This is a genomic window from Bradyrhizobium sp. Arg816, from assembly GCF_029989365.1.
In the GTDB taxonomy this organism is placed as follows: Bacteria; Pseudomonadota; Alphaproteobacteria; order Rhizobiales; family Xanthobacteraceae; genus Bradyrhizobium.
Genome location: NZ_JAPRAQ010000018.1, coordinates 55927 through 113260, shown reverse-complemented (window position 1 = coordinate 113260; position 57334 = coordinate 55927). Strand labels below are relative to the sequence as shown.

Here is a 57334-nt window from a genome sequence, read left to right as displayed (position 1 = left end):
GAATGAAAGCGGCAAAGGCGATGGTGTAGGTGCTGACCACCCATTGCAGCTCGGCGACGCCGCCGCCAAGCGATTTGCCCATCGCATCCAGCGCGGTGTTGACGATGGTGACGTCAAGCTGGACCACGCCATAGCCGAGGCTCATCGCGGCAAGCGTGAGGGAGGTTGCAAGGCGCGAACCGGCACGCTGCGCGCCGGCTCCGTCGTCGAAGGGTTCATATTTGATGGTGCTGGCTCGCATGCTGCCACCTCGGTTGCAGCCCCATGCGAAACATACGCTTGCGGCGAACCATCATGCTTCGGTTATGATCGAAGCATCGTCGCACGATAGATCGTATGTTTCGCAAGAGGCATCGAAGTATCGCGTCCTGCTCGCCGTGCAAGCCCTGTTGGCGTGAAGACATGGGAACATTGCGAGATCGCTTCCGTTGCCCCCTTCATGTTCCCTTCAAGGCAGTGAACCTCATGGCAAGAGCTGGCAACACCTCGATTCCATCTGCCGCAAGATCGGAGTTCGGCAAGACTGCAACCATCGTTGCCGTCGGCTGCATGATCGGCGCACTGTTCGCCGGCAGCACCATCGCAACTCCGCTTTATGTCATCTACAAGCAGCAGTTCGGCTTCTCCCAGATCACGTTGACCTTGATCTATGCTGTCTACGTCGTTGGCAATCTGACTGCACTCCTGGTATTCGGCGGGATGTCGGATGAGGTCGGACGGCGACGCACGGCGGTCATTGCCATCGGCATTGCCATCACAAGCGCGCTGGTCTTCCTGTTCGCACACGGGATCGCTTCACTTTACGTGGCACGGGTACTGAGCGGTCTCGCCATCGGGATCGGCGCCGGAACAGGCACTGCCTGGCTTGCCGAGCTGATCGCCGAACAGGACCGTTCCCGCGCCACTGTGGTCGCGACGGTCGCGAACTTCACCGGCCTCGGGCTCGGCGCGTTGATCGCCGGCCTGCTTGCCGAATATGTCACGCTTCCGCTGCGAACCCCGTTCATCGCCTATCTCGCGGTGCTGGTGGTCGTCGCCGCACTTCTCGCCTTGCGCGAAACCGTGAATCGGCCGCTGGCCGCGTTCGCGCAATTGTCGATCCGGCCGCGCGCCGACGTTCCGTCGTCGATCCGGCGGCGCTTCGTGGCGCCCGCGGTAACCGGCTTTGGCGCCATGGCCCTGGTTGCCTTTTTCGCCGCGCTTGCACCGAGCGTGCTCGCCAACGAGTTGCATGTCACCAGCCACGCCGTCGCAGGCGCGATCTTCCTCGAGCTTGCGGCCGCCGTTGCGCTGGTCATTGCCCTGACGCGATCCCTGTCCAGCCGCACCGCGATGCTGTGGTCGCTCGGCCTCATGTTGCCGAGCCTTGCCCTGCTCGTGACGGCGCAGTTCGTGGGATCGCTCGGCGTCATGATCGCATCGACCGCGACCTGCGGCCTGGCAGCGGGCCTCGGCTATCGCGGCAGCTTGCAGGTGGTGAACCAGATCGCACCGGATGATCGCCGTGCCGAAGTGGTCTCGGCCTATTTCATCTGCTGCTTTCTCGGAAACGCGCTTCCGGTGATCGGGATCGGCGTGCTCTCGACCCTGACCAGCCTGACCGCGGCGAGCCTGGTCTTTGCCGCGACCATCGCCGCCTTCGCAGTGATCGCCCTGGTATTCGGACTGAAATACCAGGCCGAGCAGGCTGCGCCGCAAAGCAAATAGGCGAAGCCCGAAAAGAGACGCCGCACGGCTCCGCGGCGTCTCCTGACGGAAGGTCGTTCGCCCTAGCTCGCCGCGCGCAGGTTGACCTTGCTCTCGGCGAGCGTGGTCAGCTTCTTGTCGGTCGCCTTCTCTTCTTCCAGCGTCTTGGCGAGCACGGTGGCGCAGTCGTTGCGGCCGAGCTGCTTGGCCCAGGCGATCAGGCTGCCGTAGCGGACGATCTCGTAATGCTCCGCGGCCTGGGCCGCATTGATCAGGGCGGCGTCCAGCACCGCCTTGTCGGCGACTTCACCGGCGGTCTCGTCGGCTTCCTCGATGATGCCGTCGATCGCCGGGCAGTCGACCGCCTTCACCTGCGCGCCGTGCATCTTGAAGACTTCCTCGAGCCGCTTCACGTGCTGCTTGGTTTCTTCGAGGTGCGTCAAAAAGCCCTGCTTCAGCTGCGGATCGGTGGCCTTATCTGCCATTTTCGGCAGCGCCCTGGTGAGCTGTTGCTCGGCATAATAGATGTCCTGAAGCTGGTGCACGAACAGGTCGTTCATGGTCTTGATGTCTTTTGTGAACAGTCCCATCGTTCCGATCCTCTCGGTTTCGGGAACATTGAGGCGTCGGCTCGCACGAAAAAGCCGATGAATCCGCCATGTTCGATTGCTGATGGAGCGCTAACCGGCGCATAGTACCGACGTTCCAAAAAAGTACCGACGTTCCAAAAAAGCTCGCATCGCTTGCGCTGGAACAATGCCGACTGCGGGCGGACACGAAATCATGTCAAGATGCGGACGCGCGTTCCAGGCAGGTGCCCCGACTCATATGCTTAACGCGCGCCCGATATGAACCACATATGACAAAAGCGGCGATCCACCGCAGAACCTATCGGTCGAACGCAGAACCTATCGTTGTCAAGGGCTGCACAAGTCGCTGTTTTTGCCTTAAATGAGCTACATCATGCCTAGCGGTCGAAGCCCATTTCGGGCAGTGATCGCACCCGACCGGCCAATGTCTGGCCGATCGGTCTTGCCCCCCGCCGGGAGGATGAATGCACGGACTGCTGCCCGCGCTGAAGCGCGGCTTCAAGAGATGGATCGGCTGGCGAAGGCTCGGCGTTGCCGCGAGCGTCTTCATCATCGCCTTCGCGATCACCACGCTTGCGCGCACTCTCAAGGACATCGATACCGGCGTCATCCTGACCGCGTTGACCGAGATTCCCCGTGGGAATATCGGGCTGGCGGCGATCTGCGTCGTCTTCGCGTTCTGTACGCTGACCTTCTACGACTATTTTGCACTGCGAACGATCGGCAAGAAGCACGTGCCCTATCGCATCGCAGCACTCTCCAGCTTCACGTCCTATTCGATCGGCCACAACATCGGCGCCACCGTTTTTACCGGCGGCGCGATCCGTTTCCGGATCTATTCGGACTACGGGCTGAACGCGATCGACGTCGCGAAGATCTGTTTCCTCTCGGGCCTGACCTTCTGGCTCGGTAACATCTTCGTGCTCTCGATCGGCATGGTCATCCATCCGGATGCCGCCTCATCGATGGATCAACTGCCGTCGTCGATCAACCGGCTGATCGGGCTCGGCGGCCTCGCCTCGATTGGCGCCTATCTGGTCTGGCTCTGCATGGGCGAGAAGCGCCGCGAGCTCGGCCAGAAGGGCTGGAAGGTGGTATTGCCCTCGGCGCCGCTGACGCTGGTCCAGATCCTGATCGGCGTGGTCGATCTCGGCTTCTGCGCCACGGCGATGTACCTGCTGATGCCGGCCAATCCGCCGATCGACTTCATGTCGCTGGCGGTGGTGTTCATCCTGGCGACGCTGATCGGCTTTGCCAGCCACGCGCCCGGCTCGATCGGCGTGTTCGATGTCGCCATGCTGGTCGCGCTGCCCGAATTCGGCCGCGAGCAGCTTCTGGCGACCCTGCTGGTCTTCCGCATCCTCTATTTCGTGATCCCGTTCGGCCTCGCCATCTCCATCATGGGCGCGCGCGAGCTCTGGATGAACGTGGTCGAGCCCTGGCAGGAGCGGCGGCGGCTGGCCGAGGCCTGCGCGCAGGCCAACCTGCCCAAGCAGGTGGCAGCGATGGAACGCGAGCGGTCGTTGCGACAGGCCAGCAAGCGGTAAAGGCGGGCGGCGACCGTCAGACAGAGGTTGCGGGCGGGCAGCAATGCTCTCTTATTTCCGCCTCAACTTTGCCGTTGAACACGCGGGCCATGATCCCTTTTTCCTTTCGTATCCTCCCCGCAGGCCTCCTGCTGCTTGCCGGGATTCTGACGTCCTTGCCGCTCGAGCGCGCCGCCGCGCAGGACGCCGGTGCGATGCAAATATCCTGGGAGGTGCGCAACCGCTTCCGCCTGTTCCGCGAGGAGCGCGACTTCCAGCTCCATGTCGAGAACGCGCGTAACCGCAGCATCCTCGCCGCCGAGCAGTCGCTGGAGCTCCAGAGCGAGGGCCGCGGCTGGGCCCGCAACATGGTCAACCGGCTCTGCATCGACCTCCAGGGCCGGGTCAACCAGCCCTGCACCCGCGACAACGTCAAAGAGAATTACATCACGCCGACCGACCATCCGGTGACCGTGCGCCTGACCGGCGCGGTGCCGGTCGGCGCCACCTGCGCCTGGTCGTTCGACGACGGCGACGGGCCGCAGACCTCGACTTTCGATTGCGCCGAGCCGATCAACCTGCGCGTCCGCTACGGCAAGCAGACGGTCGCCAGCGTCGACGTCTCCTCCGGCTCCGATCCGACCCAGCGTGTCCAGACCGAGATCCAGGTCCGCGACATCTTCGTCGCCGGGCTCGGCGACAGCATCGCTTCCGGCGAAGGCAACCCGGACCGGCCGCTTGCGCTGTCGGACGAGGGCTTCTGCTTCCGCTCCTATCTCGGTACTGCAGCCGGCGGCCAATACTACCGGCCGAGCCGGGCCGGATATAAGGGCGGCCGTGCCTGCGAAGCGCCGGATACGCTCGCCAACTGGCAGCACTACAGCGCGCTCTGGTTCAACTCGCCCTGCCATCGCTCGCTCTACAGTTACCAGGCCCGCACCGCGCTGGCGCTCGCGGTGCGGTACACCCACATCGCGGTGACCTTTCTCCCGCTCGCCTGCACCGGCGCCAGCATCGGCGACGGCCTGCTCGGCTCGCAGCGCGCCCGCGAATGCCCGCCCGGCAAGACCGGCGTCTGCAACACCAGCGTGAACGCCCAGGTCGCCGAGCTGCGCGAGGCGCTCACCGCGGCGAAAAAGCGCCAGCCGGACCGCACGCTCGACCTCGTGCTGCTCTCGGTCGGCGCCAACGACGTCTACTTCTCCGGCCTCGTCGCCGACGTCATCGTCGACACCGCGACCGAACGCGCGCTGTTCCGCCGCTCCGGCGTGATGGCGAGCGTCGATGATTCCCGCGATGCGCTGGCGCGCGAGCTGCCGCAGAATTTCGTCAAGCTGCGCGAGGCGCTGAAGCCGCTCGTCGGCGGCGACCTCTCGCACGTGGTCTATGTCTCCTACGCCAATCCAGCGCTCGCCGACGGCGGCGTGCCCTGCCGCGGCGGCCGCGCCGGCTTCGACATCCATCCGTCCTTCAACGCCGATCCGCAGCGCCTGGCCCGCGTCTCGACCTTCGTCGACACCGAATTCCTGCCGCAACTGAAGGGGCTCGCCACCTGCACGCGCGGCGCGCTGTGCCGAGATCCCGAAGCCGACCGCATGACCTTCGTGGATTCGCACCAGGCAGTGTTCGCCGATCACGGCTTCTGCGCCCATTCGGGCAATGATCCCGAATTCGACCGCACGTGTTTCGCCGAGAACGGCCAGAGCTTCAATCCCGATATCGTGAGCGCGGCGAGCCAGCCGATGCTGTGCGGCCGCGGCGCCTCGGAGTATCGCGCTTACCTGCCGCGCGCGCGCTGGATCCGCGATGCCAATGACAGCTATTTTGCCGCGATGACCTATCCGCAAGGCCTGCCGGCGGCGAGCCAGCCGACCGACATCCACGACGCCACCTGGGGCGTGCTCTCCGCCGTCTACGGCGGCGCCGTGCATCCAAGCGCGGAAGGCCACGCCGCGATGGCGGACGCCGCACTGCCGGCCGCGAGCAGCGTGCTCGGCCTCGATGCCGTGCCGCCCGGCGTGACGCGCGGCCTGCTCGCGCCGCTGCTGGGCACGCAGCAGTAGAAGCAAAGGCGAGCTCTCTCCACACCGTCATTGCGAGCGCAGCGAAGCAATCCAGAATCTTTCCGCGGAGGGACTTCTGGATAGCTTCGCTGCGCTCGCGATGACGATTGGGGCTAACACTCTCCGCATATTCGCTGCCGTCGCCTGCGAAAGCGGGCGATCCAGTACTCCGTGACAGACGTGATTAAATCGAGATGCCGCGGCGTACTGGATTCCCCGCCTTCGCGGGGAATGACAGCGGTGTATGCGGCGATGTCTGGCCCACACATTCTCGCAATTTCACGATCGTTCCCCGCACCTGCCGTTCCATCAATCCAAAAACGGCATCGATCGATACTCCCTTGAACTTGGACACTTTGCCGCGCGCGCCTCTAGGAGTCGCAGTGAGGAAACATTTCGAGTTCTAAGGAGGCGCGTGATGAGCGCAGTGGTGTCCGCAGCGGACGTGAGGAGATCTCGCGTCAGGCTGTTCATCGTGACCATGTTGTTCCTGGTCACGACCGTGAACTATGCCGACCGCGCCACGCTGTCGATCGCGGGCCCCGCGCTCTCCATGGAGCTGCATCTCGATCCCGTCGCCATGGGCTGGATCTTCTCGGCCTTCGGCTGGTCCTATGTCCTGGCGCAGGTGCCCGGCGGCTGGCTGCTCGACCGCTACGGCTCACGCCTCGTCTATGCCTTCAGCATCATCGTCTGGTCGCTGTTCACGATGATGCAGGGCTGGGTGGGCTTCCTCAGCGCCGGCGCCGCCATCATCGTGCTGTTCGCACTTCGCCTCCTCGTCGGCGTCGCGGAAGCGCCGTCCTTCCCCGCCAACGCCCGCATCGTCGCCGCCTGGTTTCCCGGCAATGAGCGCGGCACCGCATCGGCCTTCTTCAATTCGGGACAGTATTTCGCCACCGTGATCTTCGCGCCGCTGATGGGCTGGATCGCGCATGATTACGGCTGGCGCTACGTGTTCTTCGTGATGGGCGGGCTCGGCGTCATCATGGGCCTGGTCTGGATCAAGACCGTCTACGGCCCGAAGGAGCATCCCGGCATCAACGAGGCCGAGTTCGACTACATCAAGGAAGGCGGCGCGCTGGTCGATCTCGATGCGCCCAAAAACGATCTGATGCGGGAGCGTGCGCCCGAGTCCGGCTCCGGCTGGGACCACATCCGCCAGTTGCTCTCCAACCGCATGATGCTCGGCGTCTATCTCGGCCAGTATTGCATCAACACGTTGACCTATTTCTTCCTGACCTGGTTCCCGGTCTACCTCGTCAAGGAGCGCGGCCTGTCGATCCTGCAAGCCGGCTTCGTCGCGACGCTGCCCGCGTTGTGCGGCTTCATCGGCGGCGTGCTCGGCGGCGTCATCTCCGACGCCATTCTGCGCAAGACCGGCTCGCTCACCATGGCGCGCAAGATCCCGATCGTCGGCGGCATGCTGCTGTCGATGTCGATCATCGCCTGCAACTATGTCGACGGACAGGCGCTGGTGGTCGGCTTCATGGCGCTCGCCTTCTTCGGCAAGGGCATCGGCGCGCTCGGCTGGGCGGTCGTCTCCGACACCTCGCCCAAGGAAGCCGGCGGCGTCTCGGGCGGCCTGTTCAACACCTTCGGCAACCTCTCCTCGATCAGCACCCCGATCGTGATCGGCTACATCCTGGCCGCGACCGGGTCATTCAACGGCGCACTGCTGTTCGTTGGCGCCAATGCGCTGGTGGCGGCGTTCGCCTATCTCGTGGTGGTCGGCAAGATCGAGCGGGTGGTGCTCAAACGTTCCTCCTGAGGGCTCCCCCGGGAGCTTGACCAGGCAACTCAACGGCGGCTCCTCAGCCGCCGTCTTTGTTTTGGGGATGATCGATGCTAGAAGTGCCGGGGAAACGCCTTATCCATCTAAGGCATGTATCGATGTTCGACCTGAACCAGCTCCGCTGTTTCGTCACGGTGGCCGAAGAACTGCATTTCGGCCGCGCCGCCGCGCGGCTGAACATGACCCAGCCACCGCTGTCGCGGCAGATCCAGGTGCTCGAGCACATCATCGACGCGCCGCTGCTGGAGCGCACCAGCCGCTCGGTGCGCCTGACGCCGGCGGGGCGCAGCTTCCTGCCCGAGGCACGACGCATCTTGAAGCTTGCGGAAAGCGCCTCGCAAGTCGCCCGCCGCATCGCGCTCGGCAAGACCGGCTCGGTCAAGATCGGCTTCACCGCGGCCGCCGCCTATGGCTTCCTCCCCGAGCTCGTCGCGGCCTGCCGCGCCAAGCTGCCCGAGGTGGACTTCTCGCTGAAGGAGATGGTCTCGGGCGACCAGTTCGAGGCGCTGGCGTCGGGTCAGATCGATGCCGGCCTGCTCAGGCCGCCGATCGCGCGCCCCGAGCTGACCAGCCGCCGCGTCGTCGCCGAGCCCCTGCTCGCCGCGATCCCGAAGAAGCATCCGCTGGCGAATGCCGAGACCATCACCATCAAGGACTTCGACGACCAGCCCTTCGTGATGTACTCGCCCTATGAGAGCCGATATTTCCACGATCTCCTGGTGGCGCTGTTCACCCGCGCCGACGTGCTGCCGCGCTATGTGCAGCATCTGAGCCAGATCCATTCGATCCTCGCCATGGTCCGCGCCGGCCTCGGCCTTGCCATCGTGCCGGCGGCGGCTGCGAGCCTGAAGATCTCCGACGTGCGGCTGCGGCCGCTGAAGCTGCGCACGCGCGTCCCCGTCGAGCTGTTCATGGTCTGGCGCCGCGACGACGAGAATCCGCTGCTCTCCGCGCTGGTCAAAATCGCAGGCGAATTGTCCTCCGCGGAGGTGGCGGACGATTGATGCTCAATCCGCATCGGTCGATATAGGCTTTGGCTTGGACGCGCATCGAACGGTCTCCTAAACAACGGCGCATGGACGCGCAGGCTTCGGCCCGCGTCCTCCACAACACGCAATTAAGGGAGCAGCGCCCATGAGCAAGATGACCCCGCAGGAAATGGCCCAGAAGATCGGATCGGGCCTCCTGTCCTTCCCCGTCACGCCCTTCAAGGCGGACTACTCGTTCGATGAGGCGACCTACCGCGCCAACATGGACTGGCTGTGCGGCTATGACGTTGCCGGCCTGTTCGCCGCCGGCGGCACCGGCGAGTTCTTCTCGCTGACGCCGTCCGAGGTTCCGCAGGTGGTCAAGATCGCCGTCGACGAGACCAAAGGCCGCGTGCCCGTGCTCGCCGGCACCGGCTACGGCACCGCCACCGCGCGCGAGATCGCAATCGGTGCGGAAAAGGCCGGCGCCGACGGCCTGCTGCTGCTGCCGCCCTATCTGACCCATTCCGAGCAGGACGGCCTTGCGGCCCACGTGGAAGCGGTGTGCGCCGCCGTGAAGATCGGCGTCATCGTCTACAACCGCGACAACGCCATCCTGCAGCCCGATACGCTGGCGCGTCTCGCCGAGCGCTGCCCGAACCTCGTCGGCTACAAGGACGGCATCGGCGACATCGAGCTGATGACCCGCGTCTACACCAAGCTCGGCGACCGCCTCACCTATGTCGGCGGCCTGCCGACCGCGGAAACCTTCGCGCTGCCCTATCTCGACATGGGCGTGACGACCTATTCCTCGGCCGTGTTCAACTTCGTTCCGGAATTCGCCACCAACTTCTATGCCGCCGTGCGCAAGCGCGACCATGCGACCATTCACGCCGGCCTGAAGGATTTCATCCTGCCGCTGATCGCGATCCGCAACCGCAAGAAGGGCTATGCGGTCTCGATCATCAAGGCCGGAATGAAGGTGATCGGCCGTGATTCCGGCCCGGTTCGCCCGCCGCTGACCGATCTCACCGAGCAGGAGGTTGCGGAGCTGACCGCGCTGGTGAAGAATCTCCCCGCCATCCGATCGTCACAACAAGCTGCAGAATAACAGACAGCAACAGGGAGGGGCGTGCAATGGCCCAGACTGAGGTCTCCGGCGCGCCAGTCTCCGGCGCACCGGTCGTCACATCGATGCAGGTGATCCCGGTCGCGGGCCGCGACAGCATGCTCCTCAATCTGAGCGGCGCGCACGCGCCGTTCTTCACCCGCAACATCGTCATCCTCACCGACAATTCCGGACACACCGGCGTCGGCGAGGTGCCGGGCGGCCAAAAGATCTGCCAGACGCTCCAGGATGCCCGCGATCTCGTGATCGGCAAGACCGTCGGCGCGATGAACAACATCCTTGCCGATGTCCGCACGGCATTCGCCGACAGAGATGCCGGCGGCCGCGGCAAGCAGACGTTCGACCTGCGCGTGATGATCCATGCGGTCACGGCGATCGAGTCCGCACTGCTCGATCTGCTCGGCCAGCACCTCAACCTGCCCGTCGCGGCGCTGCTCGGCGAAGGCCAGCAGCGCAACAGCGTCGAGACGCTCGGCTATCTCTTCTTCGTCGGCGATATCAGCAGGTCGAAGCTCGATTACACCAAGGGCGAGACCGGCAAGCCCGAATGGTTCAACCTGCGCCACCAGGAGGCGATGACGCCGGAGACCGTGGTGCGGCTCGCGGAAGCCACCCACGACCACTATGGCTTCGCGGACTTCAAGCTCAAGGGCGGCGTGCTCCGCGGCGAGCAGGAGATCGAGGCCGTCATCGCCATCGCAAAACGCTTCCCCAACGCACGCGTCACGCTCGATCCCAACGGCGCATGGTCGCTGGATGAGGCGATCAGCCTCTGCAAGAACATGCACGGCATTCTTGCCTATGCCGAGGATCCCTGCGGCGCCGAAGCCGGCTTCTCGGGTCGCGAGATCATGGCCGAGTTCCGCCGTGCCACGGGCCTGCCGACCGCGACCAACATGATCGCGACCGACTGGCGCCAGCTCTCCCACGCGTTGCGCCTGGGCGCGGTCGACATTCCGCTGGCCGATCCCCACTTCTGGACCATGCAGGGCTCGGTGCGCGTCGCCCAGACCTGCCGTGACAACGGCCTGACCTGGGGTTCGCACTCCAACAACCACTTTGACATTTCGCTCGCGATGTTCACCCATGTCGGCGCCGCCGCGCCCGGCAAGGTCACCGCGATCGACACTCACTGGATCTGGCAGGACGGCCAGGCGCTGACCAAGGAGCCGCTCCAGATCGAGGGCGGCAAGATCGCCGTGCCCGAGCGGCCGGGCCTCGGCATCGAAATCGACCGTCCGGCCATCGAAACCGCGCATGAGCTTTACAAGAAGCATGGACTCGGCGCCCGCGATGACGCTACTGCCATGCAGGACCTGATCCCCGGCTGGACCTTTGACGACAAGCGTCCCTGCCTCGTGCGTTAAGAAAATCTCGGAGGACTACATGACTGCGATCCTGAAGAACTTCATCGGCGGCGAGTGGGTCGACGGCTCCGGCGTCACCAAGAACATCAACCCCTCCAACACCAACGATCTCGTCGGCGAGTACGCCAAGGCCGACAAGGCGCAGACCGAGAAGGCGATCGCCGCGGCCAAGGCCGCCTTCCCCGCCTGGGCGCAGTCGACGCCGCAGGTGCGCTATGACGCGCTGAACAAGATTTCCCTCGAAATCCTCGCCCGCAAGGAAGAGCTCGGCCGCCTGCTCGCCCGCGAGGAAGGCAAGACGCTCCCCGAGGGCATCGGCGAGGTCGCCCGTGCCGGCCAGATCTTTGCATTCTTCGCCGGCGAGGCGCTGCGCCTGATCGGCGAAAAGGGCGCCTCCGTCCGTCCCGGTCTCGACGTCGAGCTGACCCGCGAGCCGGTCGGCGTCATCGGCATGATCACGCCCTGGAATTTCCCGATCGCGATCCCCGCCTGGAAGATCGCGCCCGCGCTCTGCTACGGCAACACGGTGGTGTTCAAGCCGGCCGAGTTGGTGCCGGGCTCGGGACACGCGCTGTCCGAGATCATCACCCGTTCCGGCATTCCCGCCGGCGTGTTCAACCTCGTGGTTGGCTCCGGCTCCGTGGTCGGCCAGACCTTGCTCGATCACCCGGATGTCGCGGCGATCTCCTTCACCGGCTCGGTGCAGACCGGCCGCAAGATCGCGCAGGCCTGCGTGCTGTCGAACCCGATGAAGAAGTTCCAGCTCGAGATGGGCGGCAAGAATCCGCTGGTCGTGCTCGACGACGCCGACCTCAAGACGGCCGTCGAGGTCGCTGTCAACGGCGCCTATTTCTCGACCGGCCAGCGCTGCACCGCCTCGTCCCGCCTGATCGTCACCGAAGGCATCCACGACCGCTTCGTCGCCGCGGTGGCCGAGCGCCTCAAGGGCCTGTCGGTGGACGACGCGCTCAAGGCCGGCGTGCATATCGGCCCGGTGGTCGACCAGAGCCAGCTCGACCAGGACCTGCGCTACATCAAGATCGGCCAGGACGAAGGCGCAAAGCTCGCCTTCGGCGGCGAGCTGCTCAAGCGCGAGACGCCCGGCCATTACCTCCAGCCGGCGCTGTTCACCGAGGCCAACAACAACATGCGCATCGCGCGCGAGGAGATTTTTGGCCCCGTCGCCGCCGTCATCCGCGCCAAGAACTACGAGGAGGCGCTGGCGATCTCCAATGACACCGAGTTCGGCCTCGCCTCGGGCATCTGCACGAGCAGCCTGAAATACGCCTCGCACTACAAGCGCAACAGCGAGTCCGGCATGGTGATGGTCAATCTGCCGACCGCCGGCGTCGACTATCACGTGCCGTTCGGTGGCCGGAAGGGTTCGAGCTACGGCGCCCGCGAGCAGGGCTCCTATGCGCGCGAGTTCTACACCACGGTGAAGACTGCCTATACCTATCCGGGCTAACCACGGGGAAGATATCGTAGGGTGGGCAAAGCGAAGCGTGCCCACCGCTTACGTTCGGTGTGAAGCATGGTGGGCACGGCGCGTTGCGCCTTTTGCCCACCCTACGGCTTCGGAGGCAAGCGCAGATGGACCAGGACGTCGCAGCGAAAGAGCAGCCCCGCTACATCAAGCTCAACGACCGCGACAATGTCGCGATCGTGGTCAATGATTTCGGGCTCCCCGCCGGCTCCCGTTTCGCCAGCGGGCTGACGCTGCGCGCCTTCGTGCCGCAAGGGCACAAGACGGCGCTGGTCGACATCGCGCAGGACGCGCCGATCGTCCGCTATGGCGAGGTGATCGGCCATGCGTTGTCGCCGATCCTGGCCGGCGAATGGGTGGATGAAGCGCGCATCCGCATGCCCGAGGCCCCTGCGCTCGACAAGCTGGAAATCTCCACCGCCGTCCCGGCTCCGCTGCCGCCGCTCGAAGGGTTTACCTTCGAGGGCTATCGCAACACCGACGGCTCGGTCGGAACGAAAAACATTCTCGGCATCTCCTCCTCTGTGCAATGCGTCAAGGGCACGATGGAATACGCCGTGAAGCGCATCCGCGCCGAGCTGCTGCCGAAATACCCAAATGTTGACGACGTCGTGCCGCTGACGCACGCCTATGGCTGCGGCGTCGCCATCAATGCCCCCGATGCGGTCGTTCCGATCCGCACGCTGCAGAACATCGCGCAGAACCCGAATTTCGGCGGCGAGATCCTGGTCATCAGCCTCGGCTGCGAAAAGCTCGCGCCCGAGCGGCTGGTGCCGGAGGGCGTCAGCGATGCCATCGTGCGCATGCAGGACGAAGCCTTCGACGGCTTTGGTGCGATCGTCGATGCGATCATGACCCAGGCCGAAGCCCGCCTGAAGATCCTCAACACCCGCACCCGCGAGACCTGCCCGGCCGCCGATCTCGTCATCGGCCTGCAATGCGGCGGCAGCGACGCCTTCTCCGGCGTCACCGCGAACCCCGCGCTGGGCTTTGCAGCGGACCTGCTGGTGCGTGCCGGCGCGACCGTGATGTTCTCGGAAGTGACCGAAGTCCGCGACGCCATCCAGCTGCTCACGCGACGCGCCATCAACGAGGACGTCGGCCGCGCGCTGGTGCGCGAGATGGCCTGGTACGATTCTTATCTGGCCCGCGGCGGCGCCGACCGCAGTGCCAACACCACGCCCGGCAACAAGAAGGGTGGCCTTGCCAACATCGTCGAGAAGTCACTCGGTTCGATCGTCAAGTCCGGCTCGTCAGCCATCACCGGCGTGCTCTCGCCCGGCGAGAAGGCGACCCAGAAGGGCATGCTGTTCGCGGCAACGCCCGCCTCCGACTTCATCTGCGGCACGCTCCAGCTCGCCTCCGGCATGACGCTGCAAGTGTTCACCACCGGCCGCGGCACGCCTTACGGTCTTGCCGCCGCGCCCGTGATCAAGGTCGCGACCCGCACCGAGCTCGCACGGCGCTGGAAGGACCTGATCGACTTCGACGCGGGCGGCATCGCCACTGGCGAGAAGACCATCGAGGAAACCGGCTGGGACCTGTTCCGCCTGATCCTCGACGTCGCCTCTGGCCGCACGAAACCGTGGTCGGACCGCTGGGGCATCCACAACGATCTCACGCTGTTCAATCCGGCGCCGGTGACCTGACGGCGACAAGCCTAGAGGTCACTGACTATCGATCAGATGCATGTCGCCGAGCGTGACCGGCAGACTGCGCGTGATGAGATCCGCGATCGCCGCGCGTAGCCGTTCATTCGAAGCCGGGCCGTCAAACGTCGCGTCGACAGGCCCGCTCGGGCCGGCGAGCCGCATAGTCCCCGTGTTGTCGAGCGGCGCGGCCGCCCGCTTCTCGATCACGTCGAACGACTTGCCGTCGATCACGCGCACCTCGTACAGCGCGTGGATCAGGCCGTAGTCCGCAAGCAGCGTCCGATATTGAGCAAGCCCGATGCCCTCGACGTTGCGCCCGTTGCCTAGTTTCGATCTGGCCCGGGTGATGACGATGTAGGCATCCAATCCCTGCGGCGCGACATCGCTGCGAACCAGCTCCTTGAACGGATCGCTGCGCAGGAGATTGACCGGCGCAACCGCCGAATCCCTGATCGCGGCGAACGCTGCGCGCCGGTAGCTCACCGCCTGCACGCGAAAACGTCCGCTCAAGAGCTTCGTCGTTTGCTGGACGATCAGCTCGTCCAGCCCCCATGCGCTGATCGAAACGCTTTGCCCGGTGTTGCCGAGCGCGGTCAGCCCGGCCTGCGTCAGGCTCATCTCCTCGCCGATGGCTGAGACGACACCGACGGTCTTGATCGCCTGGAGTTTCGTCGCACGCGTCTCGAACGCCGCGGCCGCGCCGAGGACGACGGAAGCAATTGCGCAGGCGAGACCCAGGATGACTCTGCGGCGCATGATCTATCGAATCCTGAAATCGAACGAATAGGACGCACCCACGCCGACGGTGGTCTGGTTCGACGATCCCCGCAACTTCACCAGCGGGCTGTCTGCGGCGTCACCAAGCAGCTTCTCGTACTCGACATAGGCGTGGACCTCCCACTGCGGATTGATGCGATAGGAGATCTGGCTGCCGAAGCCGACCGAATGCGCACCGCCCTTGGCGTCGTACATCGGCAGCCCGGACGCCAGCGCCTGCGCGGCATCAACCCCGAAATAGGGCGCGGTCGCCTTGGTGCTCTTCCAGGTGAAGCGCGGGCCGGCCGAGATCGTCAGCCTCTGGATCAGCGGTACGATGACGTCGGCGGAAACATCGGCGACCGTTCCGGTATGGCCACCCATGCCCTGGCGCAATTCACTGCGCAGGCGCAGCCAGTCGACCGGATAATATTCGACGAAGCCGCCGAGCTCATAAGCCGCCTTGACGTCGCCGAGGCCGGTCAGCTCGACATATTTGTCGCTCTTGCGCGAGGAGACGTATTTGAACGCGGGGCCCGCGCGAAAATTGCCGACGTCGAGCAGCGCGATGCTGGCGCTGTCGCGCGGACCGCGAAACTGGTCGATCGATCCGGCGCGACGGATGGTGAAGATCGGGATCGGACGAAACTTGCTGTTCTTCGACCCAACGAAGTCAGGCGTGTATTCACCGCCGATGCCGACCATGACGGTCCAGTTGCCGGACGGCGACGGCAGCATCGGCAGCTCGAAGGGCGGGGCCGGCAGCGTGAACGCGGTCTGCGCCGATGCCGATTGCGCGGTCGCAATGATCCCGAGTGCGGCAAGGCAGGCGGTCGTCCGCCGCGCATTCACCGTGAGGCGGAGAGCGGCTTCGTCGATATGCTTCATTTCAGGGCCCCGGACCGGCCTTGCTGGCCGAGTCGACTGGTGTGGTTGGAGCCCAGCATGTGGTCCGGCAAAATTGCCCCAAGATTGCAACGCCCGATCGCCCCTGCGACATTCCGCGCACGGGGGTGCGCCGCCGGATCAACGTTGCCCGAACATTGCCCGCGACGCGTTCACGTCCATAACTTTGGAGCGTGCGTGCCGCTCGGCCCGTTCGTGCCTGCCTTTTATTCGCCAAGCTCGCTCCGTTAAACGGAACTCGCGCACGAACCGAACCGCCGGACTTCGGCCAGGAAGCGTCAAGGTCGGGGCCCGATGGCCCCAGGACAGTCAAGGACGACCCGCGTGCGCTCGCTCGTGATCGAAGACGAACCGCAGATCGGCGCTTATGTCTGCCGCCTGCTCGGACAATTGCACGGCGTCGTCGATCTCGTCGGCTCGATCGCCGATGCCCGGCAGGCGCTGGACAATTTCAAATATGACCTCGCCATCATCGACCGGATGCTGCCCGACGGTGATGCGCTCGAGGTGGTCACGGCGCTGAGCCAGTTACCGGATCGCCCTGCGATCATCATGCTGACGTCCAAGGACACCAAGGAGGACGTCGTCGACGGCCTCAACAGCGGTGCCGACGACTATCTCGGCAAGCCCTTCGAGCCGCAGGAATTGATTGCACGGGTGCGCGCGGTGCTGCGCCGCCCCCGGCTGCTCGCGCCTGCCGTGCTGTCGCTCGGCAATGTCGAGCTGCATCTCGGCAGCAACGAGGCGGTGGTCGCCGACACCAAAATCCTGCTGCGCCGGCGCGAGGCGGTGATCCTGGGCGCGCTGCTGATGCGGCGCGACCGCGTCATCACCCGCACCGCCCTGATCGAGGAGATCTACGGCTTCGACGACGAGATCGAATCCAACACGCTCGAAGCGCAGGTCTCGCGCCTGCGGAAGAAACTGGCCGAGCTCGGCGGCGACGTCGAGATCCGCAGCATGCGGGGCATCGGCTACATCCTGCGGATGGCAACGCCGCGATGAGGTCGATCGCCCGAACGTTTGCGTTCTCGCTCGGCATCGCCGCCACAATGATCTTTTTGATCATGGTCGCGATCTTCGTCTCGAGGTACCCGCTGGAGGAACGCGAGTTCAGGGCCTGCCGGGTCGTGGCCGCCGTTCTCGATCGCGCCACTGAGTTCGATGGGCAAAACCTGACGGTACGCCCGACTCCCGCGCTCATGGAATTGAAGGCCGACAGCCCGAACCTCTGGTACGTCGTATCCGTTGGCGATCTCGTCAGCGAGTACCGTAGCGAGCACCGGCCGGCGCTTCCTTTCGCATTCCCCTATCGCGGGCCCATCGGTTTGTCCGTCTTCAGCACCCACGACCAGAAGAGCACGTTCTGTCTCGCCGTTGCGCAACGGGGCTCCTTGCGGCTTACGACGATGGTCGGCGAGCCTCAGGTCCGCTTCGGCCGGATGGCAAGAAGCTTCCTCGTCAGCAGAATCTATTCGATCATCCTGGTGGCGCTGGCCTTTGCGGCGACCGTCGCCATCGGTTCAGCGCTTGCTGCATGTTTCGTCTCGCGCGGCATCGAACGGGTTGCACGCCGCGCGCTCGCGATCGATCCCTCGGCCCCGCAAGGTTTGATATCGCTGTCCGAAGTCCCCTCCGAGCTGAAGCCGCTGGTCGAGGCACTGAACCGCGCCTTCGGCGAGATCGACGCCTATATCAGGATGCAGCGCCGCTTTCTCGGCAATGCAGCCCATCAGCTTCGCACGCCGCTCACGCTGCTGCGCGCGAAGATCGACGACGTGCCCGATCCGGCCCTGAAGGCCGAGCTGGTGCGGGACGTCCGCCGCCTGACGTCGCTGGTCTCAGCCATGCTCGACCTGGCGCGCCTGCAAAATCACGCGATCGAAAAGCGGCCGATCGATCTTGCCGCCATCACGCTGGACGTGCTGGCCGATTTCGGTCCCTCGGCGCTGGACGCCGGCATCGAGCTTGCGCTGGAGCGGGCCGACGAAGGTCCTTTCCTGGTGCAAGGCGTCGACGCCGCCATCCGCAGCGCGCTCGCCAATCTCGTCGGCAACGCGCTCATCCATGCCCATGGCGCGCGGCGCATTGTCGTCACGCTCGGCCGCGGCAGCATCTCGGTTGAAGATGACGGCGCAGGCCTGCCTGACGGCGCGGAGCACAAGCTGCTGGAGCCGTTTCAAACCGGCAACAGCGCATGCGGCGGCGCTGGCCTCGGCCTGTCGATCGTCCGCGAGATCATGGCTGCCCATGACGGCGAGCTCGTCATCGCCTCCGATCCCGGCTGCGGCACGACGATGAGCTTGCGCTTTCCGGAGGCAACCGCGACGGCCAGATCGCGGCACCTCGATCTGCAAACGGGCTGACGAGTCGTTTCGCGCCTTCGGCGAAACCGTCCGGAAACATTGTCGCGGAAAACTTCTTCCGCGTTTCACGGCTGTCGCATCACGCAATCAAATAGATCCGCCGGCGGCGGTCGAATGTTCGTACATGAGCGAACCTGTTGCGGCATCGCCGCGACCAAACCTCCGATTGATACCTTCAACGGAGATTTTCCAATGCGCATTCTTTCAATGATTGCCGTTGCCGGCGCCATGATTGCGAGCTCGGCCGACGCATTTGCCGGCGAGCTTCCCTCTTACGAAGTGAAGTCGTTTCCGATTTCGACGACGCAAGTGCAGGTGCTCGGCGGCGCCGGAGTCGAGGAGCAGTCGGCTGCGCCCGCGATGATCGTCGCCGGCATGCCCGCCTCGCCCGCGCAAATGTCAGTGTTGTCGCCGCGCGTCAAGCGGCTGGCCAGCGCGAATTCGGAAAGCACGGCGCGCTGAGCCTCATTCCGTCAGTCCGGGTTCAACGCGAAGCGTCGCCCGGAATGACACGGTGTTCACGTCATGCTGCCGGGCATGAAGCAGCGCACGCGCGGATGGCCGTCGACATAGTGCTTCCACACCATGGTGCGACCGATCTTGTTCGGCTCGGTGATCACGGCACCGTCGGGCACGACGACCCATTCGTCGTCGATGCGCACGCGGTAGTGGCCGCGATCGGATTCCCAGTCGACGTCGGCTATGACGTAGCCGTCGGCATCCGAGCAGCATTGTCCGTATTGGCTGTGCAGGCTCTCGAACCAGGGTTTTAGCGGCGAGTTGGCGTAGCGGCCGTCGTCGCGCGCCAGCGCCGAGGTCGCAAGCAGCGCCATCAGCCCCAGCAGCGCCGCCGCACATAGTTTGGCAAGTCGCATGTCGTCTCCGCGGATCGCAATCAGCGCCGCGAGGGACAGACACCGCCGTCCGCCTTCCGCACGGTGGCGGCGGGCGTGGAGACGGCGACTCGCTCCCCAGCGGCTTTGCGACAGCTATGCAAATCCGGCGCCAGCGCGCATTCCGGAGAACTACGGCCGGACGGTGTTGCCGCGGCCGGCGCGCACGTTCTGCATGTTCAACGCGCCGGCAATTTTGCCGCAGCTGTTTTGGAGGCTTTCATTGTTCCGCGAGGACGTGTACGAAACGGCCGCGGACGCGGGCCGCATCGTTTAATCAACTGTTTCAATTAGAGAAATCAGGTGTTGGCGTGACTGGCATTGGACCGTCAGCGCTATGAGTTCGAGAGAGTTGCTTCCTGGCCAGCAGGATTCGACCGACTTGCCCGCAAGCGAAGTGCAGTTTGCACTCGTGATTTCGCGCATGCTCGAGACGGTGAAGGACGACGCCGAAGCCAGGCGGCAGATGGTCTACGACCTCGCCCGCTACAAGCTCCAGGAGCAGTTCACCTACGCCGACGCCCGAAATATCGACCAGATGAAGCGGGCGCTCGAGGTCGCGATCGAGGAGGTCGAAAAATTCTCGCGCGACGAGGCGCCGCTGGAGCGCTTGCCGTCCCAACAGCTCACGCCGTCAAAGGCGACTGAGACAGGCGGTCTTCTGATGTCTGGCGACGCGACCGTTTTGCGATCGAGGATAGAGATATCCCGCGGCAAGCTGCCTGCGATCTCGGGCCCGCTCCTACCGGTGATCAAGCGTGCGGCGGCCATCCTGCTTGCCGTTGGCGCGGTCATCCTGATCGTCTCGCAGCGAGACAACATCGCCGCGCTGCGCCGGCAGATTTCGTCCCAGGCCCAGGAGATCGCGCAGGTATCTGCCAAGCCGGAGACGACGATCACGGTCGCCAAACCGGAGATGGTCGCCCCCGCTCCGCCTCCCCCTACGCGCCTATTGCCAACCGACTACGGCATCTACGCATTGATCGACGACAAATCGCTGGCGGAGTTGAATGCGACCGGCGTGATGGCGCCGGACATACGCATCGCGATTTCACCGGAGTTCAGGAAGCCCGATCGCCCGCATCTGCCGAACGGCCGCGTCAAATTCATCGTGTTTCGGTGGGACGCCGCGAGCGTGATCCCGGAGCGCGTCGAGGTTCGGGTCGTCGCGAAGATCGCCAGGGAGTTTTCGACCGATGCTGCAGGCAAAAATCTAGGCGGCGGAGAAAAAAATCTAGGCGGTGGAGAAGATGTCGGGGTGATCCGAAACTTCTCCTATCCGTTCCGGGTGTCGCCGATCCCGGGGAGGCCCGAAATGTACGAGCTTCACACCGGCGATTCAGGGCTCGAGCTTGCGCCGGGACATTACGTCCTGAGCCTGGGATCGCAGGCCTATTATTTCCAGGTCGACGGCGAGATCACCGATCCCCGGCAATGCCTCGAGCGGGTCGTCGCCGGCAACGGCACGTTCTACACGCCTTGCAAGAAGGCACGGACGTATTGACGGTCTCTCACTGTCATTACGATCGCACCGACACTCAGCTGTCATCGCCCGACTTGATCGGGCGATCCAGTATTCCAGAGGCAGCGCGAGAATACGAAGAAGCCGCGGCGTACTGGATTCCCCGCCTTCGCGGGGAATGACAGTGGCGCGTGAGGCAACAGCCGTGACGGCAACAACGGCCGACGGCGAACCTACTGCTTCGGCGCCGGCGCCATCATCGCGCCGCCCTTCTTCGCCGCGGGCGCGGGCGCAGGCTTCGTCGTCGCGGCGGTCGCCTGTGCCGGAAGATATTTGGCGACGATGGCAGGATCGACCTGGGCGATGTAGGCGTCGGGAAGACGCGTCCAGGTCTCGTCCTTGCCGAACAGGGAAATGCCGAGGAAGCCGCGCATGGTCAGCGTTTGCCCGTCCGGGCTCACCGACATCTTGGCCTTCCAGATGTTGCCGTCGCGCGGATTGACCACGTTGCCGCCGTCATACTTCAAGCCGTCGCGCTTCATGTCGCGGATGAAGGAGAGCCCGAGCACCGGCGCGTTCTTGCGATCATCCGTGCATTTCGCACAGACCTCGTTCGGATCGTCGCCGGGGCGCGGAAAGGTTTTCGCGATCACGCCTTCGAAGATGCCGTTGTGGTCGACGAAGAGGAACCATCCCACCGTCTTGCCCTCCTCGGTCTTCTGCCAAAGACCCGCGGCGGTCGGCTGCTGCGCCTGCGCGGCTACCGGCCCAACCGCGCCAAGCGTCAGCGCGAGGAGCGAGAGCAGCCGTAAGCTGGAAAAGAGAGTCCGCATTATGATCACCTTGCTAAGCCGCCACTGCAATGGCCGCAGACTACGGCGATTTCGCGAACGGTTCCAGCACCAGAAACATGGGGCATTGCCTGCCGAACCCGGTGCCGTCAGTTGACACCGAGCTTCTTTTGCAGACTGGAGGACGAGGTCGTGTACTGGAACACGAGCCGCTTCTCCGGATAGACGTAGCGATGGGCTTTTTGCGACATCAGCGCGCCCTCGTGGAAGCCGCACAGGATCAGCTTGATCTTGCCGGGATAGGTGTTGATGTCGCCGATGGCGAAGATGCCTGATACGTTGGTCTCGAACGCGGACGTCTCGACCGGCACCAGATTGTTCTCGAGCGCGATACCCCAGTTCGCGACCGGACCGAGCTTCATGGTCAGCCCGAAGAACGGCAGCATGGTATCGCAGGAAATTTCGCTCACGCTGTTGTCGTTGCCCTTGACGGTGGCGCCGGTCAGCTTGCCCTCGGTGCCGGACAGCGCGGTGACCTGCCCGAGCCGCAGATCCATCTTTCCGTCGGCCACCAGCGTGCGCATCTGCTCGACGCTATGGGGCGCGGCGCGAAAATCGTCGCGCCGGTGCAGCAGCGTGATGCGCTTGGCGAGCGGATGCAGATTGAGCGTCCAGTCGAGCGCGGAATCGCCGCCGCCGACGATCAGAACGCTCTTGTCGCGGAACGTCTCCATCTTGCGCACGGCGTAGTGCACCGAGGTGCCTTCATAGGCCTCGATGCCCGGCACCGGCGGGCGCTTGGGCTGGAACGAGCCGCCGCCGGCCGCGATCACCACCACCTTGCATTCGAACACCTTGCCCGCGTCGGTGGTGCAGCGAAACAAGGGATCGCCGATCTTCTCGACCGTCTCCACCATCTCGCCGAGATGGAAGGTCGGATGGAACGGCTTGATCTGCTCCATCAGCGCGTCGGTGAGGCCCTGCCCCGAAACGTGCGGAATGCCGGGAATGTCGTAGATCGGCTTTTCCGGATAGAGCTCGGCGCACTGGCCGCCGACCTTGTCGAGGATGTCGATGAAATGCGCCTTCATGTCGAGAAGGCCAAGCTCGAAGGCGGCGAACAGACCACAGGGGCCGGCGCCAATAATCAGCACATCGGTTTTGATCACGTCGCTCATGTCGTCTCTTTATCGATCGTTATCGGTTGGACGGCGCCCCGGGGGCAGAAGTGACCCTGCCTGTCTAGCCAACGGGGATGGATCAGGGAAGGCATAAAAGCGGGAGCACCCCGCAGTCGCGGCCACTTGCCGGGTCAGGATAACTGGGCTGTAACGGGATGCGATATGACGGAGATCAATCGGTGAACGCACCAAGCCGCCTCGATACGACGCCGCGCCTGGAGGACTATCCCTATCGTCTCGGCGACAATGTCCGCTTCGGCGATCTCGATCCGAACCAGCACGTCAACAACGCGGTCTACGCCACTTATTTCGAGACCGGCCGCGTCACGCTGATGAAGAGCCCGGAATACGGGCTGACGCCGCCGGGCCTCGCCTGGATCATGGTGCGGCTCGACATCCATTTCCGCGCCGAGCTGCACTGGCCGAACACAGTCGAGCTCGGCCTCGGCGTGGTCAAGCTGGGACGGACGTCGGTGACCTTCGAACAGGTGGTGTTTTCGGAAGGAAAGTGCATCGCTTCGGCGATGTCGGTCGGCGTCATGCTCGACGAGGCGACGCGGCGGCCCGCACCGCTCACCGCTGAGATCATCGAGAAGCTCAGGCCTTGGCACAAGCGCGGTACCGAGGTCGCGCCGCCGAGCATCTAGTATAGCGAGAGACGATCAGGCCTGTCGTTCCGGCGTCGCCACGACGAGCCCGTCGAGCTCGTCGGAGACCTTGATCTGGCAGGACAGCCGTGAGTTCGGGCGCACGTCGAAACCGAAATCGAGCATGTCCTCTTCCATCGGCGTCGGGCTGCCGACCTTCTCGCGCCAGGCTTCGTCGACATAGACATGACAGGTTGCGCAGGCACAGGCGCCGCCGCATTCGGCCTCGATGCCGGGAATGCTGTTGCGGATGGCGGCTTCCATCACGGTCGCGCCGTTCTCGACTTCCACCGTACGGGTTTCGCCCTTGTGGTCGACAAAGTTAATCTTGGCCATGTGTGCTCGTGCTGCCGCGATGTTGCGAATGAAGGAGGGTCCGGGCTGTCCTATAACGGGTCGATCCGCCCGGCGCCATAGGGTTTTGAAGCGACGTGAATCCCGCTTCGCGGGAAGAAAACGCGTCAAAACAAAAGACTAGAGCGCGGTTTCTGACCCTCTCGCCCTAAGGCTTCAGGATCGCCTCGATGGCGGCGCGAGCCTCGGTCACCGCCTCTTTCAGCGCGGCGAAGGCGTGCGGCCGGCCATGGCCGGTCCGGACCGCGGTCTCCAGGCTGGCTGCGGCGTCCGCCACCGCAAAGGCGCCGATTCCGCGCGCCGAGCCCTTGAGCTTGTGGGCGAGTGCGCCGGCCTCGGCCGGCAGTGCTGCCATCGCCGCGACCAGGCGGACCGCCTGCTCGGCGAACATCGCGAGCACTTCCTGTTCCAGCTCAGTGTCCCCGAGCGTCATGCGCGAGAGGTGATCGAGGTCGAGCGGGCTGTCGATGGGTGCAAGCGGGGGCGAAGGCATCCAGTCCATCCGTTGCAGTTCAGGCGTCATGGCGCAGGCCCCGGCATCGCGCGATGTCCGCCGGTCCGGCGGTCAGGTTGCCCCCACCGAAGCATGGAAATGGTTAACGAAGTGTTTGGGCCGTTTTACGCAAATCCGCCCGTTTATTGACGAAAAGTTGCCGCAATCCGGCGAGTCCGGTGGAGAATTCCATTTATTGCTAAGGCGTTACGGCCCTATCCTGTTAACGATGATTAAGATTGTCTTAATCCCGGGCATTTCATTCGCGACGCTCTGCCAATAGGATGTTGCGGAAATTGGCGGACAAGCCGTCCGGGTGGGGACGGCTGGAATCCGCGCAAGCGGCATGATCCGGTCTGTGGGCTTGCGTAGCGCGCGCAGGGCTCGCGGGGGGACGCGTACAAGTAACGAGGGCTCGGACTGAACATGGCGAACACTCCGAAAAAGGTCAAAGACCCCACAGAAGTTGCGCTTTCTGCGATCCAGGAAGCCCTGAACATCAGCGACACGGCCGCGGACACCAGCCGCAACGCCTCGATGCGCAACGAAACGTCGGCTCCGATGGGGCCGCCGGCTCCCCCGATCTTCGACGAGCCGACCTTCGAGCCGCGTCCTGCCGCCAACGAGCGCGCCACCGTGTTCGATACGATCGAGGAGCCGCGCACCTCGCGCCGCGCCGCCAACGACGACCGCGAGACCATCGGCCAGTTGCTTCAGGCGCTTCAGAAGGGCCGCCCTGCCCGCAGCGTCTACACCTTCGCCACCATCTTCGCCGGCGTCTGGCTCGCAGCCTGCGCCGCGCTCACCGTCGGCTTCCTGCCCTCGATCCAGGCCGCCATGGGCCAGAGCGGCGGCGTGCTCGTCATCGCCGGCCTGATCGCGATGTTCTTCGCGCCGATCATGCTGTTCTACTTCCTGGCGAGCCTGGTCTGGCGCGGGCAGGAAATGCGCATGATCGCGCAGGCGATGGCGCAGGTCGCGATCCGCTTCTCCGAGCCCGAGGGCTCGGCATCCGATTCCATGGTCACCGTCGGCCAGGCCATCCGCCGCGAGGTCGCGGCGATGGGCGACGGCATCGAACGTGCCATCGCGCGCGCCGGCGAGCTCGAGACGCTGGTCGCCAACGAGGTTGCGGCGCTCGAGCGCGCCTATTCCGACAACGAAGTGCGGATCCGCTCCCTGCTCCAGGACATCGCGCACCAGCGCGACAATCTGGTCGGCCAGGCCGAGCAGGTCCGCAGCGCCATCTCCGGCGTGCAGATCGATCTGCGCCACGACATCGCGCTGATCTCGGACGCGATCGCCTCGCGCGTCGACGAGGTCGCCAAGAGCATTACCGGCGCGCTGGAAGAGCGCGGCGCCCACATCACGGGCGCACTGAGCAACGCCGGCGACAACATGATCCTCGCGCTCGGCGAGCGCGGCGGCGACCTGCTCGACCGCCTCGAGGAGGCCAGCAACGAGACCACGCGCGCCGTGCTCGACGCCAGCGAGCGGCTGACCACCAGCCTCAACTTCAAGACCGGCCACGTCCACGACGAGTTCGTCGACCTCGCCGACCGCGTCCACGAGATGCTGAACGAGCGTATCGACCGCATCACCGGCGAGTTCGAGCAGCGCTCCGCCGCCATCGTCGACGGCATCTCCGAGCGCACCGAGCAGGTGCACGACAGCCTGAAGAATTCATCGGACTCGCTGCTGCTCGAGCTCGAGCTGCGCTCCAGCGACCTTTCGGCCAAGATCGACGATGCCGGCAACCGGCTCGCCGGCCACATCATGACCTCCGGCGACAAGGCGAGCGAGGCGCTCGACGCCACCGTCAACACGCTCGTCGCCAAGGTCGTCAGCCAGACCGAGACCGCGCACGACTCGCTGTCGCTGCAGATGAGCGCGTTCGACGAGCTGGTGAAGAACCAGGGCACCGAGCTGGTCGAGAAGTTCGCCCGCGACTCCGGCACGCTCGGCGCGCTGATCACCCGCCACATCTCCGAGTTCGACCGCACCGTGAAGACGTTCGGCGGTGAGATCGTCGATCGCATGGGCCAGCGCACCCAGGACATCTCCGAGAGCCTGAAGACCTATGTCGACAATTTCGATACCCGCTTCACCTCGCACGGCGGGGCGATCACGGCCGTGCTCGACCAGCGCCTGGTGCAATTCGAGACCACGGTCGGCGAACGTGTCACCAACCTCGACGCCTCGCTGAACGACAAGATCGTCAACCTCGACGGCACGATCGAAGGCCACATCAAGACCTTCGACGACCAGCTCGTCGGCCGCGTCGCCGCGCTCGAACAGTCGTTCGACACCCGCGCCAAGTCGGTGACCGAAACCATCGACGGACGCCTCAACACCCTCGCCTCGTCGCTGACCGACGGTGCCGCGCAGGCGATCCAGTCGATCGACTCCCGCCTCACCCACCTCACGACGTCGCTCACCGACGGCGCATCGCAGGCCATCGAGACGATCGATACGCGCCTCAACCATCTCGCGACCTCGCTCACCGATGGCGCATCGCAGACCATCCAGTCGATCGATACGCGGCTGACGCACCTCACGACGACGCTCACGGGCGGCGCCGCGCAGGCGCTCGAATCCGTCGACACGCGCCTCACCTACCTGACGACCGCGGTGACGAACGGCGCCTCGCAGGCCGTGCAGTCGATCGACACGCGCCTCACCCTCCTGACCTCGACGCTCACCGACGGCACCGCGCAGGCGATCGAGGCGGTCGACCGCCGCATCACCGGCGTCGCCGAGATGATCGACGGCCGCAGCACGCACCTGACCGACACGGTCACGGCGCGCTTCCAGGACATCCACCAGGCCATCGAGACCAAGGTCGGCTCGGTCGCCAACGACATCGACGTGCGCGTGGCGCAGTTCGAGGACCTGCTCGGCTCGCGTGTCGAAGCCGTCGCCGGCCGCATCGAAAGCAGCGGCCGCCAGGCCAGCGAGGACATGATGTCCCGCGCCGAGATGATCTCGACCGCGATCCGCTCGCATGTCGAGGACGCCGAGCGCTCGCTCACCAACCTCGTCGTCAACACCAGCGAAACGATCCAGACCGGTGCCCGTACCGCCCAGCAGTCGTTGATGACGGTCTCCTCCGACGTCAACGCCCAGCTCAAGATGACCTCCACCGAGGTCGAGCGCGCGCTGACCGCGGTCGGCACCGGTGCTGCGAACTCGATCCTGAGCAGCGCCCGCGAGGCTCAGTCGACCCTGGTCGCGGCCTCCGGCGATGCCTCCAACCAGATCAAGGGGCTCGCGGTCGACGTCGAACGCACGCTGTCGGCGGCCGGTTCTGCCACCGCAGCCTCGATCCTGGCCGGCGCCCGCGAGGTGCAGACCACGCTCGTCACGGCGTCGTCGGACGCGGCCAACCACGTCAAGACGCTCACCGCCGACGTGCAGCGTTCGCTGTCGCTGGCCGGCGCCACCACGGCGGAATCGATCACCGCCGGCGCCCGCGATGCGCAGAGCGCGCTGATCGCGGCCTCGACCGAGACCGCCAACCAGATCAAGGCGCTGTCCTCGGACGTGCAGCGCTCGCTCTCGATGGCCGGCACCTCGACGGCCGAGACCATCATGACCGGCGCCCGCGAAGCCCAGACCACGCTCGTCAACGCGTCCTCGGATGCGGCAACCCAGGTCAAGTCGCTCGCGGTCGAAGTGCATCGGTCGCTCTCGCAGGTCGGCCAGTCGACCGCCGAGACGATCACGACCAGCGCCCGCGACGCCCAGAGCACCCTGCTCTCCGTCTCGGCCGAACAGACCAGCCAGGTCCGTTCGCTGGCGGCCGAGATGCAGCGCGCGCTGGCGACCGCCGGCGGCGCCACCATCGAGGCGCTCACCAGCGGCGTGCGCGAGGCCCAGGGCACGCTGATCACCGCCTCGACGGATGCGGCAAGTCAGATCAAGTCGCTGACCACGGACATCGAGCGCACGCTGACCTCGGTCGGCGCCGACACCGCCTCGACCATCCTCAACAGCGCGCGTGAGGCGCAGACCTCGCTGACTTCGACGTCGGCGGATGCCGCAAGCCAGATCCGCACGATCTCGACCGAGATCGAGCGCGCATTGAGCACGGCCACGACCAACGCCACCAACGACATCCAGACCAGCGCGCTCAACGCCCAGAACGCGCTGATCAACGCCTCCAACGAGGCAAGCTCGCGCGTCAAGTCGAGCTCGACCGACGTCGAGCGTTCGGTGCTCGCCGCCAGCAGCAGCTTCGGCCAGGCCATGACCGGCAAGACCGACGAGATCGTCACCTACGTGCAGCAGCAGGCCGACCGTCTGTCGAACATGATCGACGCCAAGCGCGGCGCGCTGGTCGATGCGATCGGCTCGAAGACCAGCCAGCTCACGCTCGACATCGACCGCGTCACCTCGGATGCGCTGAAGTCGATCGAGACGCGCGGCCATGCGTTCTCGCAGACGATGATGGGCAACGGCTCCGAAGTCGCCCGCACCATCAACGCGGCGAGCGAGATGGCCACCGGCGCGGTCGGCAAGTCGCTCAAGGACCTCGAGCAGGCCTCGCGCACGGCGATCGACCAGTCGCGCCAGGTCTCGATCGCGGCCGTCACCGAGATGCAGGAGACCAGCAAGATCCTGCGTACCGACACGGTGGCCCTGTTCGAGCGTCTGCGCGAGGGCAACATCCTGCTCCAGGAGGTGCTGACCGGTGCGCACGACAACCTCAACTCGCTCGAGCGGGCGCTGGTGACGCGCGTCGCCGACTTCGTCTCGGCGATGAACGACGTCACCTCGCGCAACGGCGCTGCGACGCAGAACCTGGAAGACCAGCTCAACGTCTTCAACACGAAGACCACGCGGGCGCTGCAGGACCTCGGCGAGCTGTCGACCCAGTTCGACGCGCACGGCAAGGCGCTGGTCGAGGCCGCGCAGGTCGTCGAGGTGAGCAACAAGAACACCACCGCTTCCCTCGCCGAACGCAAGCAGGCGCTGGAATCGCTCGTCACGACCATCGACCTGCGCACGGCCGATCTCGACCAGCGTCTGTCGCGCTTCACCGGCCTGCTCGATGAATCCCTGGCCGCCGCAGAAGAGCGTGCCCGCGACATCGCCCGCGTCGTCGCGGAGACCGCCGGCGCAGGTTCCGCCGCGATCACCCGCCAGTTCGAGGCGGTGCGCGTGGCGTCCGAGGAGGAGCACCGCCAGACCATCGAGGCCATGCACGACATCTACCGCCAGACCACGGACGAGGCGGATACGATGTTCAAGCAGTCGACCGAGAAGTTCACCAACCTCGTCTCCAGCATGAAGCAGATGGCGTTCGAGATGCACAACGAGCTCGAAGCCACCCGCAACGAGCTGCGCCGCGGCGTGCTCGAGATGCCGCAGGAGGCCGCCGAGAGCACTGCGCAGATGCGCAAGGTGATCGTCGACCAGATCGAGGCCCTCGCCGAGCTCAACCGCATCGTGGCCCAGCATGGCCGTGGCCTCGACGTCTCCACGACGGGCCGCGCCGGCGTACAACGCCAGGAAGAGCCGTTGCTGGCAGCAGCCGTCGGCGCGCGCAGCACCGAGACCCGCGGCCGCGAGACCGGCAGCGCCTCGACGCTGCCGCCGCCGGACCTCGGCATGCCCGCCGCCTCGCGTCGCACCGAAGCGCCGCCGGTCGCGCCCGCCGGCAACGACCAGGGCCGCGACGGCTGGCTGTCGGACCTCCTGAACCGCACGGACGCCAACCAGGGTGCTCCGAACGGACGTGAGGCCCCGCGTGGCCGCGCGGCACCCGCGCCGCAGCCGCAGGCGCCGCAGGGTGGCAGCAATCCGCTGGAGTCGCTGTCGCTCGACATCGGCCGCCTGATGGACCGCAACCTCGCCGCCGAGATGTGGGACCGCTACCAGCGCGGCGAGAACAAGGCCTTCACCAAGCGTCTCTACACGCCCGCCGGCCAGAAGGCCTTTGACGAGGTCGCCCGAAAGTACCGCGCCGACCGCAACTTCAAGGGCACGGTCGACCGCTACGTCGCCGAGTTCGAGCGTCTGCTCGACGAAGTCGCCCGCGACGGCCGCGGTCCGCAGGAGCTGCGCAGCCACCTGACCTCGGAGACGGGCCTGGTCTACACACTGCTCGCGCATGCGGCGGGTCGGCTGGGATAAGACGCAATCGCAGTGAATGAAAAACGGAGGCCTCACGGCCTCCGTTTTTTGTTTGAGCCCGTCATTGCGAGGAGCTCTTGCGACGAAGCAATGACGGAGGAGAGAGCTGCTACTGCCGCCTGCCGCTCGCGGCGGGCGCCTGCCTCGGCGGCTCGGCCGGCGGCGGAGCGGCGGCCGGCGCGCTGTTGCTGGCGCCGAACAGCACGCGGGTCGGGTTGCGATCGAAATTGTTCACGGCGCGGCTGATGTCTCCGAGGGTGCGGCGGCCATCGGTCATCAATGCGCCGGAGCGCTTGTCGAAGTCATCGGCGAGTTCGCGGATCGACTTCACCGCCTGGAACAGCTCGCCGCCATCCTTGCCGCCGGCGAGCGTGTTGAGGCCGAGCATGAGGCTGTCGGCCTTGTGCATGACGCCGTCGACCTTGGCCATCACGCCGTCGATCTTCTCGGAGTTGCGCGCGAGCGAGTTGGTGAAGGTCTCGAGGTTCTTCAGCGAGTTCTTCACCGACTCCTGATTGTCGGCGACGATCTTGTTGATGTTCTGGAGCGTGCCGCGGATCGCCTCGGTGACGTCCTGGAGCTTGTTGGGATCGGCCGTCAGCGACGGGATGCCGTCCTCGTCGAGCGGCGGCGGAGGCGCCGCCTCCTCGCCGCCCTTGAGCGAGATCGCGGCGACGCCGGTCAGGCCCTGGAATTCGAGGCCGACCAGGGTGTCCTTGCGGAGCGGGGTGTTGTTCTCGACCATGGCGAGTGCGACAACCCGCCGCGGGTTGTCGAGCTTCACCGAGACCACCTCACCTACCCGGATACCGTTGAAGTTGACACTGCCGCCGTTGCGCAGGCCCGCCGCCGGGCCCTCGAACACGACGCGCAGGGGGCTGCGCTGCTTGGTGGTGTGCAGCGACTGGAACCACAGCACGAAGCCGATCGCCGCGGCGATCACCGCCAGCGTGAATGATCCGATCAGTACGTAATTGGCCCGCGTTTCCATCAGCTACTCCGGCACCTCAGCCCATCACCGCACGGGCGCGCTTGCCGTGGAAATATTGTCTCAGCCAGGGATGCTGCGAGGCCTGCATGTCGGCGATCGACCCTGCCGCAATGATCTTACCGTTCCCTAAAACGGCGATGCGGTCGCAGGCTGTGTAAAGGCTGTCGAGGTCGTGCGTTACCATGAAAACGGTCAGGCCCAAAGTACGCTGGAGCGTCCTGACCAGCTCGTCGAAATCGCCGGCGCCGATCGGATCGAGGCCCGAGGTCGGCTCGTCGAGGAACACCAGATCCGGATCGAGCGACAGCGCGCGCGCCAGCGCCACGCGCTTGATCATGCCGCCCGACAGTTCCGAGGGAAAGCGATCCGCGACTTCAGGCTTGAGCCCGACCATGGTGAGCTTGGCCATGGTGATCTCGTCCATCAGCCGCTGCGAGACGCGCAAATATTCGCGCATCGGAAACTGGATGTTCTGCCGCACGGTCAACGAGGAGAACAGCGCGCCCTGCTGAAACAGCACGCCCCACCGGCGCTCGACGTTGCGGCGCTGCGAGGTGCTGGAGGAATCGAGGTCGACGCCGAACACCTCGATGGAGCCCGCGACCTTCGGCACGAGGCCGATGATGGTGCGCGTCAGCACCGACTTGCCGGCACCGGATGGGCCGACGAAGCCGAGGATTTCGCCGCGCTTGACGTCGAGGTTGAGGCCATCGAGCACGCGCGTCGCGCCGAACTGCACGGTGATGTCGCGGACGCGGATGATGGGATTTTGAATCGCGTTTTGAGTTTCTTGCGCCATCGTCACATCCCGATCGAGGCGAAGAAGATGGCGAACACGCCGTCCATGACGATGACGAAGAAGATGCCCTTCACCACGGAGGCCGTGGTGTGCTGTCCGAGCGATTCCGCGCTGCCCTGCACGGCGAGCCCCTCGACGCAGGCGACGATGCCGATCACGGCAGCCATCACCGGTGCTTTCACCATGCCGACGATGAAATGGTCGATCGAGATGGCGTCGCGCAGGCGCAGCAGGAAGGCCTCAGGGTCGACACCGCCATAGAGCCAGGCGACGAGGCCGCCGCCATAGAGCGCGGCCATGGCGCCGAGGAAGGCGAGGATCGGCAGCGCCAGCACCAGCGCCAGCATGCGCGGCAGCACCAGGACCTCGATCGGGTCGAAACCCATCGTGCGCAGCGCGTCGATCTCCTCGCGCATCTTCATCGAGCCGAGCTCGGCCGTGTAGGCGCTGCCCGAGCGACCCGCGACCATGATCGCGACCAGGAGGACGCCGATCTCGCGCAGCACCAGCACGCCGAGCATGTCGACGACGAAGATGTCGGCGCCGAACCTGCGGAAATGAAAAATGCCCTGCTGGGCGATGATGCAGCCGATCAGGAACGTGATCAGCACGATGATCGGCACCGCGCGCCAGCAGACCTGCTCCATGTGGTGCACGGTCGAGGTCAGGCGGAACGAGCGCGGGTGGATCAAGACACGAAACCCCGCCGCGAGCACCGCGCCGAGCATGTCGACGAGGCCCGCAACCGTGCCGGCGACCCCGGCCACGGCCCGCCCGATCTGCTCCAGCATGCCGGTGATGGTGACCGCGCTGCTGTCGACGACCGGCGTCGCCCTGACCCGCCGCACCTCATCCACCAGGCTCGAATAATTGGCGGAGAGCCCCGCGATCTGCGCCTCGACGGCGCCCTGGGTCAGGCTGCGGCGCAGCCGTTCGATCAGCCAGGCACCGAAGGTGTCGAGCTTGGCGACCTCGGAGACGTCGATGAAGATGCTTTGCGAACCGCCGGCGAGCTTCTCGGCGTCAGCCACCATCCGCTCCAGGACCGGCGCGAAGCTCGCGGTCCAGGTTCCGGTGGCGCAGAGTGCCAGCGCGTTGCCCTTGGCAATCCGTTCAAGCTTCGGATCGCCGCTCAAGGTGTCCGCTCCCGTGCCGGGGCGCGAGAAACGGGTAGAATCAGATGGTTGCGCACACGCCCTTACCCAGAGAAGGTATCCCCAACCGGTTAATGTTAGTTGCTAGAGGTAACTAGCAGGTTCAGATTTCGCCAGAGTTCAAAATGACTTCCAGCAAAGTTCCGGCACTTCGCGCGCGAATCGAGCGCTTTCCCATCGCCGGCAGTTTCACCATCAGCAGGGGCGCCAAGACCGAGGCCGTGACCGTCGTGGCCGAAATCGTCCAAAACGGCCTGACCGGTCGCGGCGAGTGCGTTCCCTATCCCCGCTATGGCGAAACGCCCGAGGCAACCCTTGCGGCCATCCAGGCCATGCAGGCAGCCGTCGCAGGCGGCCTCTCGCGGGAGGCCCTGCAGGCCTTCATGCCGCCCGGAGCCGCCCGCAACGCGCTGGATTGCGCCCTGATCGACCTCGAGGCCAAGGCGGCCGGCCTGCGGGCTTGGAACCTGCTGGACCGCCCGGTGCCGGGCGAGCGCACCACGGCCTACACGATCTCGTTAGGGACCCCCGAGGCCATGGCGGCGGCGACGGCCAGGGCCGCGCACCGGCCTTTGCTCAAGATCAAGCTCGGCGGCGACGGCGATCCGGAGCGGATCGCGGCGGTTCGCAAGGCCGCCCCCGAATCCGAGCTGATCGTGGATGCCAACGAGGCCTGGACCGAGGCCAATCTGGAGCAGAATCTCGCTGCCTGCGACGCCGTCGGCGTCACCCTGGTCGAGCAGCCGCTGCCGGCCGGGAAGGATGGCGCGCTGGCGCGGATCAAGCGGCCACTCGCGGTCTGCGCCGACGAGAGCGTGCATGACCGCCCTTCGCTCGCGCCGCTCCGCGAGCGCTACGACGCCGTGAACATCAAGCTCGACAAGACCGGCGGCCTCACCGAGGCGCTGGCGATGGCCGATGCGGCGCAGGCGCTCGGTTTCGAGATCATGATCGGCTGCATGGTCGCGACCTCGCTGTCGATGGCCCCCGCAATGCTGGTGACGCCACAGGCGCGCTTCGTCGATCTCGACGGCCCGCTGCTGCTGGCGCGCGACCGCGACCACGGGCTGCGCTACGACGACAGCTTGGTCTATCCGCCGGAGTCCTCGCTCTGGGGATGAGGTCGCCTTCGTTGAGCCTTGAGGAATTATGGGGCCCGCCGTCACCCTTCTGTTCGTATCCTTCAGCGCGGGAACGCTCGTAGCGATCCTGTTCTGTATCCTGCTCTTCAAATATTCGGCCCGGATGGCGCTTGGGTTGGCCCTCGCCTTCGTTGGCGGAGCGATACTCTCCGGCGCTCTTGCCGTCCTAGCCGCGACGTTGGTGATTGGCATCGGGCCGACACTCCAGTCCACGTTAACTGTCGTTCTCTACTTGGCCTGGCTCATTTCTGCGAGCGTCGCGGGTGGCATTGCCGCGGCCCGCGTTGCTTCGCGTCTGCAAGAGCGCTACTCGGCGTGAGCCTTGAGTCGATGCCGCGCCGACCAGATCACGAGCGCGCCGGCCGCGGCCATCGCCGCCATCACGTAATCGAGGCCATCGCCGATGCGGGCGTAGATCGCGCCTGACGCGATCGAAGTCGCCGCACCCAGCAGCCCGTTGCACGCGCCGTAATAGCCCTGCCCGCGCGCGATCTGATGCGATGGCACGCGCTGCACCAGCAAATTCATCGTGCCGACGATGGTCATGCCGAAGGTGAGGCCGTGGCCGAGCTGCACCATCACGAGCAGCGCCAGCGGCGGCTCCTGCGCGGTGACGATCCAGCGCACCACTGCGCTCACGCCGCCGATCGCGATCAGCGTGGACGGATGCAGCGAGAACCGCGGCGACAGCGCGAACACGACGATCTCGGCGATCACGCCCAGCGTCCAGAGGCCTGCGATCGTCAGTCCGCCGAAGCCGTGGAGCTGCCAGTTGATGGCCGAGAACGTGTAATAGGCGACGTGGCTGCCCTGGATCAGCGCGGCCGAGGCGATGACGGCCCAGAAGCCGCCATCGCGCAGCAAGGCCTTGCCGGCATGCGTCTCCGTCGTCCTTCGCCTGACATCGTCGAGCGGCTGCAGCAACAGGCTGGCGGCGACCGCAACGACGGCCCACGCGACGATGATCCAGATCAGATCGCGCGCCGCGATGTGGTCGACGAGAAAGCCGCAGGCGAGCGAGCCCGCGGCGAAGGCCGCCGAGCCCCACAGCCGCAAGGGCCCGTAGTCGAGCCCGTAGCGGGCGACGCCGCGCAGCGCATAGGCATCGGTCAGCGGGGTCGTCGGCGTCCACATCATGCAGGTCAGCGCATAGATCATGAATAGCGCCAGCGGCTGCTGCTGCAGGCCGACCGCCGTGAACCCGATCGCGGTCGCCAGCACCGACACCATCATGCCGGCGCGAATGGCATGCCGCTTCTCGGCAAGGGCGGTGATCTGCGGCAGCGTGGTGAAGCGCGTGATCGCCGGCAGCGCGTTGATGAGGCCGATCCAGCTTGCGTCGATGCCGATCGCCTTCAGCCAGACCGGAAAGAACGGCAGATGCGTGCCCGACACCGCGAAGACCGCCGAATAAAACAGCGCCAGGCTCACGGCGAATCGCCGCTTCACGGCGGCTTGCGTGGGGATTTGTGATTCGCCTGCCATCAAACCAATTGCGATTCGGTCGATATCGTGGTGATCGTTACAGTAACGCGTAGTGATTTGCGCGACGAGATTGATATGGCCAACGAAGCATTCGCCCTCTCGCCTATGTCTGCCCGTGCGGCCGAGCCGAACGAGCAGGATTACGACGCGATCCGCGAAGCCTTCATGGAGACCGCGCGCGGCCGCTGGTTCCTCGGCGAATATGCCAAGCGCAACCGCAATGCGGATACCCGCATGGTGCTCGATGCGGTCGCGAAAATCGAAGAAACCCTTGCGGCACAGCGACAACCGGTCGTCGAGGATCGCCTGCCCGAGGCGCTGGTCGAGATCCGCCGCGCCATCCGCGAGGCCGAGACCATCGCGATCGCCGCCTTCGATCCCGCGGCGTTCGAGGCCAGCCTCGCGCCGATTCCGCGCGGCGTGCGCATCATCAAGGAGATCTCCTGGCGCTGGCGCGAGATCGGCGCCGACGGGCGAATCTGCGATCTCATTGATTCGCAGCTCGCCTCCATCGAGGCGGCTTGCGGGCAGCTATCGACCATCGACCCCCGCGTCGAGCTCAAGGCCGCATTCGATCTGCTCAGGGATCGGGTCGAGCAGCTTGATGATGAGGGCGACACAGCGCCGCAAGCGGCGGTGCATTCCGCACCTGCGCCGGTGCGGGAAGCGCCCGTGGCTTTTACGGAGGCGCCGCAGGACATCGCAGCGACTCCCGCGCCCGAAGCAGCGGTCGAGGCCTGCACCGTCGAAGCACTCGCCGTTGGCGAGGAGGCATTGGACGTCGCCATCGAGCCGGAGCTCATCGCCGGCCATCAGGTCGGACCCGAAGAGGAGGTCGCAGAGGCCGCCGCTTTCACCGAGGTGACTGACGGGGTCTCGCTCGACGCCGCCGCTGAAGCCGAGGACGAAGCCATACTCGATGCCATCGCGCTGGAAATGGCCGCGCCCGATCCGGAGTTCGACGAGATCACCGAACCGGTCGAGCTGGAAGCGGTCATCCCGGAGCCGATGGCCGCGGAGGTCGCAGCCCCGATCGCCGCAGAGCTTCCCGAGCCTGTCGCAGCCGAGCCGGCCGCCATCGCAGTCGTGGAGGAGCCCGCCGAAGACGCGCCGATCGCAATGGACTCGCTCGCGCGCCTCACCGACGCCATTGCCGAGGCCGCCGCCGAAGTGATGGAGCAGCCGGCCCCGGCCATGGCAGCCGCCGCGACATTCGGTGCGGCGCCGGCCGCGACGCTTCCGATGCCCTCGCCCTTGTCCGCCTCCTTGCCCGAGCCCTCGCTCGGCGCCACCATCCTCGCCAGCGGCATCCTGCAAAGGCCCCGCGCGGCGGCCAACGACCCCATGGCGCCAATCCGCCGCATGACCCAGGCCGAGAAGATCGCGTTCTTCTCGTAAGGGGCGCAGCGTACTCACTCTCGTGTCCCGGACGCGCTGCAACGCCGTTGGCGTTGCGGCGCAGAGCCGGGACCCAGGCTGTAGCACGGGTGCTCTCGCAAACCAATCCGCGCTACACGAAGGGCGCCTGCCCGGTCGATGCGTCGACGCCGCCGTCGACTGGCAGGTTCACCCCGTTGACGAAGCTGGCGTCGGCGCTTGCGAGAAATGCGATGACGCTCGCGACTTCCTCGGACTGGGCTGCGCGCCCCAGGGGGATACGTTCCACCAGCCTTACGAACAATTCCGGATATTGCTCCATGATCGGCATCGTCAGGTCGGTGAGGGTCAAGGATGGGCACACCGCATTGATGCGCACGCCTCTCGGGCCAAATTCGAGCGCCAGGCTGCGCGTGAGATTGCTGACGGCCCCCTTCGTTGCGTTGTAGAAGCTCACGCCCCGGTCACCGCCGAGCCCGCTGAGAGACGACACGTTGACAATCGAGCCGCCACTTTCGATCAGGTACGGAAGCGCGGCGCGCGTCATATAGAGGACACCGTCGACATTGACCGCGAAGACGTCTCGCCACAGCTGGATCGGCGAGCCCAGGAAATCGATCAGTGCGCCCGTCCCGGCATTGTTGACGAGGATGTCGATCCTGCCGAATTGCCGGACCACGTCGGCGACCAGGCGCTCGACGTCAGCGGCGATCGAGACGTCGCCGGATCGGATCATGCAGCGATCGGTGCCGAGCTCCGCGCCGACTTCGGCCAGTTTGAACTCGCGCCGTCCGTTGAGCACGACAATGGCGCCTTCGCCGTGAAAGCGCCTTGCGGCTGCGGCGCCGATGCCGCTGCCGGCGCCCGTGACGATGACGACTTTATCCTTGAACCGATCATTCATGCCAATAACTCCATCCGAACCCGCAAGGTCCGGACAAGAGCTAGGACACCGGAAAGACAGTCTGGTTTCAGCCGAACCGGATTCGGTTACGATTGAAATCTGTCGCGCGAAGCGATGCCGATCAGCCGCAGTTCCAGACCGCGCCGATCGGGGTCCGCGTCCAGCACGGTCCGAAGCTGCCGCCATTGTAGCGGCCGCCACCGAAGCCGGGCCGGCCGAAATAGCGCCATTCGCCATCCCAGCCGTAATATTGAGGGACCGGATCGATGTACCAATGGCGGCGATCGCTACGCGACAGGCGCCGCATCGCTTCCTTCTGCTTGTAGAGCGGAATGCTGTTGCTCAGCGGCTGGCGATAGCCCGGCAGAAAGCCGTAGCCGTGCCAGGCCTGTTTTGGGGGTTTTTGAATGGACGCAGCCGGCGCGACGGCGGGCAGCAGCGACAGGATGACAGCAATGGATAGACACATAAGGCGCGACATGAACCGACCATAAACAGTAAGGTTCAGACAGGCCACTCAAATTCGAGTGCGAGACTATTCGCTGCCTCGATCAAATCCCACACACGCAGCCATGCCGGCTTTCGCGGAATCGTTATGCGTTGGCTCGCGGCGATCGGGTGGCTGGACCGATTTGATGACGTGCTCCCGGCTGATCACGCCCATCCGAAACGCGGGCAGCCCGACCATCGTGCAATGATTGATCCGACCTATCAGCACTCCGTTGCTGTACTGTCTGCTTCGCTATTCATGGTGCCCTGTCGGAAGGAGCGCACATGTCCACGGCGATCTCGACGCTCGGCGGGGTAGGTCTCTTCCTGCTCGGCATGACCGTGATGACGGATGGCCTGAAGACCCTGGCCGGCTCTGCGCTACGCACGGTGCTCGGCAAGGCTGCGTCGACGCCGCTGCTTGGCTCGTTTTGGGGAGCCGTGGTCACGCTGCTGGTGCAGTCCTCCAGCGCAACGACCATGACGACGATCGGTCTCGTCAGCGCCGGCCTCTTGACCTTCCAGCAGGGGTTGAGCCTCGTCTTCGGCGCGAATATCGGCACCACCGGGACCGGCTGGCTGGTCGCCCTGATCGGCGTCCGCGTCTCGCTCACGGCCGCGGCGCTGCCGATGATCTTCGTCGGCGCGCTGACCAAGCTTCTCGGCAGGGGACGAATCTCCGGGGTCGGCGCCGCGCTCGCCGGCTTCGGACTTGTGCTGTTCGGCTTGACGACCCTGCAGCAGGGCATGGGCGGGCTGGCTGAACGATTGCACCCGGCGGACCTGCCCGCAGTTCTCGGCAGTCCCGGGGTGTCATGGTGGTCGGGCCTCTTCGGCGTGCTGGCGCTGGTCGTGATCGGATTGGTCATGACCGCGCTGATGCAATCGTCGACGGCCGCGATCGCGGTAACCCTGTCCGCCTATTTCGCGGGCGCGATCGGGTTGGACCAGGCCTGCGCCCTGATCATCGGCCAGAACATCGGAACAGCGACGAGTTCCGCCCTGGCCGCGATTGGCGCGAGCCCGACCGCGAAGCGGCTGGCCATCGCCTACGTTCTTTTCAAGCTGATTGCCGCACTCATCGCGTTGGTGGCTTTTCCCATAGTAACGCCCTTGCTGCTGCGCGCCTCTGACACGATCGACGGCGTCACGCTGCTGGCCGGCTACCACACGGCCTTCAACGTCGTCGGTGTCGCGGTCCTGCTGCCCCTGATCAACCCGTTCACGCGACTGGTCGAACGGATTCTGCCCGAGCGCGGCTCGCCGCTGGCGCGATGTCTCGATGCTTCGGCGCTTGAGACCCCGATCGTGGCGGTGGAAGCGGTACGGCGCACGATCGCGCGCGTGCTCTTGACGGTGTGCAGTTCGGTCGACACGAAACTGGCCGGCCGCGCTGGATCGATACGTCTGGGGAAGGACGCTGTATCCGTAGAGGAGGCGGCCGATGCCGTGCGCCAGGCACAAATATTCCTGTCGGATGTAGCTGGACCGCCTGAGACCGACGACGAGCAACAGCGTCTGACGAGCACGCTGCACGCCCTCGACCACGCGTCCCGGCTGACGGACCTCGCAAGTGGAGGAAACAATTTCGCTTCGGTGGCAGGCGGACCGGAGGACATCCGCGCCGGAGAGCTATGTGCCGAAGTCATGCGAAGCGCGGCTGCGATTGCGCGCGGCGTGGCGGTGCCGCCCCGCGTCGACGGATCGCCGCACTCCGTACCCGCCTCGCGCGCCGGCGACGCCATGGCCGGTCCGCGCGCCGACCCGCCCGACGAGGCGATCGCCGAGCTTGAGCGTTGTACGACACAGCTCGCCGAAATGCTGCGCACCCATCGCAGTGCGACGCTCGGTGCGGTGGCCAATGGAACCCTGACCGCCGACGCCGCCCTGCTTCGTGTCGAGGCGGTGCGAAACCTCGAAGCCCTGTCGCTGCACGCCTGGCGCTCGGCGGCTCATCTGGTGGGGCGGGGCTAGCGCGGAGATATGTTCGAACAGCAGCCTGAAGCGCGATGACTGTTCGCCCCAATCTCATCGCGATTCAGATCACGCCCTTCCTGATCAGGAAGCATCCATGGCCCCTACTGTCGCCGACCTGCACCACACCAAAGCTCGCCTCCGCCGCGCGATAGAATTCCGGGCGCGAGAGCTTGCAGAGCATGTGACGGCATTTCCCCAAAAGCATGGTCTTCGCGGGCCGAACCGGCGCGGCCGGTCATCGGCCGTTCACCCTAGCAGGTTCCAAGCGTGATTCAGATCACGCAGTCGACCATGGTGATTGCGATCACGGACCACAGGCTCGAACGCGGCCAAGCTTCCTCGCAACCAATCTCGCATCGAGATCAGTGCCAGAGGAGCACGCCATGTTCCGCCTAAAGCCTTTCCTGATGACCGCTAGCCTCGCGGGAAGCCTGTTCGGCTTCGCCTGCGGCCCTGTTTCCGCGCAGGTCGCCCCGGTCGCGCCGGCCCCCACCGCGCTGCAGGGGCCCGAGCAGCGGGTCGCGCTGGTGATCGGCAATTCGAACTACCGGAACGCGCCGCAGCTCCAGAATCCCGACAATGACGCGCAGTCGATGGCGCAGTTCCTGAACTCCGCCGGCTTCGAGGTGGTCGCCGCGACCGACCTGACCCAGAACGACATGCTCCGCGTCGTCCAGGACTTTTCCGCCAAGGTTTCCGCGCGGGGTCCGAACACTGTCGCCATGGTCTACTACGCCGGTCACGGCGTGCAGCTCGCCGGCGAGAACTATCTCGTCCCCGTGGATGCGAAAGTTTCGAACCCCACCGAGCTCGTGAGCAACTCGGTGCGCCTCGTCGACGTGATGTCGACGCTGGAGACGATCCCGAGCCGCATGCGCATCGTCATCCTCGATGCCTGCCGCAACAATCCGTTCCCTGATGTCAACGATGCCGGCCGCGGCCTCGCCATCGTCGATGCGCCGAACGGCTCGATCGTCGGCTACTCGACCGCGCCGGGTGCGGAAGCACAGGACGGCACCAACGGCCACAGCCCCTACACCCAGGCCTTCCTCAACGTCGCGCGCGAGCCCAACGTGCCGATCGAGCAGCTGTTCAAGCGCGTGCGCCTCGAAGTGAACCAGACCACCAGCGGCGCGCAGATCCCGTGGGAAAGCTCGTCGCTGACGTCAGATTTCACCTTCTTCGGCGACACCGCTGTTGCCGCCACCCGCGCGCCGGTGAATGCGCCTGTCGTGCAGATCGCGTCCAACCTGCCGAGCCGTTCGACGCGCCAGGCCTATGACTACGTCGTGTCCGAGGGACGTCCGGAGTACTATCAGGAGTTCATCCAGATGTACCCGCACGACCCGCTGTGCGACCACATCCGCTGGCTGCTCTCGAACCTGCTGATCACGCAGGCCTGGCACAAGGCGGTGCTCGCGAACTCCCCGCTCGGCTACAAGAGCTTCTATGACAGCTACGGCAACAGCCCCTATGCGCAATCCGCGCTGAAGCTCCAGACCCAGCCGAAGCTGATCCCCCTGATGCAGGCGACCAAGTTCCTGGCACCGCAGAACATTGCTCCGACGTTCAAGGTCGGCAATCTCGGCCAGCCCAAATACATGCTGCCAATGCAGCAGGGCAATGGCGGCGGGCAGATGAACGGCAATCTGCCGGTCGTGCAGAAGCCGGTGGACAGCAACGTCATGGGCAAGCTCGGCAATGGCGGCCAGATCGTCAACCTGCCCTCGGGCAACAACCAGCCGAACGGCACGCCGTCGCAGACCCCGGGCAAGATCGTCACCCTGCCTGCGCCGACCAACATCAATGGCGGCGTCGGCAAGATCGTGACCCTGCCTGCGACCAACACTACGCAGAACGGCGGTAGCAACAATGCCGGCACTGCCAACGGCACCGGCACGCCTGGTAAGATCGTGAGCATGCCGGCGAATGTCGGCAAGGGCGGCTCGACTGTCGAAAAGAAGCCGGTCATTCAGACGCAGAACAACCCGATCCGCGTCAACAACGGCAACACCGGCATCGTGAAGCTCAACAACAACCCGGTGAACAAGGTGCAGGTGCAGAACGACCAGCAGAACAACCGCCCGCAGTTCAATGCGACCAACCGTATGGTCAACAACGGCGGTAACAACTTCCGCGAGTCGATGAACCAGGCGCCGAGCATGAACAACGGCGGCAACAATCGCCGCGGCGGCTTCATGCACTGATCGCCACAAGCGAAACGACGAAGGGGCAGAGCGCCAACGCTCTGCCCCTTCCTCATGTTAGAAGGTCCGAAACTTAAGCAACCAGCTCGGCAAACAGATCCGCATCCACATTGCCGCCCGAGAGCACGATGACGACGTTCTTCCCGGCGACGTCGAGACGTCCTGCCAGCAGCGCGGCAAGGCCGACCGCACCGCCCGGCTCCACTACGAGCTTCAGCTCGCGATAGGCAAACGCCACGGCCGCACCGACTTCCTTGTCCGACGCAGTCACGCCGCGCGCCAAGAGCTTGCTGTTGATCGCGAAGGTCATCTCGCCGGGGATCAGGGCCATCAGCGCGTCGCAGATGGTGCGACCCGCAGGCCCATGCGGCTCGCGGTGGCCTGCGGTCAGCGAAATGCCGTGATCGTCGAACGCCTCGGGCTCGGCCACCACGATCTCGGCTCGCGGATAGCGCGCCTTCACGGCCGTGGCGACGCCCGCAATCAGGCCGCCGCCGGAGGCCGGCGCCACCACGATGTCGGGGCTGAGGCCGAGCGCAGCCATGTCCTCGGCGATTTCGCGGCCTGCCGTGCCCTGCCCCGCGATCACGAACGGATCGTCATAGGGCCTGACCAATGTCGCGCCGCGCTTCTCGGCGATGCCGCGCGAGATCGCCTCGCGGTCGTCGCGATCGCGATCGTACAGCACGACCTCGGCGCCATAGGATTTGGTGCGCTCGCGCTTCGACAGCGGCGCATCCGCGGGCATCACGATGGTCGCGTGCATGTCGAGGATCTTTGCAGCCGCCGCCACGCCCTGGGCGTGGTTGCCGGACGAGAACGCGACGACGCCGCCGGCGCGCTTGTCCTGCGGGATCGAGGCGACCTTGTTGAAGGCGCCGCGGAACTTGAAGGAGCCGGTGCGCTGGAGCATCTCCGGCTTCAGGAAGACCTTTGCGCCGACGCGCTCGTTGAGCACGGGAAAGGACAACAGCGGGGTGCGGATGGCGAAGGGCGCGATCACGCGTGCTGCTGCATCGATATCGGCAGGGCCGATCGGGAGGAGCTGTTCGGTCATGCCTGATGTTATCGCGCCGGACGAGGCGCGGGGCAAGACACCTGCGCGCGATAAACCTTGGTTTTCAGGCTACGAAACTAACCGGCTCCGCCCCATTCCTGCCTGGAAGCACCGCGCCAACCGCCTTGATGCTGTCCACAAACGCCCTCGCCGAGGCCTCCCAGGTGTAATTGGCGGCGAATTCGACACAGTCCTGCCGGGACACGTCGAGCGCGGCGAAGCAGGCGTTGCGCAGATCGTGATCCAGCGCGCCGACCGGTGCATCGCCGATCACGTCGCGGGGGCCCTTCACCGGGAAGGCCGCGACCGGCAGGCCGCTGGCGAGCGCTTCCAGCAGGACCAGGCCGAACGTGTCGGTCTTGCTGGGGAACACGAACACGTCGGCCGCCGCATAGATCGCCGCCAGCGCCTCGCCGTGCTTCTCGCCCAGGAAGATCGCATCCGGATAGGCCTCTTCCAGCGCGAGCCGCGCCGGGCCGTCGCCGACGATCACCTTGGTGCCGGGCAGATCGAGATCGAGAAACGCCTCGAGATTCTTCTCCACCGCGATCCGGCCGACCGAGAGAAACACCGGCGCCGGCAGGCAGAGGTCGATCCCACGAGGGTGGAACAGGCTGGTGTCGACGCCGCGCGGCCACAGCACGACGTTGTCGAAGCCGCGCTCGCCAAGCTCGCGGGCGAGCGCAGGCGTTGCCGCCATCACGGCGCGGCTGGGCGCGTGAAATCGGCGCAGCGCCCGCCAGATCAGGGATTCCGGAACCGGCACGCGGGCGCGGACATATTCGGGAAAGCGGGTGTGGAAGCTGGTCGTGAACGGCAGCTTGCGCTGGCGGCAGTAGCGGCGGACCATTAGGCCGATCGGCCCCTCCGTCGCGATGTGGATGCTGTCGGGGCGCGCCTCCGCGATCAGCTTCGCGATTCGCGCCGGGCGCGGCATGGCGAGCCGCACGTCCCGGTAGCTCGGCATCGCAAAGGTGCGGAACGATTGCGGCGTCAGGAACGTGAACTCGACGCCAAGGCCCTCGACGCCAAGCCCTTCGACGCTAAGCGCCTTGGCGGCGTCTGCGAGCTTGGTCAGCGTCCGAACCACACCATTGACTTGCGGGTGCCAGGCGTCGGTCGCGACCAGGATGCGCATCAAGCGGCCTCTGTTATGCAGCTCTGGCTGCGACCTGCGGGACTTGCGCCGGCTTCTGCGCGTGATCGGCCCAGGTGATGATCTCGAAATGACCGTCGTCATGCTCGACCAGCGCCGTGCAGCTCTCGACCCAGTCGCCGCAATTCATGTAGCGAATGCCGCCCTCGTCGCGGATCACGGCATAGTGGATGTGGCCGCAGATCACGCCGTCGGCGTCGTGACGCCGCGCCTCGGCGGCGAGCGCCTGCTCGAACGCGCCGATGTAGTTGACGGCGTTCTTGACCTTCTGCTTGGCCCATTGCGACAGCGACCAATAGGGCACCTTAAACATGCGCCGGAAGAAGTTGACGAAGCGATTCATCTGGATCGCGAAGTCATAGGCCTTGTCGCCGAGATGGGCGAGCCAGCGCGCGTTCTGCACCACGAGATCGAAGATGTCGCCGTGGATGACGAGGTAGCGCTTGCCGTCCACGCCGGTGTGGACGGTGTTCTCGACGACGTCGATGCCGCCGAAATGCGTGCCGTAATAGTTGCGCAGGAACTCGTCGTGATTGCCGGGAATGTAGATGACCTTGGCGCCCTTGCGCGCCTTGCGCAGCAGCTTCTGGACCAGGTCATTATGCGACTGCGGCCAGTGCCAGCTCGATTTCAGCGCCCAACCGTCGACGATGTCGCCGACGAGATAGATCGTGTCGGCATCATGGTAGCGCAGGAAGTCGAGCAGCAGGTCGGCTTGAGAACCGCGGGCTCCGAGATGAACGTCGGAGATGAACAACGTGCGAAAGCGCCGCTCCGGGCTCTCGTCACTCACATCGTAACTTCCCATGCGCCAGCCTGTAACAAATGTCCCGTGACAGGGGGATGACAGATTGAACCCTTGAGGCACCCTCAGATACGAATCAGACCTTGCCTCGCCCTCCCCGCGAATATCAGTCGCATGCGACAATCAGGCGACATGGCGCCGCAGCCGCCTCCGCAAGACCCCGGAACCGATGGCTGAACAGGTTAACGGCAGCGGTCCCGCGCGCCGCTGGCGGTGCGCCTGCGGCCCGGGTCAGTAAAATTTGTGGAAATGATGGATCGGCCCGTGGCCGTGTCCGACGCTGAAGCGGTCGGCGGCCGCGATCGCTGCGCTGATCCAGGCCTTGGCGTTCCGCACGGCCCGCGCGAGATCCTCGCCCCTGGCAAGCCCCGCCGCGACGGCCGAGGACAGTGAGCATCCCGTGCCGTGGGTGTTGCGGGTGGCGACGCGCGGCGCCGCAAGCGCGATCGTGCTCTCCGCATCGACGAGATAGTCGATGCTTTCGGCGCCCTCGCCGTGCCCGCCCTTGATCAGGACCGCGCGGCAGCCCAGCGCCAACAGCCGGCGCCCCTGGCTCTCGATCTCGGCCTCGCGCGTCGCGACGGGCTCGTCGAGCAGAGCCGCGGCCTCGGGCAGGTTAGGCGTGATCACCGACGCCAGCGGCATCAGTTTTTTGCGCAGGGCATCGACCGCCTCGGAGGCGAGCAGGCGATCGCCGGATGTTGCGACCATCACGGGATCGAGCACGATATGCCCCGGCTTCCAGCGCGTCAGCGAAGCTGCGATCGCATCGATGCTGGCGGCCTGCGCCACCATGCCGATCTTCACCGCGCCGACCTCGAGATCGGAAAACACGGCATCGATCTGCGCGGTGACGAATTCGGCGGGCACCGCGTGGATGCCGGTGACGCCTTTTGTGTTCTGCGCCGTCAGCGCCGTGATCGCGGAGGCGCCATAGACGCCGAGCGCGGCAAAGGTCTTCAGGTCGGCCTGGATGCCGGCGCCGCCGCTCGAATCGGAGCCGGCGATGGTGAGCGCCACGGGCGTCGTCATGGGGCGATTTTCCGCGTTTTTGAGACCATCGCCCGTCCTAGCGCGCACCCCGGTGGCCCGCAAGTTCGCTTGCTAAATCCGGCCGGTTTTGGCCTATTAGCCGCCAGATATGCTTCGGAGTGGCTACAATGGTTCCCTTTTTCGTCCAGATCAAATGCAAGCTCGGCCAGTCCTACACGGTCGCCAACGCGCTTGCCGAAGCCGAGATCGCCTCCGAGATCTACTCCACGGCCGGCCATTACGATTTGCTGGTGAAGTTCTACGTCGACAAGGACACCGACATCGGCCACTTCATCAACGAGAAGGTGCAGGTGCTGCCGGGCATCCAGGACACCCTCACCATCATCACCTTCAAGGCGTTTGGCGCAAGCTGACTGCGCGTCGATTGGAAAGGGCCTGCTTCAGGCGCCGCCTTCCTTGCGTTTAGGCCGCGGCGGCCCGTCCACCGGCGGCAGCGATTTGATGTAGTCCGCCATCGCCGCGAGATCGTCGTCCGGCAATTGCGAGGTGTTCTTGATCACGCGCGTCATCGCGCCGCCGACGCTGTCGCCGTCGGGCAATTCGCCGGTCTTGAGGAAATAGGCAATATCCTTCGCGCTCCACTCGCCGAGACGCTTCTGCGTGATGTTGGGCACCCAGCCCTCGCCTTCCGGATTGGGTCCGCCGGCAAAGCGTTCTCCGGAGATGATGCCGCCAAGCGCATTGCGCGGGCTGTGGCATTCGGCGCAATGGCCGAAACTGTTGACGAGATAGGCACCGCGATTCCATTGCGGCGACTTCGTGCCGTCGGCGACGAAGGGCTTGCCGTCCAGAAATAGGAATTTCCAGATGCCGATGTTGCGCCGGATGTCGAACGGAAAGCGCACGTCGTGGTCACGCACCTTGCCTGCAACGGGCGGCAGCGTTTTCAGATAGGCAAAGAGGTCGAGCACGTCCTCGCGCCTGGCGTGCTGATAGGACGTGTAGGGAAAGGCCGGAAAATAATGCTGTCCGTCCGGCGAGACCCCGTGCATGACCGCGTTGACGAAATCGGCGTCGGTCCATTTGCCGATGCCGTAGGTCGGATCGGAGGAGATGTTCGGCGCGTAGAACGTTCCGAACGGCGACTTGATCGCGACGCCGCCGCCGAGCCTGGTGCGATCGGGCTGGTCGGGGACGGCATGGCAGGACGCGCATCCGCCAGCGTTGAACATCACCTCGCCATTGGCGAGATTGGGGACATGGGCAGGCGGTGTGGCGGCACCGGCCGCCACCACCGGCGCGCTGAGCCACCAATAGACGCCCGCAGCAGCGACCGCGGCAAGCAGCGCCACGACAATTGTTCGTTGCAACATGCAGATCCATTCATTGCTGGCCGCGAACTTATGACCGATGTCCACGCGGCTCCAGCCACAAAGAATTTAGCCCGCCCCGGCCGGAAACGGGAATAAACTGAAACGGCCAATGTTGGAAGGTTGGCAGGGCCAACGAGGCCTCAAGGAGAATGTCATGAACAAGACCGTCATCGCCATGGTCGCGCTCGGCGCCGCAGCTTTTGCAGCCCCCGCCGACGCCGAAAAGCTGAAAGCAACGCTCGACGGCAAGTCCGAGGTGCCCGCAACCACCACCAGCGGCAGCGGAACTGCCGATCTGGACTATGATGCCGCCAGCAAGAAGCTGTCCTGGAAGGTCACCTATTCCGGCCTGTCCGGCCCGGCAACGGCCGCCCACTTCCACGGGCCGGCCGAGTCCGGCAAGAACGCCGGCGTCGCGGTCGCGATCCCGAATGCGACCTCCAGCCCGGTCGAGGGCTCGGCGACGCTGACCGATGCGCAGGCCGCCGATCTGCTCGCCGGCAAGCTCTACGTCAACATCCACACCGCGGCCAATCCGGGCGGCGAGATCCGCGGCCAGGTGACGAAGTAAGCCTCAAGGCTGCTTCGTACGCGAAGGCCGGGCGCTGGAGGGAGCGTCCGGCCTTTTCGATTCCGCATGCCGCGAGGTGGCCGCGCAGGCTCATTCCGGCATGCCGGCAACACGGAGCGCTTGCGTCAGCTTTTCGACATCTTCCCGTCGGCGGTATCGCCACGTGTACGCATCGATACGCTTGTTGGGAAATAGTTGCATCGCATGGCGGCAAATCCGCCGAGCTTCCTCAACCCGGTTTGACGTCGCATGGCATGCCGCCAGAATGAATTGCGCAGGCGGAAAGATCGGTATCAGCCTGATGGCGGCTGCCGCGCAAGCCAGGGCGTCATCATTACGGTCAGCAAGAAAATGAGCGTAAGCCAAGCCCGTCTGGGCGTTGGCGCTCCCATGCGGATGAAGCGGGTTCAAACGCAATGCGGTGCCGAATTGCTCGATCGCGGCGTCACCACGACCAAGCCAGAGTTGGCTCCAACCGTTCCAATGACGTGCGACAACGAGATTCGGATCCAGCTTTATCGCACGCACGAGAAGAGCATCGCCTTCCTCGACCTCGCCTGCCACCTGTGAGAGCGCGTGTCCGGCCATCGCAAGCACCGACGGATCATTCGGGTCAAGCTCGACCGCTCGTCTCGCCAGCCGCGCGGCTTCACTGCATTCGTGGGCCGCATCAGTGACCCAGTCGAAAACGTTCCTCAGGACATGGCAACGGGCGCCGAGCGCATATGCGCGCGCAAATTCCGGATCGATGCAGCGGGCCGTCTTTGCGAGCTCCATGGCCTCGATGCTTGCCTCCTCCGTGAATCTGAAGAAGGCGGCGAACGCCCGGAGATAATAGTCGTAGGCCTGCAGGTTGTCGGTGGGTTTGCGTTGGGCGCGCTCGATTTCGGCGCGCTCCAGTCGCGGGGAGATTGCTCCGATGACGCTGCTCGTCAGCCGATCCTGCAGGTCGAAAATATCCTCGATCTCACTGTCAAACCGGTCCGTCCAGAGATGCAGGCCGGTCGCCGCGTCGATCAACTGACCGGCGATTCGGACTCGATTGCCGGCCTTGCGCACACTGCCTTCGAGCACGTAGCGAACGCCCAGCTCCTGACCGATCTGTTTGACGTCGATCGCCCTGCCCTTGTAGGCCAGAGTCGAATGTCGCGCGATGACGAAAAGAGACTTCGAACGCGACAGTCCCGAAATGATGTCCTCGACCATACCGTCGGCAAAATAGTCCTGCTCCGGATCCGGGCACAGGTTGGCGAACGGAAGCACCGCGATCGAGGGTTTGTCGGGAAGCGCGAGCGCGGGTTTCGGCGTCCCGGCTCCGCCGTCGGCGACCGTTGCGCCCTCGGCGGCAAGCGTTTCCCGGACCTGACCCACGAAGCGGAAGCCTCTGCGTGGCAGTGTTCTGATCAGCCGCTGCTCTTCGCCGGAATCCCCGATCGCGCATCGCGCACTGTTGAGGCGGGTCGTCAGCGCAGCATCGGACACGCAGCGCCCCTGCCAAATGGCATCGATGAGTTCATCCTTGCCGACGACGCGCTCCCGGTTGCGGATCAGGTAATCGAGGAGGTCGAACACCTGCGGCGCAACGGAGATCCGATCCGCTCCGCGATGCAGCTCTCGCCGACCGGCGTCGAATGCATACTCCTCAAAGAGATAGCGCAAGATGCGAATCCCTTGGATGAGCCCTCCGGGGCGACCCGGGTGGGCGTTTTGGCCCGCTGGACGTCGCAAGAATAAGCTGTCGGTAGGGAAAATGTAAGCTGCCGGTCAAGCACGCGCGGCGGTCTTCGGGCACCTTCTCGGGGTGAAAAACACCCTCCGGAGGCACTGCAATGACCATGATCCAAGGTACAATGTGGCCGGAACGGGCGTCCGTATCGATCCGGCATGTCCACAGCCTGATCTGGAAGTGCTGGGATGTCCTTCAGGCACGTCGCGATCGCCAGAGATTGCGCGGCACGTTGTCCGGCTTGAGTGACCGGGAGCTGATGGACATCGGCACGACGCGCGGCGAGATCGATTACGTTGCCTCCAGCCGCGATCTCGACCCACGAGACATCGTGCGCCATTCGCGCGGGGCGGCACGGCCGACCTCATTGCGTTGATTGGGCGCGCCCCGGCAATGTCGGGTCTGCGCCTTCACGCCGCGTTCAGCGCTTGCGCGAGATCGGCGATCAGGTCCGACGGGTTTTCAATGCCGATCGACAGCCGGATCGTGGAATCGAGCACGCCGATTTTGCGGCGAATGTCGGCGGGAACGCCGGAATGGGTCATGGTTGCAGGCAGGCTCGCAAGCGACTCCGTTCCACCAAGACTCACCGCCAGCTTGAGGATTTGCAGCGCGTTGAGGAATTTCACCGCCGCCTCCTTGCCGCCGACGATGTCGAACGAGAAGGTGGAGCCCGCCCCCAGGCATTGCCGCGCGAACACCATTCCGGCCGGCGAAACCTGCTCGAGATGGCCGAGATAGTGAACCTTCGCCACCTTGGGGTGATCGCGCAAATAGTCCGCCACGAGGCGCGCGTTACTGTCGGCCTTCTCCATCCGCAGGCTCAGCGTCTCGAGCGACCGGTTGATCATCCAGCAGGAATGCGGATCGAGCTGGGTGCCGATGGCGCCCCGGAGCGCTTTGATGCCCTTCACGATCGCCTTCGCGCCGAGCGCGGCACCCGCGATCAGGTCCGAATGACCGCCGACATATTTCGTGAGCGAGTACAGGGAAATGTCCGCACCATGCTCGATCGGCCGCTGAAACACCGGACCGAGCAGCGTATTGTCGCAGGCGATGATCGGAACATGTCCCTGGGTCTTTCCAATGGCTTCGGCGACACGGCGCATCATCGCGACGTCGACCAGCCCGTTGGTCGGGTTGGCCGGAGTTTCGATCAGAATCATCGAGACCCGGCCCTTGCGCATGGCCTCCTCCGAGGCCTGGCTGACCGCCGCTTCATCAACGCCATCGGCGAAGCCGACGGCGCCGATCGACAGACGCGCAAGCGTGTTCGTCAGCAGGGTTTCCGTCCCGCCATAGAGCGGCTGGGAGTGCAGGATGACGTCGCCGGGTCGCACGAACGCCAGGATCGTGGTTGCGATCGCCGCCATGCCGGATGAGAACAGCGCACAGCTCTCGGTGCGCTCGTAGATCGCGAGCCTGTCCTCGACGATTTCGCTGTTGGGGTGATTGAAGCGCGAATAGACCAGTCCCGCGCCCATCCCTTCCGGTGGCTCGCGCCGGCCGGCGACGAAATCGAAGAAGTCCTGCCCGTCATCGGCCGTCTTGAACACGAAGGTGGAGGTCAGGAACACCGGCGGCTTGATGGCGCCTTCCGACAATTGCGGATCATAGCCATAGGTCAGCATCAGCGTTTCAGGATGCAGCATATGGTTGCCGATGTGCGTCTTCGACGGGAACGGTTTGACCATGGCCTGCCTCGCTGTTTGGATTCAGATTCTCGCCGCGAATTGGAACTCCTGATGTCATGAGGCGGTCAGGAGCGAGATGCGCCGGCATCGAAAGCCTACACCAGTGTCGCGGCGGCTGGAGCAAAGATAACCGCTCTCACCGTGATCCGTCAGGGCTTGCGAACAGTATTCCCCGCTGCGCTGCGCACCGACGCAAAAAAGGCGGCTGCTTCCGCAACCGCCGTTTCTTGATCCCAGGAGATGGGGTAACGGGCGCCTCGGCTTCCGGCCAAGCCGCCCTTTACCCCATCTACGACCTGCAACCGCTACTTCAGCTTGAGGCGATACGTCTCATGGCAGTCGGTGCAGCGGTCGTTGATGCTGGTATAGGCCGCCTTCAGGCTCGCGAGGTCCTTGACCTTGCCCTTGACCGCCGCGATCGCCTTCTGCACCGGCGGGATCTTGGAGTCGAAATCGGCCTTGTTCTGCCAGACTTTCGACGAGGAACCGTAGGTCGCGTTCACAACGTCCTGCTTGGGATTGACCTCGAAGGTCTTTGCTATCTTGGCGACGTCGGCCTCGAGACTGGCGATCGCCTCGTCCACGGCCTTCTGGTTGTAGGGCAATTCGCCCTTCGTCATCTTGAGGATCACGCCGTACATGCTCTTGGCCTGCGAGCGCATCAGATTGTCCTGTTGAACTGCAATCTCCTGCTGCGCCATCACGGCACCCGCACCCAGAAGCAGGGTGCACGCGACTATCATCGTCCGTTTCATCGGCTTGTTTCTCCGGCTCGCAAGACGGTTGGGGGGAAGAGCCATTCATGGATAGAACCCGGCGGCGGGCATTTATTCCCGCCGCGGAGATCTGGGCTTAAAGGCTGTGACGGCGGTGGTGCTCGTTGACGGCGATCCACACCCGCTCCGGGGTGGCCGGCATGTCGATGTGGTCGATCTTGTATTCGCGCCAGAGCCCGTCGACGATGGCGTTGACGACGGCCGGACAGGAGCCGATCGCGCCGGCCTCGCCCGCCCCCTTCACGCCCAGCGGATTGGTCGTGCAGGGAACGTTGCTGGTCTCGAACACGAAGTCCGGACCATCCGCCGCGCGCGGCAGTGCGTAGTCCATGAAGGTCGCGGTGATCAGTTGCCCGTCGGTGGCGCCGTAGACCACCTGCTCCATCAGCGCCTGACCGATGCCCTGCATGGCGCCGCCATGCACCTGGCCCGCCAAAAGCAGCGGATTGAGCGTCTTGCCGAAATCGTCGACGATCACGTAGTTGACGATCTTGATGATGCCGGTCGCCGGATCGATCTCGACTTCCGCCAGATGCGTGCCGTTCGGATAGGTGCCGTCGGCGCTGGCAAAGGTCGCACTGCCGTTAAGCTTCGATGGATCGGTGCTCCCGCGCTTGGCGAGATCGGCGAACGACATCGAACGGTCGGTACCGGCAATCCGCACGACGCCGTCGGAGAGCTCGAGGTCGCCGGCACTGGCTTCCAGCGCCTGCGCCGCGATCTCCTTCAGCTTCTGCCCGAGCTCACGCGTGGCGCGCTCGACGCTGACGCCGCCTGACGGGATCGAGGCCGAGCCGCCGGTGCCGAGCCCCGTGGCGATCTCGTCGGTGTCGCCCTGGCGCACGTGCACGCGCTCCGGGGGCAGGCCGAACTGCTCGGCGACGATCTGCGCATAAGCCGTCTGGTGGCCCTGCCCGCTCGACTGTGTGCCGATCAGGACGGTGACGTCGCCGCTGGGATCGAGCCGCACATTGGCGGTCTCCTCGCCCATCACGCCGCAGATCTCGACATAGCTCGCAAGGCCAATGCCGCGGATCAGGCCATTCTTCTTGGCCGCCTTGGCGCGCTTGGGAAACTCCTTCCACTCGCCGATCTCCATCGCGCGCTTGAGATGCGCGGCGAAATCGCCGGAATCATAGACCTTGCCCGTGGCCGTCTTGTACGGCAGCGCCTTCGGCGGGATGAAGTTCTTGCGGCGGATGGCGTCCGGCGTCATATCGAGTTTTCGCGCGCACGCGTCCACCAGACGTTCGATCACATAGGCCGCTTCGGGACGGCCCGCGCCGCGATAGGCGTCGACCGGCACGCTGTTGGTGAAGATGGTGCGCACCCGGCAGTGGAAGGCCTGGATGTCGTAGAGGCCCGGCAGCATGCCGGCGCCGCCATGCGGAATGTAGGGGCCGAACGTCGACAGATACGCGCCCATGTCGCCCATCAGGTCGCAATCCATCGCGAGGAATTTGCCGTCCTCGGCCAGCGCCATCTTGGCGGTGGTGACGTTATCGCGGCCCTGCGCGTCGCCCATGAAATGCTCGGTGCGGTCGGCCGCCCATTTCACTGCTTTCTTGAGCTGCCGCGCGGCGACCGCCATCAAGGCGTATTCGCGGTACGGAAACAGCTTCGTGCCGAACCCACCGCCGACGTCGGGGCAGATCACCCGCATTTTCTCGGTGGAGATGTTGAGCACGTTCTGGCAGAGGATGTCGCGCAGGCGATGGCTGCCCTGGCTGCCGACCGTCAGCGTCAGATGATCGCGCTTGGCGTCGTATTCGCAAACCGCCGCGCGCGCCTCCATGAAGCTCGCGACCACGCGCGGATTGACGATGTTGATTTCGGCAACCGCATGCGCTTTGGCAAAGGCAGCCTCGGTCGCGGCCTTGTCGCCGATCGAGACGTCGAACAGCACGTTGCCGGCCTTGTCCGGCCAGACCTGCGGGGCGCCCTTCTTGACGGCGTTGACGACGCCGGTCACCGCCGGCAGCGGGCTCCATTTGACCTCGATCGCCTCGATCGCGTCGCGGGCCTGGTCAATGGTCTCGGCGACCACGAAGGCGATGGAATCGCCGACATGGCGCACCTCGTCCTTGGCGAGGATCGGGTAAGGCGGGCCGGTGAACGGATCGGTCTCGAGATTGAACAGGCAGGGCAGATTGCCGAGATCCTTGACGTCATCGGCGGTCAGGATCAGCGCAACGCCCGGCAGCGTGCGGGCCCGGCTCGCATCGATGGTGTATTTGGCATGCGCGTGCGGCGAGCGCAGCATCAGGCAGCGAAGTGCGGCCTGCGGCGCGTAATCGTCGGTATAGCGGCCCTTGCCGCGGATAAGCGCGTCATCCTCCTTGCGCAGCACGCTTTGGCCAACGCCGAACTTGATGGGAGCCGCCATTTTCTTATCCCGTCCTCATGGTTGTTTTGCGGGCATATTGCCGTGGAAAAAGTGGCAAGGCAAACGGCTTTGGGCAGGCGCAGGCCGCGAAGACTCGCCCGGTGCCTCGCCTGTCAGAGCGGGATGCGACGAAAACGCCGCAGCCCGGTCATTTCCCTGTGAAGAACGGTCCGGTCGATGGCACGATAGTTGCCGAACTCGTCCCGCGGTGCACTCCCAAGAAGTAGTCGTGCTGACTGCCGCTTGTTCGCAAAGCGTATCTCCGCTTCTGACGGTTGATCACCTATATCACGCCCCGCCTCCAAAGATCCGTGGCGCGATCTCTCAGCGTATCGATGGCGCGTTGAGGCGTGAGGTAGTCGATCTCGCCGCGCGTCAAACCGATATCTATCAGCTCCCTGTCACTCAGGTCGTGCAAGCAGACGGTGGGGCTCCGGCGCCGCTCCCGAAACGCGCGCCAGTATCGCTTGAGCAGGCTCAAGGCGATGGAAAAGTCGAGGCGGAGCCGCTCGGCGTCGACCTCCGGCTCGCTTGTGCTGTTCGTCAATTGAGGTGGCATCGGATGCTCCTGCTGTTGTGCCGACAGGGAGCGTGGCCAAACAAAAGGCCCCGTCCGATGCCGGCGGGGCCTGGTGGAAAAGATGTCGTCGTCGAATTCCTAGCGCGCGACTCCTTCCACGGCCCAGCCGAAGCGGGTCATGTCCATCGAGTTGATGTTGCGCACTGATTTGATCATGAGAGGCCTGTACCACGGCAATCGTGCAAAATCAAGGGATGTGCGGAGGCTGGCTGCATCCTGGAGGCGAGTCCCTCGCTCCGGCGAATTCGCTCATTCGACGCAACGGTTCACGCCCCCTGCGCGAGGGGCATTCCAAAGCGGACGTTTTCGACCGCTCTGAGAGGGCGGCCATTGGCCCCCTGGGACATTCTCAACAGACGGCCGACCTGGACGAGCCGGCCGGCTGCGCGAATCGACCGACGTGCGTCGCTCAGGGACGAACGCGGATAATCGTATTCCCCTTGCGTCGCTCGGTCGAATTTAAGGCGGCGACGGCATCGTCGAGGGTCGCGACGTTGCCGATGTTCATCCGCAGTCGTCCGTCCCGCACCCGCTGGACGATCTCGCTCAGTTGGGCACGATCAGCCTCGACGACGAAGTCGATCGCCAGCCCGTTGGAAGGCCGCGCCTCCGCCGGCCCGACGATGGACACCAGTGTTCCCCCGGCTCGAATGAGTGCTGTGGACCGCGTCTGGATGTCACCACCGATGACATCGAACACCAGATCGACTTCGCCGATGTCCTCCAGTGCGTCGTTGTCGAGGTCGACGAACTCCTTCGCACCGAGATCGAGCACTGTCTGACGATCGGCGGCACGTCCGGAGCCGATGACATAGGCTCCGGCCGCGCGTGCGAGTTGCGTCACCATAGACCCGACTGCGCCTGCCGCGCCGTGTGCCAGCACGCTCTGCCCCGCCTGAAGGCGACCATGCTGGAACAGCCCTTGCCACGCGGTGAGGCCCGAGATCGGCAGGCTCGCGCCCACGGTAAAGTCGACGTCGCCCGGCAACGGCGCAAGGTTGCGCGCCTCGATTGCCACGTACTCGGCCAGCGTGCCGTCGCGATACCAGTCCGCGAGGCCGAACACCCGTTGTCCCACCGACAGCCCCGTCGTTCCATATCCAAGGGCAGAGACCACTCCGGCCAGCTCGTGCCCAGGGATCGACGGCGTTCGGTCGCGATCAAGACGATCGGCCCAGCTCGAGGGCCACGCAAGCTCAGTCGGGATAAATCTCGACGCATGAACCTGGACGACGACATCGTTTATCGCCGCCTGCGGCTCGGGCCGATGCACCAGCTTCATGCCGGCCGTTCCCGCGGCTTGCTCCGTTACAACGATCGCCTTCATGAGATTTCCTCCTTGGTCATTTGTCTCTTCGGTGGAAATGTGAGGGAGCGCGCACGCGCCGGCTTTCCACAAAATGCCAGGCAGTGTGGAACTCCTGTCTCCGTGTCGGCGATCTC

49 protein-coding genes and 1 pseudogene (1 of these 50 cut by a window edge) are annotated in these 57334 nt (G+C 65.1%); 23 read left to right on the top strand and 27 right to left on the bottom strand.

The window, feature by feature from the left end; translation table 11 throughout:
* Positions 1 to 241, bottom strand: partial view of an MFS transporter gene (locus OWC48_RS32895; RefSeq protein ID WP_282523707.1) — the 5' end (the start) only. Its footprint begins 1193 nt before the window's first position; 241 of the gene's 1434 nt are visible here — the first part of the coding sequence; its start codon is at positions 239 to 241; its stop codon lies off the left edge, out of view.
* A gap of 224 nt (positions 242 to 465) precedes the next feature.
* Between OWC48_RS32895 and OWC48_RS32890 the strand changes: the two genes are divergently transcribed.
* Positions 466 to 1707 (top strand): MFS transporter, encoded by a 1242-nt coding sequence (locus OWC48_RS32890; protein WP_282523706.1) that lies wholly within the window; start codon positions 466 to 468, stop codon positions 1705 to 1707.
* A 62-nt stretch (positions 1708 to 1769) separates the two neighbouring features.
* Here the strand turns inward: OWC48_RS32890 and OWC48_RS32885 are convergent, their stop codons facing one another.
* Complete coding sequence (locus tag OWC48_RS32885) at positions 1770 to 2276, bottom strand: ferritin-like domain-containing protein (RefSeq protein ID WP_282523705.1); 507 nt, start codon at positions 2274 to 2276, stop codon at positions 1770 to 1772.
* A 464-nt stretch (positions 2277 to 2740) separates the two neighbouring features.
* Between OWC48_RS32885 and OWC48_RS32880 the strand changes: the two genes are divergently transcribed.
* The 8 genes from OWC48_RS32880 to garD all read left to right on the top strand — a co-directional run bounded on the left by OWC48_RS32880 (position 2741) and on the right by garD (position 14259).
* Positions 2741 to 3823 (top strand): YbhN family protein, encoded by a 1083-nt coding sequence (locus OWC48_RS32880; protein ID WP_028158294.1) that lies wholly within the window; start codon positions 2741 to 2743, stop codon positions 3821 to 3823.
* Between the two features lie 89 nt (positions 3824 to 3912).
* A complete protein-coding gene (locus tag OWC48_RS32875; RefSeq protein ID WP_282523704.1) occupies positions 3913 to 5865 on the top strand; it encodes a hypothetical protein in 1953 nt (650 codons plus the stop codon).
* A gap of 418 nt (positions 5866 to 6283) precedes the next feature.
* Entirely contained in the window at positions 6284 to 7636 is a 1353-nt protein-coding gene (locus tag OWC48_RS32870) for an MFS transporter (RefSeq protein ID WP_282523703.1), read from the top strand.
* A 122-nt stretch (positions 7637 to 7758) separates the two neighbouring features.
* Positions 7759 to 8664 (top strand): LysR substrate-binding domain-containing protein, encoded by a 906-nt coding sequence (locus OWC48_RS32865; protein ID WP_282523702.1) that lies wholly within the window; start codon positions 7759 to 7761, stop codon positions 8662 to 8664.
* Between the two features lie 130 nt (positions 8665 to 8794).
* On the top strand, positions 8795 to 9739 hold the full coding sequence (kdgD, locus tag OWC48_RS32860; RefSeq protein ID WP_282523701.1) for a 5-dehydro-4-deoxyglucarate dehydratase: 945 nt from the start codon (positions 8795 to 8797) through the stop codon (positions 9737 to 9739).
* A 26-nt stretch (positions 9740 to 9765) separates the two neighbouring features.
* A complete protein-coding gene (gudD, locus tag OWC48_RS32855; RefSeq protein ID WP_282523700.1) occupies positions 9766 to 11124 on the top strand; it encodes a glucarate dehydratase in 1359 nt (452 codons plus the stop codon).
* A 19-nt stretch (positions 11125 to 11143) separates the two neighbouring features.
* Complete coding sequence (locus tag OWC48_RS32850) at positions 11144 to 12592, top strand: aldehyde dehydrogenase family protein (RefSeq protein WP_208087724.1); 1449 nt, start codon at positions 11144 to 11146, stop codon at positions 12590 to 12592.
* A gap of 125 nt (positions 12593 to 12717) precedes the next feature.
* Positions 12718 to 14259 (top strand): galactarate dehydratase, encoded by a 1542-nt coding sequence (garD, locus tag OWC48_RS32845; protein ID WP_282523699.1) that lies wholly within the window; start codon positions 12718 to 12720, stop codon positions 14257 to 14259.
* A gap of 18 nt (positions 14260 to 14277) precedes the next feature.
* Here the strand turns inward: garD and OWC48_RS32840 are convergent, their stop codons facing one another.
* On the bottom strand, positions 14278 to 15018 hold the full coding sequence (locus OWC48_RS32840) for a hypothetical protein (protein ID WP_282523698.1): 741 nt from the start codon (positions 15016 to 15018) through the stop codon (positions 14278 to 14280).
* Positions 15019 to 15021: 3 nt separating this feature from the next.
* Positions 15022 to 15906: a MipA/OmpV family protein gene (locus OWC48_RS32835; protein WP_282523697.1), complete on the bottom strand. Its 885-nt coding sequence runs from the start codon at positions 15904 to 15906 to the stop codon at positions 15022 to 15024.
* Between the two features lie 342 nt (positions 15907 to 16248).
* Between OWC48_RS32835 and OWC48_RS32830 the strand changes: the two genes are divergently transcribed.
* From OWC48_RS32830 to OWC48_RS32820, 3 genes are all read left to right on the top strand, one after another.
* Positions 16249 to 16929 carry a response regulator transcription factor gene (locus tag OWC48_RS32830; protein WP_282523696.1) on the top strand — a complete coding sequence of 227 codons (681 nt, stop codon included), beginning with the start codon at positions 16249 to 16251 and terminating at the stop codon, positions 16927 to 16929.
* Positions 16926 to 18290, top strand: a complete 1365-nt coding sequence (locus OWC48_RS32825; RefSeq protein WP_282523695.1) for a cell wall metabolism sensor histidine kinase WalK — start codon at positions 16926 to 16928, stop codon at positions 18288 to 18290. Before OWC48_RS32830 ends, OWC48_RS32825 begins: the two co-directional genes overlap by 4 nt.
* 192 nt (positions 18291 to 18482) lie before the next feature.
* Positions 18483 to 18752, top strand: a complete 270-nt coding sequence (locus OWC48_RS32820) for a hypothetical protein (protein ID WP_282523694.1) — start codon at positions 18483 to 18485, stop codon at positions 18750 to 18752.
* Between the two features lie 56 nt (positions 18753 to 18808).
* On the opposite strand, the gene OWC48_RS32815 is transcribed toward OWC48_RS32820, so the two are convergent.
* Positions 18809 to 19165, bottom strand: coding sequence for a hypothetical protein (locus OWC48_RS32815; protein ID WP_282523693.1), 357 nt, complete (start codon positions 19163 to 19165; stop codon positions 18809 to 18811).
* Between the two features lie 400 nt (positions 19166 to 19565).
* Here OWC48_RS32815 and OWC48_RS32810 point away from each other — a divergent pair, with 400 nt between their 5' ends.
* Entirely contained in the window at positions 19566 to 20687 is a 1122-nt protein-coding gene (locus tag OWC48_RS32810) for a hypothetical protein (protein WP_282523692.1), read from the top strand.
* A 191-nt stretch (positions 20688 to 20878) separates the two neighbouring features.
* On the opposite strand, the gene OWC48_RS32805 is transcribed toward OWC48_RS32810, so the two are convergent.
* Together OWC48_RS32805 and OWC48_RS32800 are read right to left on the bottom strand one after the other, a co-directional pair.
* Positions 20879 to 21478, bottom strand: a complete 600-nt coding sequence (locus OWC48_RS32805) for a DUF2147 domain-containing protein (protein ID WP_282523691.1) — start codon at positions 21476 to 21478, stop codon at positions 20879 to 20881.
* Positions 21479 to 21585: 107 nt separating this feature from the next.
* On the bottom strand, positions 21586 to 22614 hold the full coding sequence (locus tag OWC48_RS32800; protein WP_282523690.1) for an NAD(P)/FAD-dependent oxidoreductase: 1029 nt from the start codon (positions 22612 to 22614) through the stop codon (positions 21586 to 21588).
* 182 nt (positions 22615 to 22796) lie between these two features.
* Here OWC48_RS32800 and OWC48_RS32795 point away from each other — a divergent pair, with 182 nt between their 5' ends.
* A complete protein-coding gene (locus OWC48_RS32795; RefSeq protein ID WP_282523689.1) occupies positions 22797 to 23264 on the top strand; it encodes a thioesterase family protein in 468 nt (155 codons plus the stop codon).
* A 15-nt stretch (positions 23265 to 23279) separates the two neighbouring features.
* Here OWC48_RS32795 and OWC48_RS32790 read toward each other — a convergent pair whose 3' ends face one another.
* Together OWC48_RS32790 and OWC48_RS32785 are read right to left on the bottom strand one after the other, a co-directional pair.
* A complete protein-coding gene (locus OWC48_RS32790; RefSeq protein WP_014493954.1) occupies positions 23280 to 23600 on the bottom strand; it encodes a 2Fe-2S iron-sulfur cluster-binding protein in 321 nt (106 codons plus the stop codon).
* Between the two features lie 166 nt (positions 23601 to 23766).
* Positions 23767 to 24111: an Hpt domain-containing protein gene (locus OWC48_RS32785; protein WP_404979846.1), complete on the bottom strand. Its 345-nt coding sequence runs from the start codon at positions 24109 to 24111 to the stop codon at positions 23767 to 23769.
* Between the two features lie 426 nt (positions 24112 to 24537).
* Here OWC48_RS32785 and OWC48_RS32780 point away from each other — a divergent pair, with 426 nt between their 5' ends.
* Entirely contained in the window at positions 24538 to 30249 is a 5712-nt protein-coding gene (locus tag OWC48_RS32780; RefSeq protein ID WP_282523687.1) for a negative regulator of septation ring formation, read from the top strand.
* Positions 30250 to 30358: 109 nt separating this feature from the next.
* On the opposite strand, the gene OWC48_RS32775 is transcribed toward OWC48_RS32780, so the two are convergent.
* Genes OWC48_RS32775 through OWC48_RS32765 form a run of 3 tightly spaced genes read right to left on the bottom strand, consistent with a single transcriptional unit; the run spans position 30359 to position 33175 of the window.
* Positions 30359 to 31240: an MlaD family protein gene (locus tag OWC48_RS32775; protein ID WP_028153328.1), complete on the bottom strand. Its 882-nt coding sequence runs from the start codon at positions 31238 to 31240 to the stop codon at positions 30359 to 30361.
* A 16-nt stretch (positions 31241 to 31256) separates the two neighbouring features.
* Positions 31257 to 32039: an ABC transporter ATP-binding protein gene (locus OWC48_RS32770; RefSeq protein WP_282523686.1), complete on the bottom strand. Its 783-nt coding sequence runs from the start codon at positions 32037 to 32039 to the stop codon at positions 31257 to 31259.
* Positions 32040 to 32041: 2 nt separating this feature from the next.
* Positions 32042 to 33175, bottom strand: a complete 1134-nt coding sequence (locus tag OWC48_RS32765) for an ABC transporter permease (protein WP_282523685.1) — start codon at positions 33173 to 33175, stop codon at positions 32042 to 32044.
* A 143-nt stretch (positions 33176 to 33318) separates the two neighbouring features.
* On the opposite strand from OWC48_RS32765, the gene dgcA reads away from it, so the two are divergent.
* Together dgcA and OWC48_RS32755 are read left to right on the top strand one after the other, a co-directional pair.
* The gene (gene dgcA, locus OWC48_RS32760) at positions 33319 to 34314 is read left to right on the top strand and encodes an N-acetyl-D-Glu racemase DgcA (RefSeq protein WP_282523684.1); all 996 of its coding nucleotides are present in this window, start codon (positions 33319 to 33321) and stop codon (positions 34312 to 34314) included.
* Positions 34315 to 34342: 28 nt separating this feature from the next.
* The gene (locus tag OWC48_RS32755; protein ID WP_282523683.1) at positions 34343 to 34654 is read left to right on the top strand and encodes a hypothetical protein; all 312 of its coding nucleotides are present in this window, start codon (positions 34343 to 34345) and stop codon (positions 34652 to 34654) included.
* On the opposite strand, the gene OWC48_RS32750 is transcribed toward OWC48_RS32755, so the two are convergent.
* On the bottom strand, positions 34642 to 35820 hold the full coding sequence (locus OWC48_RS32750) for a major facilitator superfamily domain-containing protein 6 (RefSeq protein ID WP_282523682.1): 1179 nt from the start codon (positions 35818 to 35820) through the stop codon (positions 34642 to 34644). The two genes, OWC48_RS32755 and OWC48_RS32750, sit on opposite strands and share 13 nt — an antisense overlap.
* Before the next feature lie 75 nt (positions 35821 to 35895).
* On the opposite strand from OWC48_RS32750, the gene OWC48_RS32745 reads away from it, so the two are divergent.
* Positions 35896 to 37218 carry a hypothetical protein gene (locus tag OWC48_RS32745; RefSeq protein ID WP_282523681.1) on the top strand — a complete coding sequence of 441 codons (1323 nt, stop codon included), beginning with the start codon at positions 35896 to 35898 and terminating at the stop codon, positions 37216 to 37218.
* A 112-nt stretch (positions 37219 to 37330) separates the two neighbouring features.
* Here OWC48_RS32745 and OWC48_RS32740 read toward each other — a convergent pair whose 3' ends face one another.
* The gene (locus tag OWC48_RS32740) at positions 37331 to 38101 is read right to left on the bottom strand and encodes an SDR family NAD(P)-dependent oxidoreductase (RefSeq protein ID WP_282523680.1); all 771 of its coding nucleotides are present in this window, start codon (positions 38099 to 38101) and stop codon (positions 37331 to 37333) included.
* Positions 38102 to 38222: 121 nt separating this feature from the next.
* Positions 38223 to 38582 carry a hypothetical protein gene (locus tag OWC48_RS32735; RefSeq protein WP_282523679.1) on the bottom strand — a complete coding sequence of 120 codons (360 nt, stop codon included), beginning with the start codon at positions 38580 to 38582 and terminating at the stop codon, positions 38223 to 38225.
* 293 nt (positions 38583 to 38875) lie between these two features.
* Here OWC48_RS32735 and OWC48_RS32730 point away from each other — a divergent pair, with 293 nt between their 5' ends.
* Positions 38876 to 40564, top strand: a complete 1689-nt coding sequence (locus OWC48_RS32730; protein ID WP_282523678.1) for a Na/Pi cotransporter family protein — start codon at positions 38876 to 38878, stop codon at positions 40562 to 40564.
* Positions 40565 to 40628: 64 nt separating this feature from the next.
* On the opposite strand, the pseudogene OWC48_RS46975 reads toward OWC48_RS32730, so the two are convergent.
* Positions 40629 to 40739, bottom strand: a pseudogene (locus OWC48_RS46975) (fucose-binding protein); the annotation flags it as partial.
* Between the two features lie 211 nt (positions 40740 to 40950).
* On the opposite strand from OWC48_RS46975, the gene OWC48_RS32725 reads away from it, so the two are divergent.
* The gene (locus OWC48_RS32725) at positions 40951 to 42774 is read left to right on the top strand and encodes a caspase family protein (RefSeq protein ID WP_282523677.1); all 1824 of its coding nucleotides are present in this window, start codon (positions 40951 to 40953) and stop codon (positions 42772 to 42774) included.
* 73 nt (positions 42775 to 42847) lie between these two features.
* On the opposite strand, the gene OWC48_RS32720 is transcribed toward OWC48_RS32725, so the two are convergent.
* From OWC48_RS32720 to thiD, 4 genes are all read right to left on the bottom strand, one after another.
* Entirely contained in the window at positions 42848 to 43831 is a 984-nt protein-coding gene (locus tag OWC48_RS32720) for a threonine/serine dehydratase (RefSeq protein ID WP_282523676.1), read from the bottom strand.
* Between the two features lie 64 nt (positions 43832 to 43895).
* The gene (locus OWC48_RS32715; protein ID WP_282523675.1) at positions 43896 to 44969 is read right to left on the bottom strand and encodes a glycosyltransferase family 1 protein; all 1074 of its coding nucleotides are present in this window, start codon (positions 44967 to 44969) and stop codon (positions 43896 to 43898) included.
* Positions 44970 to 44982: 13 nt separating this feature from the next.
* Positions 44983 to 45795, bottom strand: a complete 813-nt coding sequence (locus OWC48_RS32710) for a UDP-2,3-diacylglucosamine diphosphatase (RefSeq protein ID WP_282523674.1) — start codon at positions 45793 to 45795, stop codon at positions 44983 to 44985.
* Positions 45796 to 46023: 228 nt separating this feature from the next.
* Positions 46024 to 46824, bottom strand: coding sequence for a bifunctional hydroxymethylpyrimidine kinase/phosphomethylpyrimidine kinase (gene thiD, locus OWC48_RS32705; protein WP_282523673.1), 801 nt, complete (start codon positions 46822 to 46824; stop codon positions 46024 to 46026).
* Between the two features lie 128 nt (positions 46825 to 46952).
* Here thiD and OWC48_RS32700 point away from each other — a divergent pair, with 128 nt between their 5' ends.
* Positions 46953 to 47198 carry an Lrp/AsnC family transcriptional regulator gene (locus OWC48_RS32700; RefSeq protein WP_014493934.1) on the top strand — a complete coding sequence of 82 codons (246 nt, stop codon included), beginning with the start codon at positions 46953 to 46955 and terminating at the stop codon, positions 47196 to 47198.
* Between the two features lie 27 nt (positions 47199 to 47225).
* Here the strand turns inward: OWC48_RS32700 and OWC48_RS32695 are convergent, their stop codons facing one another.
* A complete protein-coding gene (locus OWC48_RS32695) occupies positions 47226 to 48158 on the bottom strand; it encodes a cytochrome c (RefSeq protein ID WP_282523672.1) in 933 nt (310 codons plus the stop codon).
* Between the two features lie 154 nt (positions 48159 to 48312).
* On the opposite strand from OWC48_RS32695, the gene OWC48_RS32690 reads away from it, so the two are divergent.
* A complete protein-coding gene (locus OWC48_RS32690; RefSeq protein ID WP_282523671.1) occupies positions 48313 to 48729 on the top strand; it encodes a CHRD domain-containing protein in 417 nt (138 codons plus the stop codon).
* Between the two features lie 90 nt (positions 48730 to 48819).
* On the opposite strand, the gene OWC48_RS32685 is transcribed toward OWC48_RS32690, so the two are convergent.
* Positions 48820 to 50388, bottom strand: a complete 1569-nt coding sequence (locus tag OWC48_RS32685; protein ID WP_282523670.1) for a winged helix-turn-helix domain-containing protein — start codon at positions 50386 to 50388, stop codon at positions 48820 to 48822.
* A gap of 170 nt (positions 50389 to 50558) precedes the next feature.
* On the opposite strand from OWC48_RS32685, the gene OWC48_RS32680 reads away from it, so the two are divergent.
* Entirely contained in the window at positions 50559 to 50831 is a 273-nt protein-coding gene (locus tag OWC48_RS32680; RefSeq protein ID WP_282523669.1) for a DUF1127 domain-containing protein, read from the top strand.
* A gap of 34 nt (positions 50832 to 50865) precedes the next feature.
* On the opposite strand, the gene OWC48_RS32675 is transcribed toward OWC48_RS32680, so the two are convergent.
* The 5 genes from OWC48_RS32675 to OWC48_RS32655 all read right to left on the bottom strand — a co-directional run bounded on the left by OWC48_RS32675 (position 50866) and on the right by OWC48_RS32655 (position 57218).
* Positions 50866 to 52149: a cystathionine gamma-synthase family protein gene (locus OWC48_RS32675; RefSeq protein WP_282523668.1), complete on the bottom strand. Its 1284-nt coding sequence runs from the start codon at positions 52147 to 52149 to the stop codon at positions 50866 to 50868.
* Between the two features lie 305 nt (positions 52150 to 52454).
* Entirely contained in the window at positions 52455 to 52904 is a 450-nt protein-coding gene (locus tag OWC48_RS32670; RefSeq protein WP_282523667.1) for a cytochrome c, read from the bottom strand.
* Between the two features lie 97 nt (positions 52905 to 53001).
* Positions 53002 to 55311 (bottom strand): xanthine dehydrogenase family protein molybdopterin-binding subunit, encoded by a 2310-nt coding sequence (locus OWC48_RS32665; RefSeq protein WP_282523666.1) that lies wholly within the window; start codon positions 55309 to 55311, stop codon positions 53002 to 53004.
* Positions 55312 to 55594: 283 nt separating this feature from the next.
* Positions 55595 to 55870 carry a hypothetical protein gene (locus OWC48_RS32660; RefSeq protein ID WP_282523665.1) on the bottom strand — a complete coding sequence of 92 codons (276 nt, stop codon included), beginning with the start codon at positions 55868 to 55870 and terminating at the stop codon, positions 55595 to 55597.
* Positions 55871 to 56300: 430 nt separating this feature from the next.
* On the bottom strand, positions 56301 to 57218 hold the full coding sequence (locus OWC48_RS32655) for an NADP-dependent oxidoreductase (RefSeq protein WP_282523664.1): 918 nt from the start codon (positions 57216 to 57218) through the stop codon (positions 56301 to 56303).
* Positions 57219 to 57334: the final 116 nt, after the last annotated feature.

Coding starts and splice junctions, on each gene's coding strand:
- OWC48_RS32840 (WP_282523698.1), bottom strand. CDS start 15,018: ATGCGCCGCAGAGTCATCCTGGGTCTCGCCTGCGCAATTGCTTCCGTC.
- OWC48_RS32775 (WP_028153328.1), bottom strand. CDS start 31,240: ATGGAAACGCGGGCCAATTACGTACTGATCGGATCATTCACGCTGGCG.
- OWC48_RS32740 (WP_282523680.1), bottom strand. CDS start 38,101: ATGAATGATCGGTTCAAGGATAAAGTCGTCATCGTCACGGGCGCCGGC.
- OWC48_RS32695 (WP_282523672.1), bottom strand. CDS start 48,158: ATGTTGCAACGAACAATTGTCGTGGCGCTGCTTGCCGCGGTCGCTGCT.
- thiD (WP_282523673.1), bottom strand. CDS start 46,824: ATGACGACGCCCGTGGCGCTCACCATCGCCGGCTCCGATTCGAGCGGC.
- OWC48_RS32720 (WP_282523676.1), bottom strand. CDS start 43,831: ATGACCGAACAGCTCCTCCCGATCGGCCCTGCCGATATCGATGCAGCA.
- OWC48_RS32820 (WP_282523694.1), top strand. CDS start 18,483: ATGCGCATTCTTTCAATGATTGCCGTTGCCGGCGCCATGATTGCGAGC.
- gudD (WP_282523700.1), top strand. CDS start 9,766: ATGGCCCAGACTGAGGTCTCCGGCGCGCCAGTCTCCGGCGCACCGGTC.
- OWC48_RS32665 (WP_282523666.1), bottom strand. CDS start 55,311: ATGGCGGCTCCCATCAAGTTCGGCGTTGGCCAAAGCGTGCTGCGCAAG.
- OWC48_RS32885 (WP_282523705.1), bottom strand. CDS start 2,276: ATGGGACTGTTCACAAAAGACATCAAGACCATGAACGACCTGTTCGTG.
- OWC48_RS32655 (WP_282523664.1), bottom strand. CDS start 57,218: ATGAAGGCGATCGTTGTAACGGAGCAAGCCGCGGGAACGGCCGGCATG.
- OWC48_RS32880 (WP_028158294.1), top strand. CDS start 2,741: ATGCACGGACTGCTGCCCGCGCTGAAGCGCGGCTTCAAGAGATGGATC.
- OWC48_RS32675 (WP_282523668.1), bottom strand. CDS start 52,149: ATGGTCAAACCGTTCCCGTCGAAGACGCACATCGGCAACCATATGCTG.
- OWC48_RS32890 (WP_282523706.1), top strand. CDS start 466: ATGGCAAGAGCTGGCAACACCTCGATTCCATCTGCCGCAAGATCGGAG.
- OWC48_RS32730 (WP_282523678.1), top strand. CDS start 38,876: ATGTCCACGGCGATCTCGACGCTCGGCGGGGTAGGTCTCTTCCTGCTC.
- garD (WP_282523699.1), top strand. CDS start 12,718: ATGGACCAGGACGTCGCAGCGAAAGAGCAGCCCCGCTACATCAAGCTC.
- OWC48_RS32790 (WP_014493954.1), bottom strand. CDS start 23,600: ATGGCCAAGATTAACTTTGTCGACCACAAGGGCGAAACCCGTACGGTG.
- OWC48_RS32755 (WP_282523683.1), top strand. CDS start 34,343: ATGGGGCCCGCCGTCACCCTTCTGTTCGTATCCTTCAGCGCGGGAACG.
- OWC48_RS32660 (WP_282523665.1), bottom strand. CDS start 55,870: ATGCCACCTCAATTGACGAACAGCACAAGCGAGCCGGAGGTCGACGCC.
- OWC48_RS32710 (WP_282523674.1), bottom strand. CDS start 45,795: ATGGGAAGTTACGATGTGAGTGACGAGAGCCCGGAGCGGCGCTTTCGC.
- OWC48_RS32870 (WP_282523703.1), top strand. CDS start 6,284: ATGAGCGCAGTGGTGTCCGCAGCGGACGTGAGGAGATCTCGCGTCAGG.
- OWC48_RS32815 (WP_282523693.1), bottom strand. CDS start 19,165: ATGCGACTTGCCAAACTATGTGCGGCGGCGCTGCTGGGGCTGATGGCG.
- OWC48_RS32835 (WP_282523697.1), bottom strand. CDS start 15,906: ATGAAGCATATCGACGAAGCCGCTCTCCGCCTCACGGTGAATGCGCGG.
- OWC48_RS32800 (WP_282523690.1), bottom strand. CDS start 22,614: ATGAGCGACGTGATCAAAACCGATGTGCTGATTATTGGCGCCGGCCCC.
- OWC48_RS32690 (WP_282523671.1), top strand. CDS start 48,313: ATGAACAAGACCGTCATCGCCATGGTCGCGCTCGGCGCCGCAGCTTTT.
- OWC48_RS32770 (WP_282523686.1), bottom strand. CDS start 32,039: ATGGCGCAAGAAACTCAAAACGCGATTCAAAATCCCATCATCCGCGTC.
- OWC48_RS32745 (WP_282523681.1), top strand. CDS start 35,896: ATGGCCAACGAAGCATTCGCCCTCTCGCCTATGTCTGCCCGTGCGGCC.
- kdgD (WP_282523701.1), top strand. CDS start 8,795: ATGAGCAAGATGACCCCGCAGGAAATGGCCCAGAAGATCGGATCGGGC.
- OWC48_RS32680 (WP_282523669.1), top strand. CDS start 50,559: ATGACCATGATCCAAGGTACAATGTGGCCGGAACGGGCGTCCGTATCG.
- OWC48_RS32670 (WP_282523667.1), bottom strand. CDS start 52,904: ATGAAACGGACGATGATAGTCGCGTGCACCCTGCTTCTGGGTGCGGGT.
- OWC48_RS32825 (WP_282523695.1), top strand. CDS start 16,926: ATGAGGTCGATCGCCCGAACGTTTGCGTTCTCGCTCGGCATCGCCGCC.
- OWC48_RS32785 (WP_404979846.1), bottom strand. CDS start 24,111: ATGCCTTCGCCCCCGCTTGCACCCATCGACAGCCCGCTCGACCTCGAT.
- OWC48_RS32805 (WP_282523691.1), bottom strand. CDS start 21,478: ATGCGGACTCTCTTTTCCAGCTTACGGCTGCTCTCGCTCCTCGCGCTG.
- OWC48_RS32850 (WP_208087724.1), top strand. CDS start 11,144: ATGACTGCGATCCTGAAGAACTTCATCGGCGGCGAGTGGGTCGACGGC.
- dgcA (WP_282523684.1), top strand. CDS start 33,319: ATGACTTCCAGCAAAGTTCCGGCACTTCGCGCGCGAATCGAGCGCTTT.
- OWC48_RS32750 (WP_282523682.1), bottom strand. CDS start 35,820: ATGGCAGGCGAATCACAAATCCCCACGCAAGCCGCCGTGAAGCGGCGA.
- OWC48_RS32875 (WP_282523704.1), top strand. CDS start 3,913: ATGATCCCTTTTTCCTTTCGTATCCTCCCCGCAGGCCTCCTGCTGCTT.
- OWC48_RS32735 (WP_282523679.1), bottom strand. CDS start 38,582: ATGTCGCGCCTTATGTGTCTATCCATTGCTGTCATCCTGTCGCTGCTG.
- OWC48_RS32865 (WP_282523702.1), top strand. CDS start 7,759: ATGTTCGACCTGAACCAGCTCCGCTGTTTCGTCACGGTGGCCGAAGAA.
- OWC48_RS32700 (WP_014493934.1), top strand. CDS start 46,953: ATGGTTCCCTTTTTCGTCCAGATCAAATGCAAGCTCGGCCAGTCCTAC.
- OWC48_RS32725 (WP_282523677.1), top strand. CDS start 40,951: ATGTTCCGCCTAAAGCCTTTCCTGATGACCGCTAGCCTCGCGGGAAGC.
- OWC48_RS32715 (WP_282523675.1), bottom strand. CDS start 44,969: ATGCGCATCCTGGTCGCGACCGACGCCTGGCACCCGCAAGTCAATGGT.
- OWC48_RS32780 (WP_282523687.1), top strand. CDS start 24,538: ATGGCGAACACTCCGAAAAAGGTCAAAGACCCCACAGAAGTTGCGCTT.